Source organism: Serratia sp. H1w (assembly GCF_000633355.1).
GTDB lineage: Bacteria > Pseudomonadota > Gammaproteobacteria > Enterobacterales > Enterobacteriaceae > Chania.
The window spans coordinates 1-51,158 of the sequence record NZ_AYMQ01000016.1 but is presented as its reverse complement, the minus strand read 5'-3'; the positions used below and the strand labels follow the sequence as shown (position 1 = coordinate 51,158).

Genomic DNA, 51,158 nt, shown 5'->3' with positions numbered 1-51,158 from the left:
TGAGGTTTATTGGGTATATATTAGGGCATTCAAACCTATGAAGATCCCAACCTTTACCTGTTACATCATAGGTGCAACCTGATAAAAGAACCGTTCCTAAAAGAATAAAAGTTAAACTTACTTTCCTCACATCCTTATCTCCATACCTAACATTTTGTAACATCCTAATGCCAATAGAACACAAAAGAAAGTGAGAAAAACAGCAATCTGAACTAGTTAGTCATCTTTGTGATGAATAGAGCAATCCCTCAGAGGTAGCGCGCCGCGTTGGCGGTCTTTGCCGTACTGATGCAAGCGTTGTTTGCTTAGTGGTAACCAGGAATTTGTTAATCATCTCGACAATAACTTTCAAAACCGAGGCGCTAATCTCCTTGAATGAGATTTTAGCGGTTGGTTATTAGGCATGAAAAAGCTCATCTTTTACATCGTCTTGCGGAGAGGTTTTTGAGGGTAAAAAAACGGGAACCATCAGGCTCCCGTTCTCATTTAACGCTAAATCACAATTACATGTGTTTAACGATAGCGTCGCCAAACTCGCTACATTTCAGCAGTTTAGCGCCTTCCAGCTGACGTTCGAAGTCGTAAGTCACGGTCTTGGCAGCGATAGCACCTTCCATGCCTTTAACAATCAAATCAGCAGCTTCGAACCAACCCATGTGCCGCAGCATCATCTCAGCGGACAGGATGATTGAACCTGGGTTCACTTTATCCTGGCCAGCATACTTAGGTGCTGTGCCGTGGGTAGCTTCGAACAGTGCGCAATCGGAACCGATGTTGGCACCTGGGGCGATACCGATACCGCCAACCTGGGCTGCCAGGGCGTCGGAGATGTAGTCACCGTTCAGGTTCATACAGGCGATCACGTCGTATTCAGCCGGGCGCAGCAGGATTTGCTGCAGGAAGGCATCGGCGATCACGTCTTTAACCACGATCTCTTTGCCGGTGTTCGGGTTCTTGATTTTCAGCCATGGGCCGCCGTCGATCAGCTCACCACCAAACTCTTCACGCGCCAGTTCGTAGCCCCAATCCTTGAAGGCACCTTCGGTGAACTTCATGATGTTGCCTTTGTGAACCAGCGTCACTGAATCGCGATCGTTGTCGATAGCATATTCGATGGCCGCACGAACCAGGCGCTTGGTGCCTTCTTCGGAACATGGCTTAACACCAATGCCGCACTGCTCTGGGAAACGGATCTTCTTCACGCCCATTTCGTCACGCAGGAATTTGATCACTTTGTCCGCTTCCGCAGAACCCGCTTTCCATTCGATACCGGCGTAGATGTCTTCGGCGTTTTCACGGAAGATCACCATATCGGTCAGCTCAGGTTGTTTTACCGGGCTTGGTGTACCCTGGTAATAACGCACCGGGCGCAGACACACGTACAGATCGAGCTGCTGACGCAGCGCAACGTTCAGAGAACGAATGCCGCCACCTACTGGCGTAGTCAGTGGGCCTTTGATCGCTACGCGGTAGTCACGAATCAGTTCCAGTGTTTCTTCCGGCAGCCACACGTCTTTCCCGTAAACGTGGGTGGATTTTTCACCGGTATAGATTTCCATCCAGGAGATTTTACGTTCGCCGTGGTAGGCCTTTTTCACCGCTGCATCCACCACGTGGATCATGGCAGGGGTAACGTCAACGCCAATACCGTCACCTTCGATGAACGGGATGATAGGGTTATGCGGAACAACCAGTTTACCCTGGGCATCAACCGTAATCTTTTTACCTTCTGCCGGAACAACTACTTTGCTTTCCATCAACCTCTCCTTTCTGTCTTCAAGCGCAATTTTTGTTAATGCTTTGTAAGATGCGTGTCAATACTACTTGAATATTCAACTCGCGCCAATCCAAAACAGATTAGGCTATAATGCGCTTATCATTCGTAATCGCAAAGACCATGACTAAATTCTCTGTTAAAAATCACCAAATTAAACGATTCAGCCGCAGTAAATCCGCAGCACGCCCACAATCGCAGGCGCCGCGACGCGTGGTGATATTCAATAAACCCTTTGATGTGTTACCGCAGTTTACCGACGAAGCCGGCCGCGACACCCTGAAAAAATTTATCCCTTTCAGCGATGTCTATGCCGCAGGGAGGCTCGATCGTGACAGCGAAGGCCTGCTGGTACTGACCAACGACGGCAAGCTACAGGCGCAGCTAACCCAGCCCGGCAAGCGCACTGGCAAAATCTACTACGTTCAGGTTGAAGGTGAGCCGCAAGAGAGCGATCTGGCTGTGCTGCGCAGTGGAGTTACGCTAAACGATGGGCCAACCCTGCCCGCCGGTGTAGAACTGGTTGATGAGCCAGAATGGCTATGGCCGCGCAACCCACCGATCCGTGAACGCAAGTCCATTCCTACCAGTTGGTTGAAAATCACGCTCTATGAGGGGCGAAACCGTCAGGTGCGTCGCATGACGGCACATATCGGCTTCCCTACCCTGCGCCTGATTCGTTACAGTATGGGCTCGCTTTCCCTGGGGAGCTTACAGCCTGGGGAATGGCAGACTATTGATTGAGGCTGGCGGGGCTATACACAGCTAGGCGGGCGCAGCATGCAGCGCCCCTACACTCAGCATTACTCACTCTTTATAACGTAAGGAACTGCCATGTTTAAGCCGCACGTCACCGTCGCCTGCGTGGTACATGCCGCCGGTAAATTTTTGGTGGTCGAAGAAACTATCAACGGTAAGGCCCTGTGGAATCAACCGGCAGGCCATCTCGAAGCAGATGAAACGCTGATCCAGGCCGCCGAGCGGGAGTTGTGGGAAGAAACCGGCATCCGCGCCACACCGCAGTCTTTTTTGCGCATGCACCAGTGGATCGCACCAGACCGCACGCCATTTCTACGCTTCAGCTTTGTGATTGAGCTGGAACAGCCGCTGCCCACCGAGCCGCACGACGATGATATCGATCGCTGCCTATGGCTGACTGCCGAGCAGATCCTGGAGGCCGAAAACCTGCGTTCGCCGCTGGTGGCCGAGACCATCCGTTGTTATCAGCAGCAGGAACGTTACCCGTTATCGCTGGTCGCCAGCTTTAATTGGCCGTTTTGACGGCAAATAAGGGCCGTGCGCGCAGGCGGCCAACGTGGTAAAATCCTGCGCTTGTTTTTTATCGCACAGTACGTGTTCAAGTTCGTGAGATCCCCATGTCAGACAACAGCCAGAAAAAAGTGATCGTCGGAATGTCCGGCGGCGTCGACTCTTCCGTTACTGCCTATCTGTTACAACAACAGGGCTATCAGGTCGCTGGGTTGTTCATGAAGAACTGGGAAGAAGACGACGATGAAGAGTACTGCTCGGCCGCCACCGATTTGGCCGATGCACAAGCCGTCTGCGACAAGCTGGGCATCGAGCTGCATACGGTGAACTTCGCGGCGGAATACTGGGACAACGTGTTCGAGCTGTTCCTGGAAGAGTACAAGGCGGGCCGTACCCCTAACCCGGATATCCTGTGCAATAAAGAAATCAAATTCAAAGCGTTCCTGGAGTTTGCGGCGGAAGATCTGGGGGCGGACTTTATCGCTACCGGTCACTATGTCCGCCGTCAGGACGTAGACGGCAAAAGCCGCCTGCTGCGCGGCGTCGACGTTAACAAAGATCAAAGCTATTTCCTGTATACCCTGAGCCACGAGCAGGTCGCGCAAAGCCTGTTCCCGGTCGGCGAGTTGGAAAAGCCGGAAGTGCGCCGCATTGCGGAGCAACTGGAGCTGGTTACCGCCAAGAAAAAAGACTCCACCGGTATCTGTTTTATCGGCGAACGTAAATTCCGCGACTTCCTGGGCCGCTATCTGCCAGCACAGCCGGGCCCGATCGTCAGCGTCGATGGTCAAACCATCGGTGAGCATCAAGGCTTGATGTATCACACCCTTGGCCAACGCAAAGGACTGGGCATCGGCGGCATGAAAGACAGCAGCGAAGATCCGTGGTACGTGGTGGATAAAGACGTCGCCAACAATATTCTGGTGGTCGCCCAAGGCCACGAACACCCACGCCTGATGTCCATCGGCCTGATCGCCCAGCAGTTACATTGGGTCGATCGCCTGCCGTTGACACAACCTCTGCGCTGTACGGTCAAAACCCGTTATCGCCAGCAGGATATTCCCTGCACCGTGACGCCGCTGGACGCCGATCGCATCGAAGTCCGCTTCGACGAACCGGTCGCCGCCGTCACCCCAGGCCAGTCCGCCGTGTTTTATCAGGGCGATATTTGCCTGGGCGGCGGCATTATTGAACAGCGTTTACAGGAGTAATCGTGGCGAAGAATTATTACGACATCACGCTGGCCATGGCCGGAATTAGTCAAGCAGCTCGTCTGGTTCAGCAGTTGGCGCATGAAGGGCAAGTAGATAGCGAAGCCTTCCATACCTCGCTCAACAGCCTGTTGCAGATGGATCCGCCTTCTACCCTGGCGGTGTTTGGCGGTGAAGAGCGTAACCTGAAGATGGGCCTGGAAACCTTGATTGGCGTGCTCAACGCCAACAACAAAGGCCCAGCCGCCGAGCTGACACGCTACACCATCAGCCTGATGGTGCTGGAGCGCAAGCTGAACGCCAATAAAACGGCGATGAATACGCTCGGTGAGCGCTTGAGCCAGTTGGAGCGCCAGTTGGCGCATTTCGAACTGGGTTCGGAAACCATCATCAGCGCCCTGGCCGGTATCTATGTCGATGTCGTTGCACCACTGGGGCCGCGTATTCAGGTCACCGGTTCGCCTGCCATCCTGCAAAATCCGCAGGTGCAGGCCAAGGTTCGTGCCACCCTGCTCGCCGGTATCCGTGCCGCCGTGCTGTGGCAGCAGGTTGGCGGCAGCCGCCTGCAATTAATGTTTTCCCGTAATCGTCTGCTCAAGCAGGCGCAAAATATCGTTGCTCATTGTTAATCTTCCCAGGAGTTGCTACCGATGGAATTATCCTCACTGACCGCCGTTTCCCCTATTGATGGACGCTACGGTGATAAAGTCAGCGCACTGCGCACCATTTTCAGCGAGTATGGCTTGCTGAAATTCCGCGTGCAGGTTGAAGTACGTTGGCTGCAAAAACTGGCCGCTTGCGCAGAGATCAAAGAAGTTCCCGCTTTTGACGCCGACGCAAACGCTTACCTGGACAAGATCGTCGCAGAATTCAGCGAAGAAGACGCCCAACGCATCAAAACCATCGAGCGTACCACCAACCACGACGTGAAAGCGGTTGAGTACTTCCTGAAAGAGAAGGTGGAGGCAGTACCAGCCCTGCACGCGGTGTCCGAGTTTATCCACTTCGCCTGCACCTCTGAAGACATCAACAACCTGTCACACGCGCTGATGCTGCATACCGCCCGTCAGGATGTGGTATTGCCGCACTGGCGCAAGATCATCGAATCCATCAAAGGGCTGGCGCTGGAGTATCGCGATATTCCGCTGCTGTCACGTACCCATGGTCAACCCGCTACCCCATCTACCGTGGGTAAAGAGTTTGCCAACGTGGCCTACCGGATGGATCGTCAATATCGCCAGTTAGAGCGCGTCGAGATCCTCGGCAAAATCAACGGTGCGGTAGGCAACTACAATGCCCACATCGTGGCCTATCCGGAAGTCGACTGGCACCGTTTCAGCGAAGAGTTTGTGACTTCGCTGGGGGTAACCTGGAACCCGTACACCACCCAGATCGAGCCGCATGACTATATCGCCGAGCTGTTCGACTGCGTAGCGCGTTTCAACACCATCCTGATCGACTTCGACCGTGATGTCTGGGGCTATATCGCCCTGAACCACTTCAAGCAAAAAACCATTGCCGGTGAAATCGGTTCTTCCACCATGCCGCACAAGGTTAACCCGATCGACTTCGAGAACTCCGAAGGCAACCTGGGCCTGGCCAATGCGGTGCTGGGCCATCTGGCGAGCAAACTGCCGGTTTCCCGCTGGCAGCGTGACCTGACGGATTCCACGGTGCTGCGCAACCTGGGCGTAGGCTTGGGTTATGCACTGATTGCCTATCAGGCCACCATGAAAGGCATCAGCAAGCTGGAAGTGAACCGTGCGCACCTGCTGGATGAGCTGGATCACAACTGGGAAGTGCTGGCCGAACCAATCCAGACTGTGATGCGCCGCTATGGTATCGAGAAGCCGTATGAGAAACTGAAAGAGCTGACCCGTGGCAAGCGCGTCGATGCGGCCGGGATGCAGACCTTTATCGATAGCCTAGCACTGCCGGAAGACGAGAAAACCCGCCTGAAAGCGATGACACCGGCTAACTATATCGGCCGTGCAACCACCATGGTTGATGAGCTGAAGTAAGCGAATTACCCCCCTCACCCCAACCCTCTCCCACAGGGAGAGGGAGCTGCCACGGTGATGTAGTCAGGTGCAGGGGCAACCTGAAGTACGCCTCCATTGGGTGCTTCAGGACGACAACATTCGTTAACATATTTTACTAAAAGCAGATGAAACTCAGCCGACATCACTTACAATGCCAGGTAACCAAGTTTGCCGTTCAGGCTGTGAGATAAGGATAGATATGGCAACGCTGAAAGATATCGCGGCCGAAGCTGGAGTTTCACTGGCAACGGTCTCCCGGGTTCTGAATGACGATCCCACGCTCAACGTCAAAGAAGAAACCAAGCATCGCATTCTCGAAATCGCCGAAAAGCTGGAATACAAGACCAGCAATGCCAAAAAGCATCTGACTAATGCGGTGGTCCAGCACCACGTGCTGGCGCTATACAGCTACAAGCAAGAGCTGGAAATCAACGATCCTTACTACCTTTCTATTCGTCACGGCATTGAAACCCAGTGTGAAAGGTTGGGGATTGAGCTCACCAACTGCTACAAAAACAACCAGCTGCCGGAGCTGAAAAAGATCACCGGCGTGCTGATCGTCAGCAAACCCACACCGGATACCCTGCGTAAAGCCGCGGCGCTTACCGACAATATCTGCCTGATTGATTTTAATGAACCCGGTTGTGATTACGACTCGGTGGATATCGATCTGGCGAAAATCAGCAAAGAGATCATCGATTTCTTTATTGAGCACGGGGCCAAACGCATCGGTTTTATCGGCGGTGCCGATGAGCCGGACAGAGCCGATATCCGCGAAGCCGCCTTTGTGGAATACGGACGGTTGAAGGGCGTGGTGCGTGAGCAAGATATCTACCGGGGTGATTTCTCTAGCGCCTCAGGCTATGAGCTGGCAAAAAAGATGTTGGCCAAAGGAGATTATCCCTCTGCGCTGTTTGTCGCCTCTGACTCGATCGCCATTGGGGTGCTACGCAGCATCCATGAGATGGGGCTGAAGATCCCGCAGGACATTGCCCTGATCAGCGTAAATGATATTCCAACCGCGCGTTTTACCTTCCCGCCGCTGTCTACCGTGCGCATTCATTCGGAAATGATGGGGATCCAAGGGGTCAACCTGCTGCTGGAAAAATTCCGTGATGGCCGCGCCCTGCCGCTACAAGTCTACGTTCCCAGCAAGTTAAAGCTGCGCGAAACCACCAAATAGCCTGCGGACCCGATGTAACGGCCCCTCACCCTAACCCTCTCCCAAAGGGAGAGGGGACAGCATTTGCTACCCTTTCACTCCTGAATCTGACCTTGGCACGGGTGCAGCATGCAGCGCCTCTACGTAGCGCCACATTAGCTGCCAACGACGCTGAACTGGCTCCCTCTCCCTGTGGGAGAGGGTTGGGGTGAGGGGCAGCCAGCTATCCGTTATTAGTAAAATATACTAATAATTCGGCTATATTTTACCTCTGTATTTGTCAACCCCATCCGCTTGCTACACCTATCGGTCATTTCTTTACCTCGATCACAGAACCATCATCCCTCTGGCTATAAAGCGTGATCGAGTTAAAATAAAAGCAATTATCGGCTATATTTTAGTAAATGTTTTACTAAAATCCATTCCAAGCATTGACGCATTCCAGCTAAGACTACGGTCTACAGCCTTCAGACCAGGAGAGATGACGTGAATAATTGGGAAAATTTTCAACACCTGCATGAGAACCGGCTGGCCCCCCGCGCCTACTTCTTCTCATATGATTCACTTAAGCGCGCCCAAACCTTTCAGCGCGCGCTGAGCAGCCACTTTATGGCGCTGAGCGGCCAGTGGAGCTTTAGTTACTTCACCAACCCACTGCTGGTGCCTGAAGCCTTTTATTCACAAAGGATGGCAGACTGGGGCCAGATCACGGTGCCCAACATGTGGCAGATGGAAGGCCATGGCATCCTGCAATACACCGACGAGGGCTTCCCCTTCCCGATCGATGTGCCTTTCGTCCCGACAGACAACCCTACCGGCGCTTACCAACGCAGCTTTACGCTCGGCGAACAGTGGCGTGGCAAACAAACCATCATCAAGTTTGATGGCGTCGAAACCTATTTTGAAGTCTATGTTAACGGCCAGTATGTGGGCTTTAGCAAGGGCAGCCGCCTGACCGCCGAATTTGATATCTCCGATTACGTGCATGACGGGGAAAACCTGCTGGCCGTGCGCGTCATGCAGTGGGCGGATTCAACCTATATCGAAGACCAGGATATGTGGTGGACGGCAGGCATCTTCCGCGATGTCTATCTGGTGGGCAAAGAGCCGGTGCATGTGCAGGATCTGACCGTTCGCACCGACTTTGCCGCCGACTATCAAAGCGCCACTCTCTCCTGTGCGCTGGAGATCGAAAATCTGTCCGGGACAGCGCTGGCAGACTACGTGGTGGAGTATGCCCTGTTTGATAGCGATAACCTCCTGGTACAACAGAGTCTGGGTGCGCTGGCCCAAACCCATTTTGCTATTACTCTGGCAAACCCGACCCAGTGGTCGGCGGAAAACCCTTATCTCTATCAGCTGTTTATCACCCTTAAAGCCCCTGATGGCTCCGTGCTGGAAGTGATCCCGCAACGCGTCGGATTCCGCGATATCAAGGTGCGCGACGGCCTGTTCTACATCAACAACCAGTATGTGATGCTGCATGGCGTGAACCGCCATGATAACGACCATCTGAAAGGCCGTGCGGTAGGCATGGATCGCGTCGAAAAAGATCTGATCCTGATGAAACAGCACAATATCAACTCGGTACGTACCGCGCATTACCCGAACGATCCGCGCTTTTATGAGCTGTGTGATATTTACGGGCTGTTCGTAATGGCCGAAACCGACGTCGAAACCCACGGTTTTGCCAACGTAGGCGATCTGAGCCGCATCACCAACGATCCTGCGTGGGAAACGGTGTTCGTCGACCGTATCGTGCGCCATGTCCACGCGCAGAAGAACCATCCATCAATCGTGATGTGGTCTCTGGGCAATGAATCCGGCTACGGTTGCAATATTCAGGCGATGTACCACGCCACCAAGGCCATCGACGATACCCGCCTGGTGCATTACGAAGAAGATCGCGACGCCGAGGTGGTGGATATTATCTCCACCATGTACACCCGCGCGCCGCTGATGAACGAGTTTGGTGAACACCCGCACGCCAAGCCACGCATCATCTGTGAATACGCTCATGCGATGGGCAATGGCCCCGGCGGCCTGACGGAATACCAGAACGTGTTTTACCAGCACGATCATATCCAGGGCCACTACGTCTGGGAATGGTGCGATCACGGCATCCTGGCGCACGATGAGCAAGGCCAGGCCTTCTACAAATACGGCGGCGATTTCGGCGACTATCCAAACAACTACAACTTCTGCATGGACGGGCTGATTTTCCCGGATCAAACCCCAGGGCCAGGTCTGAAGGAGTACAAGCAGGTGATCGCGCCGGTGAAAATCCGTGCGGTTGAAGCTCGCCCTGGCACCTTCCTGGTTGAGAATAAACTGTGGTTTACCAATCTGGATGATTACACGATTACCGCTGAGATCCGCGCAGAAGGCGAAACGCTGGCAACGCTGCCGTTGCGGCTGAAAGATCTGCCGGCCAACTCTTCGCGGGAAATCAACTTCGACCTGCCTGAGCTGGATGAGCGGGAAGCCTTTGTGAACTTCACCGTACGCAAGAATTCCAGCACCTTGTACAGCCAGGCCAATCACGAAATCGCGGTCTATCAGTTCCAGCTCAAAGAGAATACTGCGCAGCCTGAACGCTTTATCAACCCCAATGCGTTGCCGCTAGAAATGGCAGAAAGCCGTCTGGCGTACCGCATCAGCGGCCAGGACTTTGCGCTGATCTTCTCAAAGGTGAACGGCAAACTGACTTCCTGGATAAGCCATGGCGAGGAAATCATCGCTTCTGCTCCCGCGTTAAGCTTCTTCAAACCGATGATCGATAACCATAAGCAAGAGTATCAAGGCCTATGGGAACCCGCGCATCTGCAAATCATGCAAGAGCACTTCCGTACGCTCGACGTTGTCCAGGCCAACGGCCACGTTGAAATTACCGTGACCAGCATCATCGCACCGCCAGTCTTCGATTTCGGCATGCGTTGCTGCTACCGCTACCAGATCAATCCCGAAGGCCAGCTCAACGTGGAACTCAGCGGCGAGCGCTATGGCGATTACCCTTATGTGATCCCGGCCATCGGGTTGGATTTGGGCATCAACGGCGGTTTTGAGCAGGTGAACTATTACGGTCGTGGCCCGGAAGAGAACTATCAGGACAGCCAACAGGCCAACCTGATCGATATCTACCAGACCACGGTAGCCGAGATGTTCGAGCACTACCCGTTCCCACAAAACAACGGCAACCGCCAGCACATACGCTGGGCCGCGCTCACCAATCGACACGGCAGCGGTCTGCTGGTCAAACCGCAACAGGCAATCAACTTCAGCGCCTGGGAGTACACCAACCAGGGTCTGCATCAGGCGCAGCATACCAACGAACTGCAACCCAGCGGTTATATCACGCTCAACCTCGACCATCAGGTCATGGGCCTGGGTTCCAACTCCTGGGGCAGCGAAGTCCTCGATTCATACCGGGTTTATATGGCGCCGTTCCGCTACGGCCTGACCCTGATACCGCTGCAAGCCGGTGACGTCAGTGCCCAAGCGCTGGCCAACAATGACTTTAGCAATGACTTCTTCACGCCAACCGCAAACGAGGCCTGATCCATGCACGTATTAGACAATCTGGAACAATTCAAAGTGGTGTATCGGGACGGGCGCAAATGGAACCGTTGCGTGGAAGCCATTAACAACATTGCCAATATCAAAGATGGCGTGATGCACTCCATCGGCGACACGCTGGTCTACATGATTGAAGACGGCGTCACCCGCAACAACGCGACCTTTGAAGGCAACCGCCGCTATTTCACCATCCATTACTACCTCGAAGGCGGGGAAACGGTGGAGTTCGCACCAAAATCCGCCCTCTCCCCCGTTACAGCCTACCGAGATGAGACCGACCGCGAATATCTGCAAGGCAGCGGGCAAAGCTGCGAATTGCGTGCCGGGCAACTGGCGATTTTTGACAACCAGGAAGCCTACCGTTTTCACGGCGACAACCGGGTAAGAAAAGTGGTGCTGCGGGTCACCATTGAGGATGGCTACATGTTGAACAAGTGATCCTGCTGATAATAAAGCGAACCGGGCGGGAAATCACTCCCGCTCAATCCAGTTTGAGTTCATCATTGATGTCGTTCATCGGAGGACACTATGTCCGATTCTTTACGTGGCACGATTGGCAAGTTTGCCCTGTTGTCGATGACCTTTGCGGCGGTGTTCAACGTGCGCAATATCGTCAACAACAACATTGAGCTGGGCTTGAGCTCAGCCCCGGTATTTTTGTTTGCGACCCTGGTTTACTTCATTCCCTTTGTGTTCATTATCGCGGAGTTTGTCTCTGCCAATAAGAACTCGGAGTCGGGAATGTATGATTGGCTAAAACGGCCTTTGGGCACCCGTGCGGCCTATATGGGGTCGTTCCTGTACTGGTTCGTCAACCTGTTCTGGTTTGTGTCCCTGCTGCCTAACGTGATTGCCTACGCGTCCTACGCCATCATGGGCCGTGAGTACGCCTTTTCCCCGGTAATGGTGTCGATTATTTCGATCGTGCTGTTTGCCGCCACCACTCACATTTCCACCAAGGGTGCCAGTTGGTTGGGCAAGATTGCCGAAGTTGTGGCTTATGGGGTGTTCGCCCTGTTTGCGATTTACGTTCTGGGCGCGCTGATGGCGCTGAGCGGGGATCACGTCCCGGCACAACCCATCACGCTAGAGGCGATGACGCCAACGGTGAACTGGGCAACGCTGGGTATCATGTGCTGGATCTTCCAGGCAGCCGGTGGGGCAGAAACGGCAGCGGCCTACCTCAATGACGTCAAAGGCGGTCAGAAGTCGTTTATCAAGGTGATCATTATTGCCGGCGCGGTGATCGGCGGGATGTATGCCGTTGGCTCCCTGCTGGTTAACGTGTTTGTCGCCCGTGAAAACCTGACCTACGCAGGCGGGATGGTCGAAATCTTCACCGGCATGGCCAAGTACTTCGGCATTTCCGAAACGCTGGTCGGCCGTCTGGTGGGTGTCGTGCTGTTTATCGCCATCTTCGGTTCAATGATGATGTGGACCTCCGCGCCGGTCAAAATCCACTTCTCAGAGATCCCGAAAGGCGTTTACGGCCCGAAAACTACCGAGCTGAACCAGCATGGGGTGCCGGTACGTGCCGCATGGTGGCAGTTTGCCTTCGTATTTGTGATGCTGGTGGTCAACGGCTTTGGTTCCGAATCGGTACAGCAGATGATGAACACCGCGATCAACCTGACAGCGGGCACAGCCATGCTGCCACCGATCTTTATCATGGTGGCCTACTTTGTGTTCCGCTGGAAACATGACGATACGCCACGCGAGTTCCGCATGGGATCGCGTAAGTTTGGTATGGGTGTGGTTTCGGTGTTGATCACCATCTTTGTGGTCAGCATGACGGCATCGGCGTTCCCGCCGGGCGTAGATTTGATGAGAGCCTTCTTTATCAACGTCTGTATGACCGCCGTGTTCTCTGCCCTGGCCTGGTGGTGGATCTCACGTTTCGAGGCTAAACAGGTAAGAAACAAAGCGGCGCTGACCGAGCAGTAAGTGCCTATCGACAAATCCCTATGTAGGGGCGCAGCATGTAGCGCCCCTACAAAATAAACCGGTTTAAGTTTGTTAGCCGTTCTGCGACATAAACATCTGTAAACGCTGTTTCTGCTGGCCTTCCTCACTAAAGTTCTCATCGGCCAACCAACCTTCAAACGCACTCCGCACCTGCGGCCAGTTTTGGTCAATCATCGCGAACCAGTCGGTATCGCGATTGCGGCCTTTGGTGACCAGCGCCTGCATAAAGCGCCCTTCGTACTGAAAAGCAAAACGTTGCGCCGCCTGCCTGGAAGGCGCATTCAGACTGTCGCATTTCCATTCACAGCGGCGGTAGCCCAATTCGTCAAAGGTGTGGCGCAACATCAGGTAGATCGCCTCGGTGGCGCAGGAGCGCTGCTTCATCAACGGCGACCAGCAGACATGACCAATTTCCAACACTCCGCTGGCCTCTTCAATTCGCATAAAGGCCACCGTCCCGACGGGCTGCCCAGTGGCTAGATCGAACACCACCAGATTCACCAGCGCCGGATTGGCTTGCAGCTTTTCCAGATGCGCACGCATCTCCTGCGGGCTCTCTGGCCACTCCCCCATCAGGTAAGTCCAGTCGCGTCCATCTGGCGCTAACTGGTAAGCCGCAAACAACGCGGCAAAGTCCCGCTCGGCGTCTAACATCGCCAGGCGGCAAAATTTGCCGGTCAGCGATACCGACTGTGGGCGCGGCAAAGCCTGCCATTGTGGTAAAGGGTCGCCCACTGGCTGACCAAATTGATTTATCGCCATAAAAGTCTTCCGTCTGGTTGCTGCAACAATAGATTCTCACCATCAAGCATATACCGAGGCCAGAACGCATCCTATAGACCAATTAACCACAGCGACCAGACCAATCAACCGACACTCGTTGACCGCAATAGTCAAGGCAAGTTGTTAATGGAATGATACAAGTCAAGATCAATGTGAAGAAAATGTTTTGATACAGATGCTTTATTGTTTGTTTTAGCCGCCAAGACTTAAACTTAACTCACCATACCAGTAGCTTGCTAATCATTATTGGTCATGTCCCTCAGCCCGTTTACTGCCCAAGACAGCGGCAGCGCATCCGATCTGCGCGCGGGTATTTCTGTTAAACATATTCAAGGTGGAATCATGTCTCGACAGCACTCCCCAGAACCGCCTCGGCGGAACTTCCTCAAGAAAACCTTGGCGCTAATACCACTGGCCGCAGCCGGAGGCAGCGGTGTTCTAACGCTAACAACGCCACCAGCCGCAGCCGCGGGTGTCTCCCCCCACTACGTTCCCGCTTATTTCAATAACGATGAATGGCGTTTTCTGCTAGCGGCCTGCGATCGCCTGATCCCCAGTGACATCAATGGTCCTGGCGCGGTTGAAGAAGGTGTGCCGATCTTTATCGATAAGCAGATGACGACGCCTTATGGCCACGGCGGCCTGTGGTATATGCACCCGCCGTTTGTCCCTTCGGCTCCTGAATTGGGCTATCAGTCCAAACTGACGCCGCGTGATATCTATCGCCTCGGCATTCGTGGCCTCAACGCGCACTGCCAGCAGCAATACCAGAAGGTCTTTGCCGATTTGGATCCTGCCCAACAGGATCAAATCCTGACGGCGCTGGAGAAAGGTGAACTGGATTCTGAGGCACTGCCCGGCAAGGCCTTTTTCAGCCAACTGCTGCAAAACACCAAAGAGGGTTATCTGGCCGATCCGCAGCACGGCGGTAACCAGTCGATGGCCTCGTGGAAGCTGATCGGTTTCCCTGGTGCGCGGGCGGATTACACCGACTGGGTCGACCATCCCAATCAGCCCTATCCCCTTGGCCCGGTAAGTATCTCCAGCAAAAGGAATGCATAAATGAGCAGCATAAAAAAACCACCGGTAGACGTGGTGATTGTCGGCTTTGGTTGGACCGGTGCCATTATGGGCATGGAACTGACCGAAACCGGCCTGAGCGTATTGGCACTGGAGCGCGGTGAGCAACGCGATACCTACCCTGATTTTGCCTATCCACGGATTGCCGACGAACTGACCTATGGCATCCGCCTGAAGCTGGAGCAGGAGATGGCGCACGAAACCGTCACCGTGCGTCACACCCCCGCAGATTTCGCCGTACCTTATCGTCAGCTTGGCTCCTTTTTGCCCGGTAACGGCGTTGGCGGGGCTGGTGTCCACTGGAACGGTATGCACTGGCGCGCCCTGCCCGCCGATCTGAAGATGCGCACCACGGTGACGGAAAAATATGGCGACAAATGGGTGCCCGAAGGCATGCTGTTGCAGGATTACCCTGTCAGCTATACCGAGTTGGAGCCGTATTTCGATAAGTTCGAGCGGGTTTGTGGCACCGCAGGCAAGGCTGGCAATCTGCAAGGCAATATCATCAAGGGTGGCAATCCGTTTGAGGGCCCGCGCACCCGCGAATATCCCACTGCGCCCCTCAAGCAACTCTATTCCGGCTCGCTGTTCGGCAAGGCTGCCGAGTCGCTCGGCTATCACCCATTCAGCATTCCGGCGGCCAACTGCTCCGAGCCTTACACCAATCCCTACGGCGTGCAGCTCGGCCCCTGTAACTACTGCGGTTACTGTGAACGCTTCGGCTGCTTTATGTACTCCAAGGCGTCGCCACAGACCACCATTTTGCCGGTGCTGATGAAGCGGAAAAACTTTGAGTTGCGCACTCAGTCGCAGGTCATCAAGGTCAATCTGGACAGCAGTGGCAAAAAGGCCACCGGCGTCACCTATGTCAACGCTCAGGGTCAGCAGATCGAGCAACCGGCGGATCTGGTGATCCTCAGCGCCTTCCAACTGCATAACGTGCGTCTGCTGCTGCTCTCTGGCATCGGCAAGCCTTATGATCCGGTCACCGGCGAAGGGGTCGTTGGCAAGAACTATGCCTATCAGATGAACAGCGGTATCTCGCTGTTTTACGATAAAAACACCCACTTTAACCCGTTTATCGGGGCCGGTGCCGCGGGCACAGTGATCGACGATCTCAACTCGGAAAACTTCGACCATGGTTCGCTGGGCTTTATCGGCGGGGCCTATATTTCCGCGACCCGCACCGGCGGCCGCCCGATCCAGCAGATGTCATTACCGCCGGGGACACCTACCTGGGGCAGCGGCTGGAAACAGGGTATCAAAGACAATTATCTGCACGCGATGAGCATCGGCTCCGAAGGCTCCGTGATGCCCTACCGCGACTGCTATCTCGATCTCGACCCGACCTATCGCGATGCCTATGGGCTACCGCTGCTGCGCATGACCTTCGACTGGAAGGATAACGAGATCAAAATGACTCAGCACATTACCAGCAAGATGGCCAACATCGCCAAGGTGATGGAGCCGAAACAGATGGCGATTTCGGTGATGGACAGCGGTTCGCACTATGACGTGCGCCCTTATCAGTCTACCCACACCACCGGCGGAGCCATCACTGGCGATAACCCTAAAACCAGCGTGGTGAATAAATACCTGCAATGCTGGGACGTGCCTAATGTGTTTGTTACCGGCGCCTGCGCCTTCCCACAAAACCTGGCTTATAACCCCACTGGGATCGTCGGCGCACTGGCCTATTATTCGGCGGAAGCGATCCGTAATCAGTATCTGAACCATCCCGGTCCACTGGTTCAGGTCTGATGCGCAAGGAGAAAATAATGAAAGGATTAACCCCTTCGCTGCTGGCCTTGCTGGCCTTAAGCAGCGGCGCTCTGGCCGCCGATGATACCAATCTGGTTGCTCGAATAGCTCATGGCGAATATCTGGCCCGTGCCGGTGACTGCGCCGCCTGCCATACCGCGCCCGGTGGCATGGCATTTGCCGGTGGATTGAAGATGACTACGCCGGTTGGCGCCATCTACTCCACCAACATCACCCCAGACAAAACCACCGGGATCGGTGCCTATAGCCAACAGGAGTTTGCCGATGCCTTGCGCAAGGGCATTGCACGTGACGGCACCAGACTCTATCCCGCCATGCCTTATCCCTCCTTTGCCAAGATTAATGATGAGGATATGCACGATCTGTATCTCTACTTCACCCAGCGGGTAACGCCAGTGATGCAGAAAAATCAGGCTAGCGATATCCCTTGGCCATTGAGTATGCGCTGGCCGTTGGCGATGTGGGACGGCATATTCCGCGAGGATGGCGTTTATCAGCCGGACGCGGGTCAAAGTGCACAATGGAATCGTGGAGCTTATCTGGTGCAGGGATTAGGCCACTGCGGCAGTTGTCATACTCCACGCGGCATTGGCTTCCAGGAGAAGGCACTGGATCAGACAGATAACGCTTATCTGAGCGGTGGGACGCTCGAAGGTTGGCACGCCGCCACGCTGCGTGGCGATACGATCAACGGGCTGGGTAGCTGGAGCGCTGAAGATCTGACTCGTTTCCTGAAAACCGGCCACAGCGACAGGTTTGCCGCTTTTGGCTCGATGGTGGATGTGGTACAAGACAGCACTCAACACCTGAGCGACGAGGATTTGCAGGCGATCGCGACCTATCTTAAGTCGCTGCCTGCGGGAGATAAGCAACCCTCGCCACCGGCCAACCAGCCGCTAGCACTCTACACCACCGACAAAGGCAATCCAGGTGGTCAGGCTTATCTGGACAACTGCGCCGCCTGCCACCGCAGCGATGGCCAGGGGTATCGCAATACCTTCCCGCAGTTGGCCCATAATCCGGCGCTGCTGGCAGACGATCCCTCTTCGGTGATCAGTATCATCCTCAATGGCTCACGTACGCCAATGACCGCAAACGCACCTACCGGGCTAACCATGCCGGACTTCGGCTGGCGACTGAGCGACCAGCAGGTTGCCCAAATCGCTACCTTTGTTCGCACCAACTGGGGTAATCACGCCGCTCCGGTCACCGCCGATCAGGTCAAAGAAATTCGGCAGAACAGCAGCGCCAAGCCTACCCACCCCTAATCAACCCACCGGGCCTGGTTTACCAGGCCCAATCAATTCCACAGATGCAGTTGCGCAACCCGCTTAAATCACTTTAAATAAGCTATCGTATTGAGGCTTCAGGATTTCGGTCGTCTATGAGCATGGATCCCAACCAGCGTCTGCTGGATAAACTGCAACAAGATCTGACCAGCGCCGGTGCTATGCCGCTCTATCTGCGTTTTAACGAATCGGTACGCCAGGCCATTGAGCTGGGCTTATTGAGCCAGGGCGATTTTCTGCCCAGTGAACGCCATTTCACCGAACGGTTAGGCATCTCGCGCATCACGGTACGCAAGGCTTTGGCCTGCCTGGAACAGGATGGTATTATCGGCCGCTCACGGGGCTATGGCACCTTTATTCAAAATACCGTGGCGCAGCCTAAGCTGGCCTATTCATTAGCCGATGTGAAAGGCTTCTCACGTGAGGTGATGCTGCAAGGCCGCAAGCCGGACACCATGTGGCTCAGCCGTGAACAGATCACGGCGGATAGCGCACTGGCGGAGAAGCTGGCGCTGGCCGAAAAAACGCTGGTGTACAAACTCAAACGCATTCACTTTATCGATCAACGCCCCATGTCGGTGGCGGTGTCTTATGTGGTGGCAGAGGCGATAGCCAACGTCGATGACATCGGCGTTTCTCTGTATGACTACTTCCGTTTGAACAATGTGGAACTCGGCTCGCTGCGTAGCCAGGTCAGCGCCGCCATGAGCGATGACGAAACCTTGCGGGCGCTACAGCTGAAAGAGCCGATGCCGCTGCTGATCATCAAGCAAACGCTGTTCGACAGCCACAAAAAGCCGATCGAATACAGCGAAAGCTTCTGCCGCAGCGACATGTACGAGTTTATCAGCGAGGATTGAGTTCCTCGCTGGCCAGTAACTGAGCCAAGGTTGGCGCACAGTCCCCACCGGCTTGTGATACCACGTAACCGGCGATGCTATTGGCCAGCATCATGCTTTGGCGAGCGCTCAGGCCCAATGCTAACCCGGCGAGCAGGCCTGCGCTATGGCTGTCTCCAGCACCAATGCTGTCTACTACCTTGACCTGACGTGCGGCGATCCAACCGTGATCTTCCGGCCCTGCAAAGTAATAACCGCCTTCTCCCCCACAGCGCACAATCACCAGTTGCCCGGTGGTTGACCATAACCGTTGGCAGAAGTCTGTCATATCTTCCTGCAAGCCAAGATGCTGGGCTTCACGCTGGTTCAGCGTTAGGATCATCCCTGGGCGGATCAGGCTTTGCAGCAGGCTCTCCGCCATCACGTCAATGCGCGGGCCAATATCCAGCACCACCCGAACTGCTGAAGACAAGCGCAACAACCAATCCACCAGCACGTTCCCCTGTTTGGCACCCAGTTGGTAACCGGAAAGATAAACCAGCCCGCTTTGTGGCGTCGCGTTGGCCAACCATTCTGGCTGCCATTGGTTTTCTATGCCATCGATAGAGATAAAGGTGCGCTCTCCGTCCGGTTCAACCAGCGCCAGACACCAGCCGTTATCCTCACCGCCCACTTGCAGATCGGAACTCACGCCGCGCTGCGCCATCTCGCTACGTAGACGCTCGGCCCACACGCCTTCTCCCACCGGCAGCAGATTGCGGCTGGTAATACCCAACTGGCGCAGGGCCACGGCGATATTCAACGCACAACCCCCTAAATGCAGCCCCTGCATCCGGGCTGACACATCGCCACCGCGCACCGGCAAGGCATCGGCGCTGACCACCATATCCATCACCGCTGCGCCGATCACCGTCACCGGGCACTGCTGATGCCAGCCGCCCTGGGTTAGCGTTTGTAATAACTCGCGTCGTTCGTGACTCATTCACCCTCCTGCCAGCGCTGGCGGAAACGAAGAAAGGCCTGCGCATAGTGATTGATATCCAGCGGATTCACCAGTTTCAGCTCTGCCAGCATAGCTGCATCAAACGCGTCGACGCCGTTCAGGGCACCACAGATCGCCGTGGCCATTGCGCCGATGGTGTCAGTGTCGCCCCCCAGGTTGGCACACAGGATCGCACAGCGGGTGGGATCGTTTTGCGCCAGTTCGACCATCGCCAATGCGGCCGGTACGGATTCGATGGTGCTGACCCCTGCGCCGACCAGTTGATAAACCCGTTCTGAAGCCTGCTCGGTGCCGCCAGCCTGCTCCACCACCTGGAAGGCCAACTCGATACGTGCAGCTAAAGAAGCGCTGAAAGTGGTGCTCTGGCGGCGCTGGGCGTAATCGGCCACCCCTGGCAATGCCAGACGGATCTCAGCCCAACTGGCCCCTTCGACGGCTTTGGCAACCGCCCAGGCAATCACTACCGCACCGGCAACCGCTATATCGGATTTATGCGTCGGGCTGGAAGCCAGCCAGACCTGCTGACAAAACTGCTCCAATGGCGCAGAAGGCAGTACGCATCCCAGTGGGGAAACCCGCATCGCCGCACCATTGGTCACACCGTTGTTTTCCAGATCGCTAATCGGCGTACCCTTCTTCTGTTCCCCCAATGCCAGTTTGGAACTTGGGCCAAGAATGTTTTTGTTAAAGGCATCAAAACTGTCGACCCAGCGGATCACGTTGCGGGCAATCAGTTCCGGCACCACGTCACCATCGGCCTCGATCAGCGCATCGGCCAGCGCCAGTGCCATCGACGTGTCATCGGTATACTGCGCCGCTTTGAAATAACAGGCGGCCGAGTTTTCCGCCGGGCCATCAAGGAAGCGATCTATCCAGCCAAAATGGCGCTTAACCCGCTCACGCGGCCACAGCTCGGACGGCATACCGAGCGCATCGCCCAGCATTTGGCCATAGAGTGCGCCCACTACGCGTTGTTCCTGGGTTAACTGCTTCATCTGTTTCTCCTGAATTTTTAGCCTGCCGGGCAACACGCCCGGCGCAATGAATTAAGACCGTGCCACGTCAATCGGGGTGATGTTGTCGCTGCGTTCACGGAAGAACAGCAGGAACAGCAGCATGACGGCCACCACCATCGCCGCACCCACACCCCATACGGCAAACCAGTCAAACGTCATACCGTCTCGCGGCTGTTCGAGGGCGAAGGTGGTCATCGCACGGCCCCCCAGCCAGTTACCGATAAAGCTGCCCAGCCCTTGGCAAATCAGGGTGATCAACCCCTGGGCGGCGGTGCGCATATGCGGAGGCGCTTTTTTATCGACGTAGATATAGCCGGTCACGAAATAGAAATCGTAGCTGACACCGTGCAGCAGAATGCCCAGGAACAGCATGCTGTAGGCCCAGACATCGGCGGTGCCGCCGTAGATAAAGAATACATAGCGGATCGCCGCAGTAACGAAGCCCAGCATCAGCACCTTTTTGATGCCATATCGCTTCAGCAGCAGCGGCAACGCCAGCATGGCGAAGATTTCCGATACCTGCCCCAACGTCATCCAGCCGGTGGCATTCGGTAACCCAACCTGGGTCAGGTAGCCATTGGCAAACTGGTAGTAGAACGCCAACGGCATGCAGAACAGGAACGAACACAGCGCAAAGGTGGCGAATGAGCGATCCTTCAGCAACCCTAGCGCGTTCAGGCCCAGCAACGCCTTGATGTCCACCGGGCCAGAGCCTTTGGCTGGCGTGTTAGGCAGCACAAAGCTATACAAGCCGAGCGCGATCGAGGCTACACCAGTAATGATCAGCGGCAGGTTGCTATCGGAAATATTGCGTAACCCCAGCAGCGGCGGCAGCATAAAGCCCACCACCAGGCCGGAGGCAATCCAGCCCAAGGTGCCCAGCACGCGGATACGTGGAAACTCTTTTTCGGTATCGGTTATGTTGGCAAAGGCGATGCTGTTGGTCAGCGCCACGGTTGGCATATAGGTGATGGCATAAACCACCAGTAACGGGAAGAAGGTGGCAAAGGTGGTTTGCCAGGCGATGATTAACATCAGCACCCCACCGGCCAGATGTAGCCATCCCAAGACTTTTTGCGCGGCGAAGTAGCGGTCGGCAATAACGCCCACCAGCACCGGCGAGAGGATCGCCGCAATCGCCGTACTGCTGTATGACCAGGCAATTTCTCCTGGCTTAAAGCCCAACTTTTTGAGGTATTGCCACAGGGGAACAAACCACGCTCCCCAGATAAACCATTCGATAAACATCATGACAGACAGCTTCAGATGAGGATGTTTCATTATTTTTTTATCCTTGCTGGCTACCTTCCCGGCATCGGCACGGAAAGGCGGTGTAGGGTTCCTGGTATTAGCATCATCACGATACCTATATAATACCTTAATGATACCTTTAAGGGTTTGCAACGATCGCGCTCACACTTTGCGCAGGCTCCCCTTGGTTTAAGTTTTGTTTACCTTTGCCCTTGTGCTGTTTATCCTGCGTTTACCAGCTATTACCGATAATCAATGGACGACAGAATGAAACGATCAGGGAATGGTCAGTTGGTGTGCGTTGCCATAACGTGGCCACCAGCGTTGAACCTTCCAGTGTGGGTGCCTGATGTTTCCCCCACCTATCCATAGGAGTCTGTGCCATGCGAGTACTGGTTGTTGAAGATAATGGCCTGTTGCGCCACCATCTTAGTGTCCAAATGCGTGAAATGGGGCATCAGGTCGATGCCGCAGAAGATGCCAAAGAAGCCGACTACTTTCTGCAGGAGCATGCGCCAGATATCGCCATTGTCGACCTCGGGTTGCCGGGTGAAGATGGCCTGAGCCTGATCCGCCGCTGGCGTGCCAACCAGATGAAGTTGCCGATCCTGGTGCTGACCGCCCGTGAAAGCTGGCAGGACAAGGTCGCGGTGCTGGAAGCCGGTGCCGATGATTACGTCACCAAGCCCTTCCATCTGGAAGAGGTCATTGCCCGCATGCAGGCCCTGATGCGCCGTAACAGCGGCCTGGCTTCGCAGGTGATCGTGCTGCCACCGTTCCAGATCGATCTCTCACGCCGTGAGCTGAGCGTTGGCGAACAGCAAATCAAACTGACGGCGTTTGAGTATACAATTATCGAAACCCTGATCCGCAATGCGGGTAAAGTCGTCAGCAAAGACTCGTTGATGTTGCAACTCTACCCGGATGCCGAGCTGCGCGAAAGCCACACCATCGACGTGTTAATGGGACGCCTGCGCAAAAAGCTCCAGGCCGAATACCCGCAAGAGGTGATCACTACCGTGCGTGGACAAGGATATCGTTTCGATGCCAAGTGAACATCATGTTCAACAAAGATAAAAAGCCCTTCTCGCTGCGCGCCCGCTTTCTGATGGCGACCGCCGGGGTGATCCTGGCGCTGTCGCTGTCGTATGGGCTGGTGGCGGTCGTTGGTTATATCGTCAGTTTTGATAAAACCGCCTTCCGCCTGCTGCGCGGTGAGAGCAACCTGTTCTTCAGCCTGGCACAGTGGAAAGACCAGAAACTGACCATTGCCATCCCGCCCGACCTCGATCTCAACTCCCCAACGTTGGTGTTTATCTATGACGATAAGGGCAATCTGCTGTGGAGCCAGCGTTCAGTGCCGGAGCTGGAAACGCTGATCCAGAAAGAGTGGCTGCAAGAATCCGGTTTCTATGAGATCGACACCGACACCCGCGTCAGTAGCGAAGTGCTTGGCAATAACCCCAAGGCCCAGGATCAGCTGAAAGATTATGACGATACCGACCATAACGCGTTGACCCACTCGGTAGCCGTCAATACCTATGCCGCCACCGCGCGCCTGCCCGCCTTGAGCATCGTGGTGGTCGACAGCATTCCCCAAGAGCTGCAACGCTCGGACGTGGTGTGGGAATGGTTCAGCTACGTGCTGTTGGCCAATCTGTTGCTGGTGGTGCCGCTGCTGTGGCTGGCCGCCTATTGGAGTTTGCGGCCAATCAAGGCGCTGATCGCCCAGGTGGGTGAACTGGAAAACGGCGAGCGTGAACAACTGGATGAAAATCCCCCCAGTGAGCTGCGCGGCCTGGTGCGTAACCTGAACATTCTGGTCCGCAACGAGCGCCAGCGTTATACCAAGTATCGCACCACGCTTTCCGACCTGACTCACAGCCTGAAAACGCCTCTGGCGGTATTGCAGACCACCCTGCGCTCACTGCGTTCCAGCAAACAGACGACCATTGAAGAGGTCGAGCCGATCATGCTCGAACAGATTGGCCGTATCTCTCAGCAGATCGGCTATTACCTGCACCGTGCCAGCATCAACTCAGGCCAGACCTCGCTGACCCGTGAGATCCATTCGGTTTCAGCCCTGCTCGACAGCTTGAGCGTAGCGCTGAACAAGGTCTATCAGCGCAAAGGTGTGGTTATCACCCTCGATATCTCACCCGAAGTCACCTTTATGGGCGAGAAAAACGACTTTATGGAGGTGATGGGTAACGTGTTGGAGAACGCCTGTAAATATTGTCTGGAGTTTGTGGAAATCACCTCGTTGCACTCGGACAAATACCTGACGATCGTGATTGATGACGACGGCCCCGGCATCCCGGAAAGCAAGCGTGAACTGATCTTCCAGCGCGGCCAGCGCGTCGATACGCTGCGCCCCGGTCAGGGGATTGGCCTGTCGGTTGCCGCCGAAATCATCGAGCAATATGACGGGAAAATCACCCTCAGTGACAGCCCGCTTGGCGGTGCACGGATGGAGGTCACCTTCTCCCGCCAGCACGACTCCCACCATCACGAATAAATTCTGTCGCTCAGGCTCCCTGGCAGGAATGCAGAAATTAGTGAGGCGAAGAAGTAGCAGGAAATTAACCCCACGACTAACGACACCAGGCACAGTGGTGGTATCTTTGTTGACTAGTTAAAATGCAAGCATAGTTAGCGTACAGAAGCAGCCAAACAAGGAGACACCGTTATGTATGACGTCAACATCATGAAATTGGCACCAATGCGTATCATCGGCCTACCTTACAAGGGTTCCTACACAGAGATTAATCAAGCTTTTAATGAGCTATATCAACTGGTGACTACCCGTCAGCTTTTTCGCCCTGGCACGCTTGTTATTGCTATATTTTACGACGATCCTGATGTTACCCCGGTTGAAAAATTGCGTGCTTTTGCTGCAATTTCCGCCCCTGTAGATGTCCCAGCCGAATCCCCCCTCGTCGAGCGATCCACTCCGGGCGGCGATCATGCTGTTTTGGTTTTCAAAGGGCCTTATGCTGGATTGCACGCCGCATATAAATGGTTGTTCGAAGCGTGGCTGCCGGATTCCGGCCGTACAATGGGAGATGCCCCTCCCTACGAGATCTATCTCAATGACCCTTCTAACACTTCACCGTCTGAGCTGTTAACTGAAATCCGTGTGCCGCTTAATGAGATTTAGCTGTTACATTCACCAAAACGGCTATTTCCGCTGGCTGTCCCTTTTCAGAAGCCAGAACGCCGAAGCTCAGCCCTGAATTGTTGCCGATGCCACCTGGCCGTGCTGACGGTTTATTCTGTCACAGCCACAACTGCCACCAGTTGTGGTCTGACTATCAGTCGATCTACCGTTTCGTGAGTGGCAAACGTACAACTACACTCAGTATTGCGGCACTGGTGATACCGCTCTTTGGTTTTTTCACTCAGTCGCCATGGGCCTGAAGTCCAGTGTGAAATTTTTAAAAGCACTATAAACAACTTGTGATGGAGGTTTGGGAAAAGAGGTATTCGCTACTGCCTTTATAGCTGCACGACAAAGTGCAGGATCGCCATCTACAGCTTGGACATCCAAAAGCATGCCATCCGGAGCTAGCTTGATTCTCAAATCGCATTGCTTACCTGCATATGATTTGACATCGTAAAAATTGCGTTGAATAACGCCTTGAATTTGCGCGGCATACTCTTTTTCAACTCCAACCAAGGATGAATTAGGCCTGCCGCCGCTGAGAGGAGTAAAAAGATCATCAACATCATTTTCGGATGGAGTGGTTGTAACTACAGACTCTGTTTTCACGCACCCCGATAAAAACGATGTGGCAATTACTAGCAGCAGAGTCGGCAAGCCAATTGCAAATTCTCTCCGAACAATCTTCATGCTCTATTCCTTATTGGTGCCCACAGCAAAGAGTAATAAGCTAGCAAAAAAATTCATAAAATAGAAAGGTTTATTACGTTCGCAAAACATGCAGCGAAAAAGCCCTGTCATTTCTGACAGAGCCTCAATGTTATTTTAGCTCAATCTATCGCGTAACTTTGCTGAACCCTACCGCCGCTGCTCACTCTTCAATTTCACACTTTGCCACCAGCAACTCATAGAATGGTGTCCAGTTCTGCCGCCATGTTCTTTCGTTGAGATCGGGAATAAGCGCCACGGGGCCGAACTTCCGTTATAATCCCCTCAGGCTCACTCTATCCTGGAATAGAACATGGATTACCAATTAGATCTGGACTGGAACGACTTTTTGCAACGTTATTGGCAAAAGCGCCCGGTAATTATCAAGCGCGGTTTTAACAACTTTATCGATCCGATTTCCCCGGATGAGCTGGCCGGGTTAGCGATGGAAAACGAGGTGGACAGCCGCCTGGTGAGCCATCAGGATGGGCGCTGGCAGGTTGGCCACGGCCCGTTCGAGAGTTTTGACCATCTGGGTGAGAACAACTGGTCATTGCTGGTACAGGCCGTTGACCATTGGCATCAACCCTCCGCAGCCCTGATGCAGCCGTTCCGTAAACTGCCGGACTGGCGCATGGACGATCTGATGATTTCGTTCTCGGTACCGGGTGGCGGCGTTGGCCCGCATCTTGACCAATATGACGTGTTTATCATTCAGGGTACTGGCCGCCGCCGTTGGCGCGTGGGCGAAAAAGTGGCGATGAAGCAGCACTGCCCGCACCCCGACCTGTTACAGGTAGAACCGTTTGATGCCATCATTGACGAAGAGATGGAGCCTGGCGATATTCTGTATATTCCACCGGGTTTCCCGCACGAAGGCTACTCGCTGGAGAATTCGCTCAACTATTCGGTAGGTTTCCGCGCGCCAAATGGCCGCGAGATGGTGAGTGGCTATGCCGACTACGTGCTGGCCCGCGAATTAGGCAGCAAGCGTTACACCGACCCAGATATCGCACTGCGCGATCACCCGGCGATGGTGCTGCCGCATGAGGTCGATGCGCTGCGTGGGATGATCCTGGAACTGGTGCAACAGCCGGAACACTTCCAGAACTGGTTTGGCGAGTTTATTTCGCAATCGCGCCACGAGCTGGACATCGCGCCGCCAGAGCCACCTTATCAGGCTGGTGAAATCTATGAGCTGCTGCAACAGGGTGAACAATTACAACGTTTGGGTGGGTTACGCGTGCTGCGCGTTGGCGACCAATGCTTTGTGAACGGTGAGCTGATCGACACAGAGCATCTGCAAGCTGCCGACGCGCTGTGCCAACACACCAGTGTTGACGCCACCTTGCTGGGGGAAGCGGTGAACGATCCTTCCTTCCTGGCACTGCTGACGGCGCTAATCAACAGCGGTTACTGGTACTTTAACGACTAGCCAGCCCCTCACCCTAACCAAAAAGGGAGAGCAGCTGTGTTTAAAATCAATGGGCGATGATTAATCTGTCACCCATTGACTCCCGATTCTGACCTTAGCACGGGCGCAGCATGCAGCGCCCCTACGCAGTACCACATAACCTGCCGACGACGCTGAACTAGCTCCCTCTCCCTTTGGGAGAGGGTTGAGGTGAGGGCTAGCGTTTGGCTCGCTCGGCGCTCAACGTCGCAATTCGCATAATCACCGCTACCGCCTTCTCCATCCCTTCCAGCGTAATAAACTCATGCTTGCCATGGAAGTTATAGCCGCCGGTAAACAGATTCGGGCAAGGTAACCCCTTGAACGACAGCTGTGCGCCATCGGTGCCACCGCGGATCGGCTTCATCACCGGCTCAATATCGCAGTCATGCATCGCCTGCTGCGCCAGTTCGATCACGTGCGGATGCTCGGCTACCTGCTCGCGCATATTGTAGTAATTGTCTTCAATCGCTACCTCAATGTAGCAATCCCGTGGCAATCCACGGCCAACCTGTCGCGCAACCTCAATCATCTTGCGTTTGCGTGCCTCAAAGCCTTCACGCTCAAAATCCCGCAAGATGTAGTGCATCTCGGCGCGTTCAACATTCCCCTTGATGCTGTTGAGGTGGTAGAAGCCCTGATAGCCTTCGGTCTGCTCTGGGGTTTCATCGGCCGGTAGCGCCTGCTGGAAACGGGTTGCCAACGACAGCGCATTCACCATCACCCCTTTGGCACTGCCAGGGTGCACGTTATTGCCGACGATTTTCACCGTCACCGCCGCCGCATTGAAGTTTTCATACTCCAGTTCCCCCACGCCGCCGCCATCAACGGTGTAGGCCCACTCGGCATCGAATGCGGTTACGTCAAAGAAATGCGCCCCTTTGCCCACTTCTTCATCCGGCGTGAATGCCACGCGGATATTGCCGTGAGGGATCTTTTGCTGCTTCAGCCGTACCATCGCGGTCAGGATCTCGGCAATCCCGGCTTTATCATCGGCACCCAGCAGCGTTTTGCCATCGGTGGTGATCAGCGTTTGCCCCAGCATCTGGTGCAAGATGGGGAACATCACCGGCGATAACACCTCATCACCGATACCCAAGGCAATATCACCGCCGCGATAGTTTTCCACCACCTGCGGTGTCACATGCTTACCCGAAAAATCGGGAGAGGTATCAAGGTGAGAAATAAAGCCAATGGCTGGCACTTGCCAACTCACATTGCTCGGCAGCGTGCCCATCACACAGCCATGTTCGCTAAGCGATACCCGTTCAAACCCCAGCCCAATCATTTCCTGTTGCAACGCACGCGCCAGCTTCAGTTGCCCTTCGGTACTCGGCACATGTTTGACGTTCGCTTTAGCCTGTGTGTCAAATGAGACGTAGTTAAAAAAGCGATCTAGTAGTTTATCCATGGTTCCGCCCTCAGAATTTCGCGTTTCATTATGCGGAACCGATCCGGATCAAATATTGAGACAGGTCATTAATAATCAGATTTAACGCAAATCATTAAACCAAGTGATGGTTCTCAGGGGAAACTACCGGTGTTAAATTCGGCCAATTATCATGACTTGGCGGCTGTTTGGCTTTCAATTACGCGATTCAGCGTCTATCATGCGCCCTCTTTAAATTTTGATTGGCGCCGCTGGCTTTGAGCTTCAGTACCTGACGGGTCACCCCCGTAAGCTCGCGCAGTCTTTTCCAGCGGCGGTTCTATCTGCACCACCGTACGGGATAGAGACACAAAAATGACTGAAAAATCCTCTCTGGTAACACTGAGTGCTCTAAGTAAAAGCTTTGACGGCAAAGAGATCATCAGCGATCTCAACCTTGATATTAACGATGGCGAATTCCTGACCCTGCTTGGCCCCTCCGGCTGCGGGAAAACCACCGTTCTGCGGCTGATTGCCGGGCTTGAGAATGCCGATCGCGGGCAGATCGTGCTCGACGGGCAAGATATTACCGCCATCCCGGCCGAGCATCGTCACGTTAACACCGTGTTTCAAAGCTACGCCCTGTTCCCCCACATGACCGTGTTCGAAAACGTCGCCTTTGGCCTACGCATGCAGAAGACCCCAGAGGCGGAGCTAACGCCACGTGTGGAAGACGCTCTGCGCATGGTGCAATTGGACGAGTTCGCTCAGCGCCGTCCACATCAGTTGTCTGGCGGGCAACAACAGCGGGTTGCCATCGCTCGGGCGGTGGTGAATAAACCCAAACTGTTGCTACTCGACGAGTCGCTTTCGGCGCTGGACTACAAGCTGCGCAAGCAGATGCAGAACGAGCTCAAGGCGCTACAGCGCAAATTGGGCATTACCTTTGTGTTTGTCACCCACGATCAGGAAGAGGCGCTGACCATGTCCGATCGGATTGTGGTGATGCGCGACGGGCGTATCGAACAGGACGGCACACCACGCGAAATCTACGAAGAACCCAAAAACCTGTTTGTCGCCAGCTTTATCGGTGAGATTAATATCTTTGATGCGGTGGTGCTGCATCGCATCGACCCTCAGCGGGTACGCGCGAGTGTCGAAGGCCGTGAATGCGATATCTACGCCGATTTGGCCGTCGAGCCAGGGCAAGCCCTGAAGGTTCTGCTGCGCCCGGAAGATCTGCGCGTCGAAGAAGTCAACGACAGCGAGCAGATCGATGGCCTGATCGGCTACGTGCGCGAACGCAACTATAAAGGCATGACGCTGGAGTCGGTCGTTGAGCTGGAAAACGGTAAGATGGTGATGGTCAGCGAGTTTTTCAACGAAGACGATCCTGACTTTGACCATTCGTTAAACCAGAAGATGGCGTTAACCTGGGTAGCAAGCTGGGAGGTGGTGCTGGCCGATGAAGAAATCGCGTAATTTGCTGCAAAACCTGGTGATCAGTGGCATCGTTGGCTGGTTGCTGTTGTTTGTTTTTCTGCCAAACCTGATGATCATCGGCACCAGTTTCCTGACCCGTGACGACGCCAATCTGGTGCAGATGGTATTCACGTTGGATAACTACACCCGGCTGTTTGATCCCCTCTACGGCCAGGTGATGCTGCATTCGCTGAATATGGCGGCGATCGCCACCCTGTGCTGCCTGCTGCTCGGCTACCCTTTCGCGTTTATTCTGGCCCGCCTGCCGCAAAGAGTGCGCCCGCTGCTGTTGTTCCTGCTGATCGTCCCCTTCTGGACCAATTCGCTGATCCGCATCTATGGCCTGAAGCTGTTTCTCAGCACCCGTGGCTATCTGAACGAGTTCCTGCTGTGGGCCGGGATCATCGATACGCCATTACGCATTATGTATACCTCTGGCGCGGTGGTGCTTGGGCTGATCTACATCTTGCTGCCGTTTATGGTGATGCCGCTCTACTCCAGCCTGGAAAAGCTGGATAAATCCTGCCTGGAAGCGGCCCGCGATCTGGGTGCCAGCAAGCTGCAAACCTTTATCCGCATCGTCATTCCTTTGACTATGCCCGGCATTATCGCCGGATGCCTGTTGGTGCTGTTGCCGGCTATGGGCCTGTTCTATGTAGCCGACCTGATGGGCGGTGCCAAGAACCTGCTGATCGGTAACGTCATCAAGAGCCAGTTCCTCAATATCCGTGACTGGCCGTTTGGTGCCGCCACCAGCATTTGCCTGACGCTGGTGATGGGGCTGATGCTGTGGGTCTATTACCGGGCCGCCAAGCTGCTGAACAAAAAGGGAGAGCTGGAATGATCGGACGCCTGCTGCGCGGCGGCTTTATGAGCCTGATTTACGCCTATCTGTATATTCCCATCGTGATCCTGATCGTTAACTCGTTCAATACCTCACGCTTTGGCATCAACTGGCGGGGATTTACCACCCACTGGTACAGCATGCTGATGAACAACGACAGCCTGTTGCAGGCCGCAGGGCATTCGCTGACCATGGCGGTGCTTTCTGCCAGCTTTGCAACCCTGATTGGTGCGTTGGCAGCGGTGGCATTGTACCGCTACCGCTTTCGCGGCAAACCCTTCGTCGGTGGCATGCTGTTTGTGGTGATGATGTCGCCGGATATCGTCATGGCCATCTCACTGCTGGTGTTGTTTATGCTACTGGGGGTCTCATTGGGCTTCTGGTCGCTGTTATTCTCGCACATCACCTTCTGCCTGCCTTTTGTGGTGGTTACCGTCTATGCGCGCCTGAAAGGCTTTGACGTGAAGATGCTGGAGGCGGCGCGCGATCTGGGTGCCAGCGAAATGGTGATCCTGCGAAAAATCATCCTGCCGCTGGCGATGCCTGCCGTTGCCGCCAGTTGGCTGCTAAGCTTCACGCTATCGATGGATGATGTGGTGGTCTCTTCGTTTGTCACCGGGCCAAGCTACGAAATCTTGCCGTTGAAGATCTATTCGATGGTGAAGGTCGGGGTATCTCCTGAAGTTAACGCCCTGGCAACCATTCTGCTGGTGTTATCGCTAGCGCTGGTGCTGACCAGCCAACTGCTGTTGCGCGATCGCCAAAAACACTGATTTGCCAACGGGATAAGCGTCTTTACCCCACTGGGTGTGCCGCCTATAATGGCCGTTCTCTGGGGTATGGCGCATCACGCTATACTGTAAAAACATCTACTGCTAAGGGATCCGCACCATGAACAAGTGGTCACATCTGCTCGCAGCCGGAATGATGGCACTGAGCCTTGGCTCGGCAAACGCCGCGGACGACGGCAAAACGCTCTATTTCTACAACTGGACCGAGTATGTCCCACCAGGGCTGCTGGAACAGTTCACCAAAGAAACCGGTATCAAGGTGATTTACTCCACCTATGAATCCAACGAAAGCATGTACGCCAAGCTGAAAACCTATCGCGACGGCGCTTACGATCTGGTGGTGCCTTCCACCTATTTCATCGCCAAGATGAGCAAGGAAGGGATGCTGCAAAAGATCGACAAAAGCAAGCTCAGCCACTTTAACGATCTCGACCCTGGCCTGCTAAACAAGCCGTTCGACCCCAACAACGATTACTCCATTCCGTATATCTGGGGCGCAACCGCCATTGGCATCAATACGGACGCGATTGATGCCAACACCGTGACCTCCTGGGCCGATCTGTGGAAGCCAGAATACAAAGGCCGCGTACTGCTTACCGACGACGCCCGCGAAGTTTTCCAGGTCGCGCTGCGCAAGTTGGGTTATTCGGGTAATACCACCGATCCCAAACAGATCGAGGCCGCCTATAACGAGTTGAAAAAGTTGATGCCCAACGTGCTGGCGTTCAACTCCGATAACCCCGGCAATCCGTATATGGAAGGCGAAGTCGATCTGGGAATGGTGTGGAACGGTTCCGCCTACGTGGCACGCCAAGCGGGTACTCCGCTGGAAATCGTCTGGCCGAAAGAAGGTGGCATTTTCTGGATGGATAGCCTGGCCATTCCGGCTAACGCCAAAAACGTTGAGGGAGCATTAAAGCTGATCGACTTCCTGCTGCGCCCAGAGATTGCGGTGCAGGTAGCGGAAACCATCGGTTATCCAACCCCCAATCTGGCCGCGAGAAAGCTGTTGCCGAAAGAAATCGCCAACGACAAGTCGCTGTATCCGGATGATGCGGTGATTGAGAATGGCGAATGGCAAAATGATGTCGGTGATACCAGTACGCTGTATGAAACCTACTTCCAGCAGTTGAAGGCCGGACGCTAATATCCCCCTCACCCCGCCCCTCTCCCACAGGGAGAGGGAGCCCGTTCAGCGTCGTTGGCAGCTGATGTGGCACATTCGGTTAGGGTGAGGGCCAGCCGTTAAGGCTTATCTGCCCTCTCGACCTTGCCCATCAGGAATTTGTGCACAAAGCGTGGCACCACTTCGCTGGCCGGGCCGTAATGCTTCTCTTCGAACTCACTTTCCACCAGACTCGGCTCCAGGTTCAGCTCCATGGTGTAAGCCCCACCCAGTCTTGCCTCATGGACAAACCCAGCCGCCGGGTAAACATTACCGGAAGTACCAATCGCAATAAAGAAATCGGCCTTGGCCAACGCGGTGTAGATCTCCTCCATACCCAACGGCATTTCACCAAACCACACCACATGAGGCCGCAAAGGCGCCGGGAACTGGCAACAGTGGCAACGTTCATCCACGCTCAGATCGCCTAACCACTCCACCACTTGCCCAGAGCTGGTGCAACGCACCTTCAGCAGTTCGCCGTGCATATGCAATACCTGCTTGCTGCCGGCCCGCTCGTGCAGATTGTCGATATTCTGCGTGACCAGCAGGAAGTTTTCCTGCCCCAGCCACGCTTCCAAATCGGCTAACGCACGATGCGCCGCATTGGGGCCGATATTCGACTGCTGCAACTGCCGACGGCGTGCATTATAAAACTCCTGCACCAAGGCCGGATCACGCTGATAGCCGTCCAGCGTGGCGACATCGTCCACCTTGTGCTCTTCCCACAACCCATCGGCAGCGCGGAAAGTACGGATACCGGACTCGGCAGAGATCCCTGCCCCCGTCAGCACCACGACAAACGGCTTTTTCAGCTCAGCCGCCGCCATGGTATCGCGTTGGAATATCCGCGAACGAAAACGCTGATGCCGCACATGCTTACTCTTGCGAAACTGACACAACCGATGGCGAGTGTGCATGAACTCTCCTTTTTATGACTTATCCACCAAATTGAGGAACGCTGCCCCGCGAACACCGCCAGCGTCGCCGTAGCGCGCTTTCTCGATGCGCGGCAGTTTTGCCACCCGTAACAGATGAGCAGGCAAACGCTGGGGCAACGCCTGATAAATTGTTGCAAAATTCGATAAACCGCCGCCAATCACCACCAGATGGGGGTCGATGATGGTCAGCAGATTGCCCAGGCAAATGGCCAGGACATCCAGAAAACGCTCTACGTGCGCCACGGCCTGTGGCTCACCCGCCTGATAATGCGCAATGATTTGCTGCGCTGGCAACGGCTGTTGGTAAAAATGCGCATACATCCATTCAAATCCGCGGCCCGAGATGTAATTTTCGATGCAACCATCATGGCCACAGCCACAAGGGACGCGAGGAATATCACGCCCGAGCACCTCCAGCGCATCCACTGGCAAGCGGAAATGGCCGAACTCGCCGGCAATAAAGTTACGCCCGGAAACCACCTTACCATTAACGATCAAACCACCGCCAACCCCGGTGCCAAGGATAATCCCCAGCACCGTCGGATAATGGCGGAACTCTTCGTCCCAGGCTTCCGAGAGTGTGAAGCAGTTGGCGTCGTTATCTACCTTGACCCCACGACCAATCAGAGCACTCAGATCGCGCGGCAGCGGCTGGCCCATTGCGGCCGGAACGTTGGCGGTAAACAAGGTGCCGTCTTCATTGGGTAGGCCAGGAATGCCGATACCCACCAGCCCTTGCGTGCCGCAGACGGCATCGGCTTCATGGGTGAGATCGCGCAATACCGCCAGCAGTTGCCGGTAGTCGTCACGCGGCGTCGGCACCCGCTTTTGCCAGATACGTTGCAGATTGGCGTCGAACACCCCAAGTTCAATCTTGGTGCCGCCCATATCGAAACCGTAGTACATAACTCGCCCTCTGGGTAAAAAAATGGGGCGTGTTGCCAGCCCCAGGTTTTTATTATTGTCCGCTTAATACGCGGGCCGGATCGATGCGGCTGGCGCGTCTGGCCGGATACCAACTGGCCAATAAGCTAAGCACCAGCGCCGTGCCCAGCACGATCGCAACATCAAGCCAATGCAACTCGGATGGCAGGAAATCGATAAAGTAGATGTCGCCAGACAGGAATGAATGACCCATCAACTTTTCGATACCCTTGATAATATTGGTCAACTGTAGCGAAGCGATCACCCCGACGACGACACCGCTAAGGCTACCCACCAGCCCGGCCAGCAGGCCGTACCAGATAAAGATGGCGCGGATAAAACCGTCTTTGGCCCCCAGCGTACGCAGCACGGCAATGTCGCCGCTCTTGTCCTTCACCGCCATCACCAAGGTGGAAACGATGTTGAAACAGGCCACACCAATCACCAGCACCATCGCCAAATACATGATGGCGCGGATCATCTGAATATCGCGATACATAAAGCCGTAGGTGCCAATCCAGCTCTTGATGTAGACGGTGGCATCGGCGACTTCCCCGGCGTCACGCACCAGTTTGTTGGCAGCGAACACGTCGTTGACCTTGATGGCTATACCAGTGACACTGTCACTCATATCCAAATATTGCTGAGCATCGGCCAACGGCACCATTGCCAGACTGTGATCGAGCTGGCCACTCAGTTGCAGAATGCCGGTGACATGCAGACGAATGCGTTTCGGCTGCAACAGCTTCATCTCGGGATCGCTGTTGGGGATCATCACCGTGACGTAAGAGCCCTGCTTCACGCCCAGCGCTTCGGCCACGCCCTTGCCCAGGATGACCTGCTGCTCACCGCTTTTAAAATTGGCCCAGGCATCGCCCTGCACATAGCTTGGTAACGCGCTGAGCTGGCTTTCCTGCGCAGGATCGACACCTTTGACCTGCACGGCACGCAACTGTGCACCATTTTCCATCAGCCCGGTAAAGTTGATATAAGGTGCCGCAGCCAAAATACCTGGCACCTTTTCGACGCGTTGCAGGATCTCCGGCCAGCCGGTGAACGGCTGCTTGACCGGTTCGATCTCGCCGTGCGGCACCACCGCCAGAATACGGTTTTGTAGTTCACGCTCGAAGCCGTTCATCGCGCTCAGCCCGACGATCAGCACCGCCACACCCAGTGCGATACCGATGGTGGAGATCACCGAGATCAGCGAAACCATACCGCCACGCTTGCGGCCCCGGCTAAAGCGCAGCGCCATCAGTAATGATAGTGGCGAAGCGCTCATTACTCGGCCCCCATCAGGGTCAGTTGCGCCTGTAAATGGCCATCTGCCATTTCCAACTGGCGGTTCAGACGTTTGGCGAGTTGCAGATCATGGGTCACCACCAGGAATGCAGTGCCCTGACGCACGTTCAGTTCGCCCAACAGATCGAAGATGCTGTCGGCGGTGCGTTTATCCAGATTACCGGTAGGTTCATCTGCCAACACCAGCGACGGGTTATTCACCAACGCACGGGCAATGGCCACACGCTGACGCTCCCCGCCGGCCAGCTCGGACGGACGATGCTTGCTACGTTTTTCCAAGCCCACCGCAGCCAACATCTCCAGCGATTTTTCCTTCGCCAGTGCCGGTTTCATGCCGCCGATCAGTAGCGGCATCGCGGCGTTTTCCAGCGCGGTGAAATCCGGCAGCAGATGATGGAACTGATAGATAAAGCCGAGTTGGCGGTTGCGCAGTTCCGCTTTGGCAGTGGAAGACAGCTTGTTTAACGACTGCCCTTTGTAGATCACTTCACCGGAAGTGGGAGAATCCAGCCCCCCCAGCAGGTGCAGCAGGGTACTTTTACCGGAACCCGAGCTGCCGACGATCGCCATCATCTCGCCCGGTTGCATGGCAAAACTGACATTGCGCAGCACGTCGGTATGCAGGTTGCCTTCCTGATAGGTTTTACACAGGCGCTCACACTGCAATAAAGGATGGTTACTCATAACGTAAAGCCTCAGCGGGTTGTACGGCGGCAGCGCGCCATGAAGGGTAAAGCGTGGATAACAGCGAAACTGCCATCGCCACTACGGCAATGATTGTCACCTGGATTGGATCAACCGCTACTGGCAGAGAAGCCCCGTCGATCAATGCGCCAAGGGTCGGCATCAGGTTGTTCAGATTGGTGGCCAACAGCACGCCTAACAGCGTTCCAAGCAGCGAACCGATAATCCCGGCGCTGGCCCCCTGCACCATAAACACCGACATAATCTGCCGCCGCGTCAGGCCCAGGGTTTGCAAAATGGCCACTTCGCCCTGCTTCTCCATCACCAACAGGCCCAGCGAGGTAATGATATTGAACGCCGCCACCGCCACGATCAGGCTGAGCAGCAGGCCCATCATGTTTTTCTCCATGCGCACCGCCTGGAACAGCTCGCCCTTGCGCTCGCGCCAATCCTTCCACTGGGTGCCTTCCGGCAGCGTTTGCTGGCTGAGGGTATCCACCGTCAACGGCTGTTGCAGGAACAGACGCCAGCCGGTGATATTGCCCGCCGGGTAGCGCATCAGGCGCGAAGCATCCTGCTGGTTCGCCAGCAGTTGATAGCCATCCACTTCGCTATTGGCGTGGAACGTGCCAATGACGGTGAACAGACGCTGGCTCGGGATACGGCCCATGGGCGTGAACTGGCTGGCGCTCGGCACCATCAGACGCAGCTGATCGCCACGTTTGACGCCTAACTGCCCAGCGAGCTGTTCGCCGATAATCAGGTTGTACTCGCCCGGTTGCAGTTGCTGTTGCTTCACATTCACCAGATAAGGCGTCAGCGGCTCGGCTTCATCCGGATTGATCCCCAACATTACGCCCACGGCCACGCTGCGGGCGCTTTGCAGCACCACATCACCGGTGGTCAATGGGGTCACGCGGGTGACGCCTTGCAGGCCTTGAACGGCAGAAGCTGGCAACTGTTCAGGGTTGATAGATCCCTGTTTGCTGGTGATCAGCGCTTGTGGCATCAGCCCCAGGATGTTGCTTTCGAGATCTTTCTCGAAGCCATTCATCACCGAAAGCACGGTTACCAGCGCCATCACCCCCAGCGTAATGCCGATGGTAGATAGCCAGGACACAAACCGCCCAAAGCGGTCTGAGGCTCGCCCGCGCATATAACGCAGGCCAATAAATAACGCGACAGGTTGATACATGAAATCCGTTTTGTTGCCGTAGCTTAAGCAAAGTAATCAGGGATAATAAAGGCTCTACCGGGTTTATGGAACCACCCGACCGGTTTTATTCATCATGTTTGCACGGGTTTACAGAAAATGCCGGATTTTGACGTTGCCGATGGCCGGTTGTTTCTACTGACAGGCGCTTAACCGTTTGACAATCCGTTTACAACGGGCAAATTAAGAGTCTGAACGAATCAATGCCAACCAAAGAGGTAGCCATGACCGTTACGCCCCACTGCATCACTGCCGCCGATATTGCCAAAGCCGCCGAAATCCTGCAAAACCACGCAATCCGCACCCCGGTAATGACCTCACGCCAGGCAGATGACATCGCCGGTGCCCAGCTGTTTTTCAAGTGCGAAAACTTCCAGCGCATCGGAGCCTTTAAATTCCGCGGCGCCTTTAATGCCATCAGCCAGTTGACCCCGGCCCAGCGCCAGGCAGGTGTGATTGCCTTCTCATCTGGCAACCATGCGCAAGCCATGGCGTTGGCGGCTCGTGAGCTTGGGGTGAGCGTTACCATCGTGATGCCACATGACGCCCCCGCGGCCAAGCTGGCAGCAACGCGCGGTTATGGGGCCAACGTGGTGATCTATCAGCGGCAAACCGAAGACCGGGAAGCCATTACCCGGCAGTTGGCGATGGAACAGGGATTAACGGTGATCCCGCCTTACGATTATCCGCAGGTGATGGCTGGCCAAGGTACTGCGGCCAAAGAGCTGATTGAAGAAGTTGGCCCGCTGGATGTGCTGCTGGTGTGCACCGGTGGCGGCGGGCTGCTTTCCGGCTGCGCCGTCGCGGCGCATCACTGGTCGCCCGGCTGCCGGGTATTTGGCGTGGAACCAGAGGCAGGCAACGATGTACTACAGGCGTTCCGCAGCGGTGAAAAAGTGTGGATCCCGGTGCCAAAAACCATTGCCGACGGCGCGCAGACCCAGCAGGTAGGCAATCTTACCTTCCCGATCATTCAACACTATGTGGAAGATATCCTGACGGTGACCGATAAACAGCTGTGCCAGCAGATGCGCTTCTTTATGGAGCGGATGAAAATGGTGGTCGAACCGACCGGTTGCCTGGCGGCCGCTGCGGCGATGAATCGGGTTATCGATCTACGGGGCAAAAAAGTGGGGGTGATCGTCAGCGGCGGTAACGTGGATGTCGATAAGATCGGCCAGTACCTCGCCATGGCGCAGGATTGACCAAATAACCACCAACAGGACACTTGCCCGCGCTTTTACCGGTGTCAGTTTATCGGCCGCTAGGCTAGTATAACCAGGGTAAAAGGTGATGGGCTTGAGTGACTTGAAGTGCCCCTCACCCTAACCCTTTCCCAAAGGGAGAAGGGACTGAATGTGCCACGATTTTATACCCGTATCTGACCTTAACACGGGCGCAGCACGCGGCGCCCCTGCGGAGAGCCACATCAGCAACCAACGACGCTGAACGGGCTCCCTCTCCTTGGGGAGAGGGTTGGGGTGAGGGAGATCGAGCAGCACCACGTAAACAGGATTTTGTGGTATTCACGCGTCAAGTGCCACGGTGAACACCACAAAAACTGTTATTCAATTCATTGATTAAAGAAAACTGAATGAGCATTTCTGATAAAAGCCGCAGCTCCGCATCCTCCTACCGTTACTCCCTTCCTGATCGCGCGGGTGATTTACGCCAGTTGGGGCAGCTCACCGGTTCTGCCTGTGCCGTAGAATGCGCCGAGATCGCCGAACGCCATCCCGGCCCGGTGATGCTCATTGCGCCGGATATGCAAAATGCATTGCGGCTGCGTGACGAGATCCAGCAGTTTACCGATCAGATGGTGACCACCCTTTCCGACTGGGAAACGCTGCCTTACGACAGCTTCTCACCCCATCAGGAAATCATCTCGGCACGGCTTTCCAGCCTGTATCACCTGCCGACCATGGCGCGTGGCATTATCATTTTGCCGGTGAACACGCTGATGCAACGCGTCTGCCCGCACGAGTTCCTGCATGGCCACGCGTTGGTGATGAAAAAGGGCCAACGGCTGTCGCGGGATCTGCTGCGGGCACAGTTGGAACAGGCCGGTTATCGCAGCGTCGATCAGGTGATGGAGCACGGCGAGTTCGCCACCCGTGGTGCACTGCTGGATCTGTATCCGATGGGCAGTGAAGAGCCTTACCGCATCGACTTCTTCGACGACGAGATCGACAGCCTGCGCACCTTTGACGTTGATAATCAACGCACACTGGCCGAAGTCGAAGCCATCAATCTGCTGCCTGCACACGAATTTCCGACCGACAAGGCCGCCATCGAGCTGTTCCGCAGCCAGTGGCGTGAGCAGTTTGAAGTCCGCCGCGATGCCGAACATATTTATCAGCAAGTGAGCAAAGGCACCTGGCCTGCCGGTATCGAATACTGGCAACCGCTGTTCTTCAGCCAGCCGCTGCCTTCACTGTTCAGCTATCTGCCAGCCAATACGTTGCTGGTCAACACCGGCAATCTGGAAGGGGCAGCCGAGCGTTTCTGGCTCGATGTCAATCAACGCTATGAAAACCGGCGGATCGATCCAATGCGGCCACTGCTGGCCCCGGATACCCTATGGCTACGGGTGGATGCACTGTTTGCCGAGCTGAAAGCCTGGCCGCGGATGGCGTTAAAAACCGAGGAGCTGCCAGCCAAAGCCGGTTGCACCAATCTGGGCTATCAAACCCTGCCAGACCTGGCTGTGCAAGCTCAGCAGAAAGCACCGCTGGATAACCTGCGCCGCTTTATTGAAAGCTTTACCGGTGGCGTAGTCTTCTCGGTCGAAAGTGAAGGCCGCCGTGAGACCCTGCAAGATCTGCTTGGCCGCATCAAACTCAGTACCAGCCTGATCCATCATCTGGATGAGGTTGCAGCTCCTGGCCGTTACATGATGGTCGGGGCCTCCGAACGTGGCTTCCTCGATACGCTGCGTGACCGGGCATTAATCTGCGAAAGCGATCTGCTCGGTGAACGCGTCAGCCGTCGTCGGCAAGATAATCGCCGTACCATCAATACCGATACCCTGATCCGCAACCTGGCGGAACTGCATCCAGGGCAACCTGTGGTGCATCTGGAACACGGCGTTGGCCGCTATGTAGGCCTGACGACGCTGGAAGCCGGGGGCATCAAAGCGGAATATCTGATCCTCTCCTACGCCGGTGAGGACAAGCTGTACGTGCCGGTCTCTTCCCTGCACCTGATCAGCCGCTATGCCGGGGGGGCCGATGAAAACGCCCCGCTGCACCGGCTTGGCGGGGATGTCTGGTCACGAGCCAGGCAGAAAGCCGCCGAACGCGTGCGTGACGTGGCCGCCGAGTTGCTGGACATCTACGCTCAACGCGCCGCCAAAACCGGCTTTGCGTTCAAACATAATCGTGAGCAGTATCAGCTGTTCTGTCAGACCTTCCCGTTTGAGACCACGCCGGATCAGGAACAGGCCATCAACGCGGTGCTGAGCGACATGTGCCAGCCGCTGGCGATGGACCGCCTGGTCTGTGGCGACGTCGGCTTTGGTAAAACCGAAGTGGCGATGCGCGCCGCCTTCCTGGCCGTCGAAAACGGTAAGCAGGTGGCGGTGCTGGTACCGACGACCCTGCTGGCGCAACAGCACTTCGACAACTTCCGCGATCGCTTTGCCACCTGGCCAATCCGCATTGAAATGCTATCGCGTTTTCGCAGCGCCAAAGAGCAGCAGCAGATCCTGGAAGACGCGGCCGAAGGCAAAGTGGATATCCTTATCGGCACCCATAAACTGTTGCAGAGCGATCTGCGCTGGAAAGATCTGGGGCTGTTGATTGTCGATGAAGAACACCGCTTTGGCGTCCGCCACAAAGAGCGCATCAAGGCGATGCGTGCCGACGTAGATATCCTGACGTTGACCGCTACGCCAATTCCGCGCACCCTGAATATGGCCATGAGCGGCATGCGCGATCTGTCGATCATTGCCACTCCGCCTGCGCGCCGCCTGGCCGTAAAAACCTTTGTCCGCGAGTACGACAGCCTGGTCGTGCGCGAGGCCATCCTGCGTGAAGTGTTGCGCGGCGGCCAGGTGTATTACCTGTATAACGACGTCGAGAATATCGATAAAGCCGCCGAGAAGCTGGCGGAGCTGGTGCCAGAAGCCCGTATTGCCATCGGCCACGGCCAGATGCGCGAACGCGATCTGGAGCGGGTAATGAACGATTTCCACCACCAGCGCTTCAACGTGCTGGTGTGTACCACCATTATTGAAACCGGCATTGATATCCCCAGCGCCAATACCATTATTATCGAACGGGCCGACCGCTTTGGCTTGGCGCAGCTGCATCAGTTGCGTGGCCGTGTCGGGCGGTCGCACCACCAGGCCTATGCTTATCTGTTAACGCCTAATCCGAAGGTGATGAGCACCGACGCCCATAAGCGATTGGAAGCGATCGCTACGCTGGAAGATTTGGGGGCCGGATTCGCGCTCGCCACTCACGATTTGGAAATCCGTGGTGCAGGTGAACTGCTCGGAGAGGACCAGAGCGGCCAGATGACCACCGTGGGCTTCTCGCTGTATATGGAGCTACTGGAAAGCGCAGTCGATGCCTTGAAGAACGGGCGTGAGCCTTCGCTGGAAGATCTCACCAGCAATCAGACGGAAGTGGAGCTGCGTATGCCAGCGCTGCTGCCCGATGACTTTATCCCAGACGTGAATACCCGTTTGTCCTTCTACAAACGCATTGCCAGCGCCAAAGATGAGGGTGAGCTGGAAGAGTTGAAGGTCGAGCTGATCGATCGCTTTGGGCTGTTGCCTGATGCGGCGCGCAACCTGCTGCAAAGCGCGGCGATGCGTCAACAGGCGCAGATACTTGGGATCAAGCGTATCGAAGGCAATGAACGCGGTGGCTTTATCGAGTTCGGTGAGAAGAACCGGGTGGATCCGGGATACCTGATCGGCTTACTGCAAAGCAAGCCGCAGGTTTATCGTCTGGACGGGCCGACCAAGCTGAAGTTTATGCTGGATCTCAGCGACCGTGCCGAACGGCTGAAGTTTATTGGGGAGTTGTTGGCCGCGTTCAGGGAACATACCTTGGCGGTTTGACGATCGATGTCCCCTCACCCTAGCCCTCTCCCTGTACAGTCCGGGGACATCGTGAACACTTGTTCGGGGACATGGTAGACACTTACAACATAGGTATGAGTACTTCTGAGTGGAGCTGCTTATGCCGTGGAATGAGAGATCTGCCATGTCATTACGTATCGAGTTTGTGTTTTTCGCCTCGCAAGAAGGCGCTAATATCCGTGCGTTATGCCGTCAGTTCGGCATAACCCCTACCACGGGCTACAAGTGGTTACACCGCTGGCGCTCTGACGGCAAGGACGGTCTGAAAGAGCGCTCCAGAGCGCCACACCATTCGCCTTCCAGAACACCCGATAGCGTTGTCGAACACCTTCACGCTGCTCATTTGACCCACCCGAAGTGGGGCGCGCGCAAGCTCAAGCAATGGCTCGAGATGCAGGGACATGCGTTACCTGCCGCCAGCACCGTGCATAACCTGATGCGCCGCCATGACCTGCTCCCGGGAGGCCCGTCACCGGCTCCAACCGTCGGGCGCTTTGAGCATGATGCCCCGAACCAACTCTGGCAGATGGACTTCAAAGGCCACTTCCCCTTCGCCGAAGGACGTTGCCATCCGCTGACCTTGCTGGATGACCACTCACGCTTCTCGCTCTGTCTGGCGCACTGCCCGGATGAACGACGTGTCACCGTACAGTCCCAGTTGATAGCCGTGTTCGAACGTTATGGTCTGCCGGAGAGAATGACCATGGATAACGGCTCGCCGTGGGGTGATACAACGGGCAGTTGGACCGCGTTGGAGCTGTGGCTGATGCGTCAGGGTATCCGGGTGGGTCACTCTCGGCCTTACCATCCTCAGACACAGGGTAAGCTGGAGCGCTTCCACCGCAGCCTGAAGGCAGAGCTTCTGCAGGGACGGTGGTTTACCCATGCCGCGCAGTTGCAGGAGGTATTCGACGCCTGGCGAGACACTTACAACCTGGAACGCCCACATGAAGCACTGTCAATGGCGGTACCGGCGTCTCGTTATCAGCCTTCACAGCGACAGTACAATGGCAATCCGGCGGCAGCTGAGTATGACGAAGGGGTCTTGGTCAGGAAAGTGGATATCAGTGGAAAACTGAGCATGAAAGGGATGGGCCTGAAAGTGGGGAAGGCCTTTATCGGAGAATGTGTCGGACTGAAGGAAAGTGAGAGAGAGGGGTACTACGAGGTGTGGTGGTACAGCACTAAAGTGGGGACGATCGACCTGAGAAATAGGTCGATCGTTATGGGTAAAGGATGTTAAAAAGTGTTCACCATGTCCTTGAACACCTGTCTACCATGTCCCCGGTCTGTACACTCCCACAGGGAGAGGGGACTGATCGAGCTAGTTATCAGGTACAGAAACCTACCTGACTAACATACTGAACAAATCTACAGATCGAGCACCGTACCTGATTACGAAGCCAAATCGGCTCCCTCTCCCTGTGGGAGAGGGTTGGGGTGAGGGGTAAACACCGAGGATCAGGCCTTGGTCAGCACCAACTGACCACTCTTATCCAATGGGATCTGAGTACCCGGATCGTGATCCATACGGATCTTGCCCTGCTGGTTGCCAATCTTGTACGTCACATCATAGCCCAGCGTATTCTGCGATTTGTCATATACCGTTTTGCAGCGCTGTTGTGTGCTGGTCGTCGTATCGTTGTCCTGCATCGCACCCTGCACCTGGTGACCGGCATAGCCGCCACCCAACGCACCCACTACGGTCGCAACATCACGGCCACGGCCACCACCAAACTGGTGACCAATCACGCCCCCGGCAACCGCACCCAGCACGGAGCCAGCGATACGGTTTTCATCCTGAACCGGTGCACGGTGAGTCACAGTGACATTCCGGCACTCCTGGCGAGGGGTCTTAACGGTTTCTTTGATCGGTGTTGCGGCGAGAACCTGCGCATATTGTGGGCCGGGAGTAAATACGTCCAGACCGGCTACGGCAGCAATTCCCAGAGCGGCTGCAATACCAATCCCAACACCGGCTAACATTGATTTGTTCACAGGAAATCCTCCTGAATGTGTTACCACGCATTATGCACCGGGAAAAGACGTTCCCCGGTTTACGGCGTGCGTGACGCGCCGTCTGTAAACTCCCTAAAGTCTGCACAAGGAAGTTCACCCTCGCAATAAGACTCAGAGAGCAAAATGAGGTAAAAGCGGGAAAAATCCGATGATTTGAGAGGATTCCGAACGGCTAGCCAACAAAAAACCCACGCGGCAAGCCTACGTGGGTTTTCATTAACCAAACCAGCGGGTTAAAACATCAGTGCATTTTCAAACGCGGACGGATCACCCGGTTGATACCGCCAACCAGCATCATCAGGCCGGTTTTGGTATAGCCGTGAAGCGCTACCTGGTGCATACGGTACAGTGAAATATACACCACGCGAGCGATACGCCCTTCGACCATCATCGAGCCACGCATCAGGTTGCCCATCAGGCTGCCTACGGTACTGAAACGGGAGAGCGATACCAATGAACCGTGATCCTTATACACATAAGGCTTCATCGGCTGTTCGTTCATCATTGCCAGGATGTTGCTATAGCAACGTGATGCCATCTGGTGGGCAGACTGTGCCCGTGGGGGAACAAAACCACCACCCTCGCGCGGGCAAGAGGCGCAGTCACCGATGGCAAAGATGTTGGCATCACGGGTGGTTTGCAGCGTCGGTTCAACCACCAGTTGGTTGATACGGTTGGTTTCCAACCCGGCAATGTCTTTCATAAAGTCCGGAGCCTTGATACCTGCAGCCCAGACCATCAGATCGGCATTGATAAACTCGCCGCCCTTGGTGTTCAGGCCATTTTCGTCGGCACTGGTCACCATGGTGTTGGTCAACACGCGCACGCCAAGCTTGTTCAGCTCCTGGTGTGCCGCAGCGGAAATACGTGGCGGCAAGGCTGGCAGAATGCGCTCACCCGCTTCAACCAGGGTCACCTTCAAGGCGCTGTTATCCAGACCTTCAAAACCGTAGCTGTGCAGCTGTTTTACCGCGTTATGCAGTTCTGCCGACAGCTCAACGCCGGTAGCCCCACCGCCGACAATGGCGATATTGACGCTTTCTTTCTCTTCCGGCTTGGCAGAGAACTTGAGGAACAGGTTTAACATTTCGTTATGGAAACGGTGCGCCTGGTTCGGGTTATCCAGGAAGATGCAGTTATCGCGTACCCCTGGAGTGCCGAAATCGTTCGAGGTACTGCCCAACGCCATGACCAGAATGTCGTAGCTCAGTTCACGAGCAGGAACCAGTTCAATTCCCTGCACATCGCAGATCTGGGTCAGTTGCAGCGTTTTCTTTTCACGGTCAATGTTGACCAGTGAACCCAGCTGGAAGTTGAAGAAATGATTACGCGCATGCGCCAGATAGTTCAACGCATCCACGCCGTCATCCAGGGAGCCGGTGGCTACTTCATGCAGCAACGGTTTCCACAGGTGGCTGTGGTTACGATCCACCAGCGTAATCTCCGCCTTGTGCTTACGACCCAGTTTATGACCCAGGCTGGTTGCCAGCTCCAGACCACCGGCACCACCGCCGACAATAACTATTTTTTTCTTTGGCGTTGTCAAAATGACCCCCTGAATGTGAACCAATTGTTGCCTAAGGGTAAACAAATAATATCCTTAGAATACATAGGGTTCGCTTAAGTTAAACCTGCTATCTGCGGCCAGAATAGCATGAGAGGTTATTTGGTCATACCAAAATTGATGTACATCAAAGTTTTTTGGTTAAAGGCTGGACGAAGGCTTTTTTTGAGGATTGTGATTCAAATAGTTAGCGCGAGATCACAGTTCTGAATTTTGCTGCTGGCCAGCGAAAACCGGCCCGATAAAAACAAAAAAGCCGCAACGGCTGCCCTTACGGAACAGCGTTTACGGCCCGGTGATGCGTTACAAAGTTGTTATGCCAGCGTCTTGAAAGCCTTGATACGCTGCAAATGCGGCGAGATGTTTTTAAACTTGTGGCTCTGCTGCTCATCCCAGACGATTTCATAATACTTGTGCAGCAACTCTGCACTGCGCTGGCTGTCCAGCACTTCATCCTGGCGAGAAAGTACCACCAGGCAGCGATCGCGGTTCTTCTCACGGAAATCGTCCACGCATTTGGTGGCGATATCGCGATACTCTTCCGGCCGATCGATCTTGCCGTGCATATGTTCTTCCGGGAACAGGTTCGGGTTAAAGACTACCTGACGGATGCCGCACAAAAAGCCGATACGTTCGGCCCAAAAACCGCCAAGACCCACACCGCAGATCAACGGATGGGCATCCCCTTCCTGCTGAACCGCCTTGTCCACCTCTTTCAATAAATGCTGCATATCATGGCGTGGATGCAAAGTGCTGTAACTGATAAAGCGCACGTCCGGCTCGATGAACTGCAACTGCATAATCTTTTCATGATTGCCGGGACTGGTGGAATCGAAGCCATGCAAATAAATAATCATGTGGTTCCTCGCAACAAGCTGGGGGCCGCTGACAGTCCCCCATTATTAACACCGCCTTCTTGCGGCGCCCTGGCCGTTCACCCCACTGAGCGTTGCTTATGCTCTTCCCAGCGTTCATGCAGTTGGCTCAGCGCAGTATGCGCCTTTTGCCAACGGTCGGAATCGCGCAGTTCCTGACGGGTGAACTGACCGCGATGATATAACCGCTGCAATTTCTCTACTTTGACCGGGGACAGGTTATCTAACACGCTGACCGCCCCCGCCCGATTATTGCAAACCAGGATCATATCGCAACCGGCGTCCAACGCCGCCTGGCCACGCTCGGCGTAGCTGCCCATGATTGCGGCCCCTTCCATCGACAGATCGTCGGAGAAGATCACGCCGTCAAAGCCCAGTTCCTGACGCAAGATTTGTTGCAACCAGTAAGGCGAGCCGCTGGCCGGACGCGGGTCTGCTTCAGTATAGATGACATGCGCTGGCATGATGGCATCCAGCAAGCCACGTTTAATCAGCTCACGGAAGATAGTCATATCATGTTCGCGGATCTGAGCCAATGGCCGTGGATCGCGCGGCGTTTCTTTATGCGAGTCTGCGGTGACCGCGCCATGCCCTGGGAAATGCTTGCCGGTGGTTTTCATCCCGGCGCTGTGCATCCCCTGGATAAAGCGCTCGGCCATCACGAGCGCCTGCTGCGGATCGCTATGGAAAGAGCGTTCACCAATCGCCGCACTGGCGTGGCCGATATCCAGTACCGGGGCAAAGCTGATATCAATATCCTGCGCGATCATTTCCGAGGCCATCAGCCACCCGGCTTCCTGAGCCAGACGCCCGCCTTCCTGGGCATCATTGAGTGCCGCAAAGGACTGCGCCGCCGGTAAGCGGGTAAAGCCTTCGCGGAAGCGCTGCACGCGCCCACCTTCCTGATCCACCGCCACCACCAGCCGCGAATGCGAGGCCGCACGGATCTGGCGCACCAGCTCACGCAACTGCTGCGGATCGGCAAAATTACGGGTAAACAGGATCAGGCCGCCTACCAGCGGGTGTTTTAAAATTTCGCGTTCTTCTGCGTCCAGCTCATAGCCGACGACATCTAGCATTACTGGGCCCACGGCCACCTCACAACTGTTCATGATTAATTTGACGATGATAAACAAAAACGCCGGTATAACGCTGCGCCCCAACGCAAAAATTCCGTATCCCGACACTGCTGCCAGCGCACTTCGCACCACATCAATATCAGGTAATCCACCCATGGCGACCAGCGCTGGACCTGCAAGGTCAAGCGCGGCAAATCAGCATAGCCATGTGACTGGTATTGTTCTAAAAAGCGTTGTTGGCTATCTGGGGAAAACTGATTGAAGCGAAACATGGCCGCCAACTCCAGGGCGATATCGCCATCTGCGGCATACTCCCAGTCGATCAGCCTGGGCTGCCCGGCCTGTAGCAGCAGATTACCGGCATGAATATCCATGTGCAGCGGAGCCAGTTTCAACGGGCGCGGCATTGGGCCGTGGGTAAAATAACGCTGCCAACGCAGCCAGCCAGGCGTGATGCGCTGGCGATCGATCTGCTGCCAATAGCGGGTAAACTGCTGTTGCAGATCCAGCCGATAGCCACTCAACCCACGGTTATGCAAGCGGGCGGTCAACTCCGCCAACTCGCCGCTGGCCGTTAAGCCAGCAAATGCCGTTTCGTCAACGCTCTCGCCAACCAGCCATTCGACGATCAGCCAATCGCGGCTCTGTAACCAGACCTTTGGCCCAATGCCCAACCCTGCGCGTTTCAGCGCTTGCCCTTCACGCCGCCGGTCAACGCCGAGCGCCCGTTTTTCCGGCGTCTGCGGACGGGCCAGCAGTTGCACATCGTCGCCTTCGATCCGCCAGCTTTCCCCACTCAAGCCCTGTACCAGGCTAAAACGACAACCGGCGGTATTTACCGCAGGTAGCCTGTGACTCAGGATTTGCCGTAACCGGGACTCAGTATTTGACGTCGCCATTGCCTGACCAGACAATCTCACCGGTTTGTACCAGCATCAGCTGCATTTCCATCGCCGGTGACTTCACATCGCCACTGACAGCGCTATACAACACATATTGCGCGTTGACGATGCGCGCCAGGCCAATGGCTTTGCTGCGCGATCCCAGGCTGTCTTCCGCCGACAGGCCCAGAGTTTGCCTGGCACTCGCCAACTGCGCTTCTGGCACCACGGCAAAGGTCTTGTTGGAGGCTAGTGCCTGATGCAGCGCCGAGGTGGCGTTGCCGATACTCAATGAGCCGTTGGTGTTGTTTTTAACACTGTCCAACAGCAATACGCTGCCAGCCGTCACACCATCGGCCTGCAACATCTGATTGACCATCGGTTGTACGCTGCCCAGCCAGTCAAGCTGCTGGATTTTCGGCGGTTGCGGCACCGGTTCAGTGATCGGTGGCAACGGTTCTGGCTGAGGTTCTGGTTGTTGCGGCTGTTGCTCCACCGTAACCGGTGCCGTAGGCTCTGGCGGGCGTGATGGACAGCCAGTTAACACCAACGCGGCCAGCGCCACCCATAGAAACTTTTTCATTACCTTCTCCAACGTAACCAAAACTTATAAGTATAAATACAGACGCACACGCTTGGCATCGAGATTGCCATTGAGCGAATAAATCTCGACGTCTGAATTAGCGGCAACGGTAACAGTACGCAGCTGCTCAAAAGGCATGATATCCAGCCCCTGTTTGTCGTACCAGTAGAAGCGATAGTGGATGGTTACCGGAGTCGTCTGGGTGTTACTGAGCACCGAACTGGCCTTCAGGCGACCCGACGCATCGGCGATCGACGGGTTATCCGCCAGAATACCCGCCGTCAGCACCGGTGAATCCATCACCACCGTTTGCCGTTCATTGACCGAGATGCCCTTTGGGCTGCTACAGCCCATCAGCATCACGGCAGGGAGCACCAGCGCCATCAGATAACGCGTCGTGTGGATATAGCGCATGGTATTCCTCGGTTAACGTGGTAACAACGGGCCCAGAACGCGCCCACCGACTAAATGCATATGAATATGGTAGACCTCTTGTCCGCCATGGCGATTGCAATTGATGATCAGGCGGTAACCGTCTTCGGCAATCCCTTCCTGCTCGGCAATTTTGGCCGCCACGGTGATCATACGGCCCAACGCTGCCTCATGTTCCACCGTCACGTCGTTCACCGTGGGGATCAGCACGTTCGGCACGATCAGGATATGAGTCGGCGCCTGTGGGGAAATATCACGAAATGCGGTGACCAGTTCGTCCTGATAGACCACATCGGCAGGGATTTCGCGGCGAATAATTTTACTGAAAATCGTTTCTTCGGCCATTTGGAACTCCTTGTTCAGCATAATAAGGGATTATGCAGTATGAGTGACAAATTCTACTGCTTTCAACCCGATTGCGCACTTTCCGCATCGAGTGATGGAGAATCACTCAACCTTAACACTATTACCTGGATTATTGACTGCCAATCAGCTGTGGCGCATTAACGCGCATCCAATCGGCCAACGAGTCGGTCATGTATTCAATGTGTA

46 protein-coding genes are annotated in these 51,158 nt (G+C 55.2%); 24 read left to right on the top strand and 22 right to left on the bottom strand.

Features of this window, described 5'->3' with window-relative positions:
- Positions 1–503: 503 nt before the first annotated feature.
- The gene (gene icd / locus U869_RS0103170; protein ID WP_025119868.1) at positions 504–1,757 is read right to left on the bottom strand and encodes an NADP-dependent isocitrate dehydrogenase; all 1,254 of its coding nucleotides are present in this window, start codon (positions 1,755–1,757) and stop codon (positions 504–506) included.
- A gap of 140 nt (positions 1,758–1,897) precedes the next feature.
- Between icd and rluE the strand changes: the two genes are divergently transcribed.
- The 9 genes from rluE to U869_RS0103125 all read left to right on the top strand — a co-directional run bounded on the left by rluE (position 1,898) and on the right by U869_RS0103125 (position 12,978).
- Positions 1,898–2,518: a 23S rRNA pseudouridine(2457) synthase RluE gene (gene rluE, locus U869_RS0103165; RefSeq protein WP_025119869.1), complete on the top strand. Its 621-nt coding sequence runs from the start codon at positions 1,898–1,900 to the stop codon at positions 2,516–2,518.
- Positions 2,519–2,608: 90 nt separating this feature from the next.
- Positions 2,609–3,055 carry an NUDIX hydrolase gene (locus U869_RS0103160; protein WP_025119870.1) on the top strand — a complete coding sequence of 149 codons (447 nt, stop codon included), beginning with the start codon at positions 2,609–2,611 and terminating at the stop codon, positions 3,053–3,055.
- Positions 3,056–3,150: 95 nt separating this feature from the next.
- Positions 3,151–4,254, top strand: a complete 1,104-nt coding sequence (mnmA, locus tag U869_RS0103155; RefSeq protein WP_025119871.1) for a tRNA 2-thiouridine(34) synthase MnmA — start codon at positions 3,151–3,153, stop codon at positions 4,252–4,254.
- A 2-nt stretch (positions 4,255–4,256) separates the two neighbouring features.
- Positions 4,257–4,883, top strand: coding sequence for a high frequency lysogenization protein HflD (hflD, locus tag U869_RS0103150; RefSeq protein ID WP_025119872.1), 627 nt, complete (start codon positions 4,257–4,259; stop codon positions 4,881–4,883).
- 21 nt (positions 4,884–4,904) lie between these two features.
- Positions 4,905–6,275, top strand: coding sequence for an adenylosuccinate lyase (gene purB / locus U869_RS0103145; protein WP_025119873.1), 1,371 nt, complete (start codon positions 4,905–4,907; stop codon positions 6,273–6,275).
- Positions 6,276–6,495: 220 nt separating this feature from the next.
- Entirely contained in the window at positions 6,496–7,479 is a 984-nt protein-coding gene (gene ebgR, locus U869_RS0103140) for a transcriptional regulator EbgR (RefSeq protein WP_025119874.1), read from the top strand.
- Positions 7,480–7,944: 465 nt separating this feature from the next.
- Positions 7,945–11,016 carry a beta-galactosidase subunit alpha gene (ebgA, locus tag U869_RS0103135; protein WP_025121164.1) on the top strand — a complete coding sequence of 1,024 codons (3,072 nt, stop codon included), beginning with the start codon at positions 7,945–7,947 and terminating at the stop codon, positions 11,014–11,016.
- Between the two features lie 3 nt (positions 11,017–11,019).
- Complete coding sequence (locus U869_RS0103130; protein ID WP_025121163.1) at positions 11,020–11,472, top strand: beta-galactosidase subunit beta; 453 nt, start codon at positions 11,020–11,022, stop codon at positions 11,470–11,472.
- 90 nt (positions 11,473–11,562) lie between these two features.
- Positions 11,563–12,978 (top strand): amino acid permease, encoded by a 1,416-nt coding sequence (locus U869_RS0103125; protein ID WP_025121162.1) that lies wholly within the window; start codon positions 11,563–11,565, stop codon positions 12,976–12,978.
- Between the two features lie 72 nt (positions 12,979–13,050).
- On the opposite strand, the gene U869_RS0103120 is transcribed toward U869_RS0103125, so the two are convergent.
- A complete protein-coding gene (locus tag U869_RS0103120; RefSeq protein WP_025121161.1) occupies positions 13,051–13,761 on the bottom strand; it encodes a GNAT family N-acetyltransferase in 711 nt (236 codons plus the stop codon).
- A 363-nt stretch (positions 13,762–14,124) separates the two neighbouring features.
- Between U869_RS0103120 and U869_RS0103115 the strand changes: the two genes are divergently transcribed.
- The 4 genes from U869_RS0103115 (at position 14,125) to U869_RS0103100 (ending at position 18,793) form a co-directional block, all read left to right on the top strand.
- A complete protein-coding gene (locus U869_RS0103115) occupies positions 14,125–14,844 on the top strand; it encodes a gluconate 2-dehydrogenase subunit 3 family protein (protein WP_025121160.1) in 720 nt (239 codons plus the stop codon).
- Positions 14,845–16,623 (top strand): GMC family oxidoreductase, encoded by a 1,779-nt coding sequence (locus U869_RS0103110; RefSeq protein WP_025121159.1) that lies wholly within the window; start codon positions 14,845–14,847, stop codon positions 16,621–16,623.
- A gap of 17 nt (positions 16,624–16,640) precedes the next feature.
- Positions 16,641–17,912, top strand: coding sequence for a cytochrome c (locus tag U869_RS0103105; RefSeq protein ID WP_025121158.1), 1,272 nt, complete (start codon positions 16,641–16,643; stop codon positions 17,910–17,912).
- Positions 17,913–18,028: 116 nt separating this feature from the next.
- Positions 18,029–18,793 carry a GntR family transcriptional regulator gene (locus U869_RS0103100; protein WP_025121157.1) on the top strand — a complete coding sequence of 255 codons (765 nt, stop codon included), beginning with the start codon at positions 18,029–18,031 and terminating at the stop codon, positions 18,791–18,793.
- On the opposite strand, the gene U869_RS0103095 is transcribed toward U869_RS0103100, so the two are convergent.
- From U869_RS0103095 to U869_RS32100, 4 genes are all read right to left on the bottom strand, one after another.
- Positions 18,780–19,754 carry a PfkB family carbohydrate kinase gene (locus U869_RS0103095; protein ID WP_025121156.1) on the bottom strand — a complete coding sequence of 325 codons (975 nt, stop codon included), beginning with the start codon at positions 19,752–19,754 and terminating at the stop codon, positions 18,780–18,782. The genes U869_RS0103100 and U869_RS0103095 overlap by 14 nt on opposite strands.
- Entirely contained in the window at positions 19,751–20,770 is a 1,020-nt protein-coding gene (locus U869_RS0103090; protein WP_025121155.1) for an ADP-ribosylglycohydrolase family protein, read from the bottom strand. Before U869_RS0103090 ends, U869_RS0103095 begins: the two co-directional genes overlap by 4 nt.
- Before the next feature lie 51 nt (positions 20,771–20,821).
- Positions 20,822–22,072: a nucleoside permease gene (locus U869_RS0103085; RefSeq protein ID WP_025121154.1), complete on the bottom strand. Its 1,251-nt coding sequence runs from the start codon at positions 22,070–22,072 to the stop codon at positions 20,822–20,824.
- A 202-nt stretch (positions 22,073–22,274) separates the two neighbouring features.
- A complete protein-coding gene (locus tag U869_RS32100) occupies positions 22,275–22,427 on the bottom strand; it encodes a hypothetical protein (RefSeq protein ID WP_157834708.1) in 153 nt (50 codons plus the stop codon).
- Here U869_RS32100 and phoP point away from each other — a divergent pair.
- The 3 genes from phoP (at position 22,426) to U869_RS0103070 (ending at position 25,202) form a co-directional block, all read left to right on the top strand.
- A complete protein-coding gene (gene phoP / locus U869_RS0103080) occupies positions 22,426–23,097 on the top strand; it encodes a two-component system response regulator PhoP (protein ID WP_025121153.1) in 672 nt (223 codons plus the stop codon). The genes U869_RS32100 and phoP overlap by 2 nt on opposite strands.
- 5 nt (positions 23,098–23,102) lie before the next feature.
- A complete protein-coding gene (gene phoQ, locus U869_RS0103075) occupies positions 23,103–24,560 on the top strand; it encodes a two-component system sensor histidine kinase PhoQ (RefSeq protein WP_025121152.1) in 1,458 nt (485 codons plus the stop codon).
- Between the two features lie 171 nt (positions 24,561–24,731).
- The gene (locus tag U869_RS0103070; protein ID WP_051588662.1) at positions 24,732–25,202 is read left to right on the top strand and encodes a GyrI-like domain-containing protein; all 471 of its coding nucleotides are present in this window, start codon (positions 24,732–24,734) and stop codon (positions 25,200–25,202) included.
- Between the two features lie 110 nt (positions 25,203–25,312).
- Here the strand turns inward: U869_RS0103070 and U869_RS30400 are convergent, their stop codons facing one another.
- Together U869_RS30400 and tolA are read right to left on the bottom strand one after the other, a co-directional pair.
- Entirely contained in the window at positions 25,313–25,498 is a 186-nt protein-coding gene (locus tag U869_RS30400; RefSeq protein WP_071998192.1) for an ogr/Delta-like zinc finger family protein, read from the bottom strand.
- The gene (gene tolA / locus U869_RS0103065) at positions 25,440–25,895 is read right to left on the bottom strand and encodes a cell envelope integrity protein TolA (RefSeq protein WP_025121151.1); all 456 of its coding nucleotides are present in this window, start codon (positions 25,893–25,895) and stop codon (positions 25,440–25,442) included. The genes U869_RS30400 and tolA overlap by 59 nt, the downstream gene beginning before the upstream one ends.
- A gap of 331 nt (positions 25,896–26,226) precedes the next feature.
- Here tolA and U869_RS0103060 point away from each other — a divergent pair, with 331 nt between their 5' ends.
- The gene (locus tag U869_RS0103060) at positions 26,227–27,348 is read left to right on the top strand and encodes a cupin domain-containing protein (protein ID WP_025121150.1); all 1,122 of its coding nucleotides are present in this window, start codon (positions 26,227–26,229) and stop codon (positions 27,346–27,348) included.
- A gap of 196 nt (positions 27,349–27,544) precedes the next feature.
- Here U869_RS0103060 and pepT read toward each other — a convergent pair whose 3' ends face one another.
- A complete protein-coding gene (gene pepT / locus U869_RS0103055; RefSeq protein ID WP_025121149.1) occupies positions 27,545–28,777 on the bottom strand; it encodes a peptidase T in 1,233 nt (410 codons plus the stop codon).
- 333 nt (positions 28,778–29,110) lie between these two features.
- Between pepT and potA the strand changes: the two genes are divergently transcribed.
- The 4 genes from potA (at position 29,111) to potD (ending at position 32,999) form a co-directional block, all read left to right on the top strand.
- Positions 29,111–30,217, top strand: coding sequence for a spermidine/putrescine ABC transporter ATP-binding protein PotA (gene potA, locus U869_RS0103050; RefSeq protein WP_025121148.1), 1,107 nt, complete (start codon positions 29,111–29,113; stop codon positions 30,215–30,217).
- The gene (gene potB / locus U869_RS0103045) at positions 30,201–31,061 is read left to right on the top strand and encodes a spermidine/putrescine ABC transporter permease PotB (RefSeq protein ID WP_025121147.1); all 861 of its coding nucleotides are present in this window, start codon (positions 30,201–30,203) and stop codon (positions 31,059–31,061) included. The genes potA and potB overlap by 17 nt, the downstream gene beginning before the upstream one ends.
- Entirely contained in the window at positions 31,058–31,834 is a 777-nt protein-coding gene (potC, locus tag U869_RS0103040) for a spermidine/putrescine ABC transporter permease PotC (RefSeq protein ID WP_025121146.1), read from the top strand. The genes potB and potC overlap by 4 nt, the downstream gene beginning before the upstream one ends.
- 118 nt (positions 31,835–31,952) lie before the next feature.
- Positions 31,953–32,999, top strand: coding sequence for a spermidine/putrescine ABC transporter substrate-binding protein PotD (gene potD, locus U869_RS0103035; protein ID WP_025121145.1), 1,047 nt, complete (start codon positions 31,953–31,955; stop codon positions 32,997–32,999).
- A 98-nt stretch (positions 33,000–33,097) separates the two neighbouring features.
- Here potD and cobB read toward each other — a convergent pair whose 3' ends face one another.
- The 5 genes from cobB to lolC are packed head-to-tail and all read right to left on the bottom strand — an operon-like array spanning position 33,098 to position 38,063.
- On the bottom strand, positions 33,098–33,937 hold the full coding sequence (cobB, locus tag U869_RS0103030) for a Sir2 family NAD+-dependent deacetylase (protein WP_025121144.1): 840 nt from the start codon (positions 33,935–33,937) through the stop codon (positions 33,098–33,100).
- 12 nt (positions 33,938–33,949) lie between these two features.
- Complete coding sequence (nagK, locus tag U869_RS0103025; RefSeq protein ID WP_025121143.1) at positions 33,950–34,864, bottom strand: N-acetylglucosamine kinase; 915 nt, start codon at positions 34,862–34,864, stop codon at positions 33,950–33,952.
- A 52-nt stretch (positions 34,865–34,916) separates the two neighbouring features.
- Positions 34,917–36,164 (bottom strand): lipoprotein-releasing ABC transporter permease subunit LolE, encoded by a 1,248-nt coding sequence (gene lolE, locus U869_RS0103020; protein ID WP_025121142.1) that lies wholly within the window; start codon positions 36,162–36,164, stop codon positions 34,917–34,919.
- Complete coding sequence (lolD, locus tag U869_RS0103015) at positions 36,164–36,868, bottom strand: lipoprotein-releasing ABC transporter ATP-binding protein LolD (protein WP_025121141.1); 705 nt, start codon at positions 36,866–36,868, stop codon at positions 36,164–36,166. Before lolD ends, lolE begins: the two co-directional genes overlap by 1 nt.
- Complete coding sequence (gene lolC / locus U869_RS0103010) at positions 36,861–38,063, bottom strand: lipoprotein-releasing ABC transporter permease subunit LolC (RefSeq protein WP_025121140.1); 1,203 nt, start codon at positions 38,061–38,063, stop codon at positions 36,861–36,863. Before lolC ends, lolD begins: the two co-directional genes overlap by 8 nt.
- Before the next feature lie 242 nt (positions 38,064–38,305).
- Between lolC and U869_RS0103005 the strand changes: the two genes are divergently transcribed.
- The 3 genes from U869_RS0103005 to U869_RS0102995 all read left to right on the top strand — a co-directional run bounded on the left by U869_RS0103005 (position 38,306) and on the right by U869_RS0102995 (position 44,416).
- On the top strand, positions 38,306–39,286 hold the full coding sequence (locus tag U869_RS0103005) for a threo-3-hydroxy-L-aspartate ammonia-lyase (protein ID WP_025121139.1): 981 nt from the start codon (positions 38,306–38,308) through the stop codon (positions 39,284–39,286).
- Between the two features lie 389 nt (positions 39,287–39,675).
- Positions 39,676–43,152, top strand: a complete 3,477-nt coding sequence (mfd, locus tag U869_RS0103000) for a transcription-repair coupling factor (RefSeq protein WP_025121138.1) — start codon at positions 39,676–39,678, stop codon at positions 43,150–43,152.
- A 109-nt stretch (positions 43,153–43,261) separates the two neighbouring features.
- Positions 43,262–44,416 (top strand): IS481 family transposase, encoded by a 1,155-nt coding sequence (locus U869_RS0102995; RefSeq protein ID WP_081795882.1) that lies wholly within the window; start codon positions 43,262–43,264, stop codon positions 44,414–44,416.
- A gap of 218 nt (positions 44,417–44,634) precedes the next feature.
- Here the strand turns inward: U869_RS0102995 and U869_RS0102990 are convergent, their stop codons facing one another.
- The 8 genes from U869_RS0102990 to hinT form a co-directional block, all read right to left on the bottom strand.
- Positions 44,635–45,171, bottom strand: a complete 537-nt coding sequence (locus U869_RS0102990) for a glycine zipper 2TM domain-containing protein (protein WP_025123815.1) — start codon at positions 45,169–45,171, stop codon at positions 44,635–44,637.
- A 262-nt stretch (positions 45,172–45,433) separates the two neighbouring features.
- Positions 45,434–46,738, bottom strand: a complete 1,305-nt coding sequence (locus U869_RS0102985; protein ID WP_025123816.1) for an NAD(P)/FAD-dependent oxidoreductase — start codon at positions 46,736–46,738, stop codon at positions 45,434–45,436.
- A 332-nt stretch (positions 46,739–47,070) separates the two neighbouring features.
- On the bottom strand, positions 47,071–47,613 hold the full coding sequence (gene ycfP / locus U869_RS0102980) for an alpha/beta hydrolase YcfP (protein ID WP_025123817.1): 543 nt from the start codon (positions 47,611–47,613) through the stop codon (positions 47,071–47,073).
- A 77-nt stretch (positions 47,614–47,690) separates the two neighbouring features.
- Positions 47,691–48,710 (bottom strand): beta-N-acetylhexosaminidase, encoded by a 1,020-nt coding sequence (nagZ, locus tag U869_RS0102975; RefSeq protein ID WP_029988536.1) that lies wholly within the window; start codon positions 48,708–48,710, stop codon positions 47,691–47,693.
- A 35-nt stretch (positions 48,711–48,745) separates the two neighbouring features.
- Positions 48,746–49,609 (bottom strand): phosphotransferase, encoded by an 864-nt coding sequence (locus tag U869_RS0102970; protein ID WP_025123819.1) that lies wholly within the window; start codon positions 49,607–49,609, stop codon positions 48,746–48,748.
- Complete coding sequence (lpoB, locus tag U869_RS0102965; RefSeq protein ID WP_025123820.1) at positions 49,590–50,174, bottom strand: penicillin-binding protein activator LpoB; 585 nt, start codon at positions 50,172–50,174, stop codon at positions 49,590–49,592. Before lpoB ends, U869_RS0102970 begins: the two co-directional genes overlap by 20 nt.
- A gap of 24 nt (positions 50,175–50,198) precedes the next feature.
- Complete coding sequence (locus U869_RS0102960; protein ID WP_025123821.1) at positions 50,199–50,588, bottom strand: YcfL family protein; 390 nt, start codon at positions 50,586–50,588, stop codon at positions 50,199–50,201.
- 12 nt (positions 50,589–50,600) lie between these two features.
- Entirely contained in the window at positions 50,601–50,951 is a 351-nt protein-coding gene (gene hinT / locus U869_RS0102955) for a purine nucleoside phosphoramidase (RefSeq protein WP_025123822.1), read from the bottom strand.
- Positions 50,952–51,158: the final 207 nt, after the last annotated feature.

Excerpts from the sequence above, each read along its gene's own strand:
- icd (WP_025119868.1), bottom strand. The coding sequence starts at position 1,757 with ATGGAAAGCAAAGTAGTTGTTCCGGCAGAAGGTAAAAAGATTACGGTT.
- ebgR (WP_025119874.1), top strand. The coding sequence starts at position 6,496 with ATGGCAACGCTGAAAGATATCGCGGCCGAAGCTGGAGTTTCACTGGCA.
- lolC (WP_025121140.1), bottom strand. The coding sequence starts at position 38,063 with ATGTATCAACCTGTCGCGTTATTTATTGGCCTGCGTTATATGCGCGGG.
- U869_RS0103085 (WP_025121154.1), bottom strand. The coding sequence starts at position 22,072 with ATGAAACATCCTCATCTGAAGCTGTCTGTCATGATGTTTATCGAATGG.
- lolE (WP_025121142.1), bottom strand. The coding sequence starts at position 36,164 with ATGAGCGCTTCGCCACTATCATTACTGATGGCGCTGCGCTTTAGCCGG.
- potD (WP_025121145.1), top strand. The coding sequence starts at position 31,953 with ATGAACAAGTGGTCACATCTGCTCGCAGCCGGAATGATGGCACTGAGC.
- nagK (WP_025121143.1), bottom strand. The coding sequence starts at position 34,864 with ATGTACTACGGTTTCGATATGGGCGGCACCAAGATTGAACTTGGGGTG.
- U869_RS32100 (WP_157834708.1), bottom strand. The coding sequence starts at position 22,427 with ATGGCACAGACTCCTATGGATAGGTGGGGGAAACATCAGGCACCCACA.
- rluE (WP_025119869.1), top strand. The coding sequence starts at position 1,898 with ATGACTAAATTCTCTGTTAAAAATCACCAAATTAAACGATTCAGCCGC.
- potA (WP_025121148.1), top strand. The coding sequence starts at position 29,111 with ATGACTGAAAAATCCTCTCTGGTAACACTGAGTGCTCTAAGTAAAAGC.
- U869_RS0103100 (WP_025121157.1), top strand. The coding sequence starts at position 18,029 with ATGAGCATGGATCCCAACCAGCGTCTGCTGGATAAACTGCAACAAGAT.
- U869_RS0102970 (WP_025123819.1), bottom strand. The coding sequence starts at position 49,609 with ATGGCGACGTCAAATACTGAGTCCCGGTTACGGCAAATCCTGAGTCAC.
- cobB (WP_025121144.1), bottom strand. The coding sequence starts at position 33,937 with ATGCACACTCGCCATCGGTTGTGTCAGTTTCGCAAGAGTAAGCATGTG.
- U869_RS0103110 (WP_025121159.1), top strand. The coding sequence starts at position 14,845 with ATGAGCAGCATAAAAAAACCACCGGTAGACGTGGTGATTGTCGGCTTT.
- tolA (WP_025121151.1), bottom strand. The coding sequence starts at position 25,895 with ATGAAGATTGTTCGGAGAGAATTTGCAATTGGCTTGCCGACTCTGCTG.
- U869_RS0103130 (WP_025121163.1), top strand. The coding sequence starts at position 11,020 with ATGCACGTATTAGACAATCTGGAACAATTCAAAGTGGTGTATCGGGAC.
- U869_RS0103105 (WP_025121158.1), top strand. The coding sequence starts at position 16,641 with ATGAAAGGATTAACCCCTTCGCTGCTGGCCTTGCTGGCCTTAAGCAGC.
- U869_RS0103060 (WP_025121150.1), top strand. The coding sequence starts at position 26,227 with ATGGATTACCAATTAGATCTGGACTGGAACGACTTTTTGCAACGTTAT.
- hinT (WP_025123822.1), bottom strand. The coding sequence starts at position 50,951 with ATGGCCGAAGAAACGATTTTCAGTAAAATTATTCGCCGCGAAATCCCT.
- U869_RS0103125 (WP_025121162.1), top strand. The coding sequence starts at position 11,563 with ATGTCCGATTCTTTACGTGGCACGATTGGCAAGTTTGCCCTGTTGTCG.
- pepT (WP_025121149.1), bottom strand. The coding sequence starts at position 28,777 with ATGGATAAACTACTAGATCGCTTTTTTAACTACGTCTCATTTGACACA.
- lolD (WP_025121141.1), bottom strand. The coding sequence starts at position 36,868 with ATGAGTAACCATCCTTTATTGCAGTGTGAGCGCCTGTGTAAAACCTAT.
- potC (WP_025121146.1), top strand. The coding sequence starts at position 31,058 with ATGATCGGACGCCTGCTGCGCGGCGGCTTTATGAGCCTGATTTACGCC.
- U869_RS0103120 (WP_025121161.1), bottom strand. The coding sequence starts at position 13,761 with ATGGCGATAAATCAATTTGGTCAGCCAGTGGGCGACCCTTTACCACAA.
- ycfP (WP_025123817.1), bottom strand. The coding sequence starts at position 47,613 with ATGATTATTTATTTGCATGGCTTCGATTCCACCAGTCCCGGCAATCAT.
- nagZ (WP_029988536.1), bottom strand. The coding sequence starts at position 48,710 with ATGCTAGATGTCGTCGGCTATGAGCTGGACGCAGAAGAACGCGAAATT.
- mnmA (WP_025119871.1), top strand. The coding sequence starts at position 3,151 with ATGTCAGACAACAGCCAGAAAAAAGTGATCGTCGGAATGTCCGGCGGC.
- phoP (WP_025121153.1), top strand. The coding sequence starts at position 22,426 with ATGCGAGTACTGGTTGTTGAAGATAATGGCCTGTTGCGCCACCATCTT.
- phoQ (WP_025121152.1), top strand. The coding sequence starts at position 23,103 with ATGTTCAACAAAGATAAAAAGCCCTTCTCGCTGCGCGCCCGCTTTCTG.
- U869_RS0103070 (WP_051588662.1), top strand. The coding sequence starts at position 24,732 with ATGTATGACGTCAACATCATGAAATTGGCACCAATGCGTATCATCGGC.
- mfd (WP_025121138.1), top strand. The coding sequence starts at position 39,676 with ATGAGCATTTCTGATAAAAGCCGCAGCTCCGCATCCTCCTACCGTTAC.
- potB (WP_025121147.1), top strand. The coding sequence starts at position 30,201 with ATGAAGAAATCGCGTAATTTGCTGCAAAACCTGGTGATCAGTGGCATC.
- U869_RS0103160 (WP_025119870.1), top strand. The coding sequence starts at position 2,609 with ATGTTTAAGCCGCACGTCACCGTCGCCTGCGTGGTACATGCCGCCGGT.
- U869_RS0103095 (WP_025121156.1), bottom strand. The coding sequence starts at position 19,754 with ATGAGTCACGAACGACGCGAGTTATTACAAACGCTAACCCAGGGCGGC.
- purB (WP_025119873.1), top strand. The coding sequence starts at position 4,905 with ATGGAATTATCCTCACTGACCGCCGTTTCCCCTATTGATGGACGCTAC.
- U869_RS0103090 (WP_025121155.1), bottom strand. The coding sequence starts at position 20,770 with ATGAAGCAGTTAACCCAGGAACAACGCGTAGTGGGCGCACTCTATGGC.
- lpoB (WP_025123820.1), bottom strand. The coding sequence starts at position 50,174 with ATGAAAAAGTTTCTATGGGTGGCGCTGGCCGCGTTGGTGTTAACTGGC.
- U869_RS0102960 (WP_025123821.1), bottom strand. The coding sequence starts at position 50,588 with ATGCGCTATATCCACACGACGCGTTATCTGATGGCGCTGGTGCTCCCT.
- U869_RS0103115 (WP_025121160.1), top strand. The coding sequence starts at position 14,125 with ATGTCTCGACAGCACTCCCCAGAACCGCCTCGGCGGAACTTCCTCAAG.
- U869_RS0103005 (WP_025121139.1), top strand. The coding sequence starts at position 38,306 with ATGACCGTTACGCCCCACTGCATCACTGCCGCCGATATTGCCAAAGCC.